Origin of the sequence: Bradyrhizobium zhengyangense, from assembly GCF_022012435.1 — a bacterium.
Classification (GTDB): domain Bacteria; phylum Pseudomonadota; class Alphaproteobacteria; order Rhizobiales; family Xanthobacteraceae; genus Bradyrhizobium; species Bradyrhizobium zhengyangense.
The window spans coordinates 1-56,388 of record NZ_JAKLUA010000018.1; the positions used below are offsets into that span (position 1 = coordinate 1).

Genomic DNA, 56,388 nt, shown 5'->3' on the forward strand with positions numbered 1-56,388 from the left:
TCCTGGTCGCCGTTCGCCGAGATGGTGCCGACCTGGGCGATCTCGTCGTTCGAGGTGACCTTCTTGGAGTTCTTCTGCAGGTCCGCAACCACGGCCTCGACCGCGAGGTCGATACCGCGCTTGAGGTCCATCGGGTTCATGCCGGCGGCAACGGACTTGGCGCCTTCGCGCACGATCGCCTGGGCCAGCACGGTCGCCGTGGTGGTGCCGTCGCCGGCCGCGTCAGCGGACTTGGAGGCGACTTCGCGCACCATCTGCGCGCCCATGTTCTCGAACTTGTCCTCGAGCTCGATCTCCTTGGCGACGGTGACGCCGTCCTTGGTGATGCGGGGAGCGCCGAACGACTTGTCGAGCACGACGTTGCGGCCCTTCGGACCGAGCGTGACCTTCACCGCGTTGGCGAGAATGTCGACGCCGCGCAGCATCTTGTCGCGCGCATCAACCGAGAATTTGACTTCTTTGGCTGCCATCTGGAATTTTCCTTGGATAGTGTTTGACTGGAGGGAGAGAGGGGCTCTTAGGCCGCCTTCTTCTTGGAAGCGGGGACGTCGAGGACGCCCATGATGTCGCTTTCCTTCATGATCAGCAGGTCGACGCCGTCGATCTTGACTTCAGTGCCCGACCACTTGCCGAACAGCACGCGGTCGCCGACCTTGAGGTCGATCGGAACCAGCTTGCCGGCTTCGTCGCGGCCACCCGGGCCAACGGCGACGACTTCACCCTGGGAAGGCTTTTCCTTGGCAGTGTCGGGGATGATGATGCCGCCGGCGGTCTTCTCTTCTGCGTCGATGCGCTTGACCACGACGCGGTCGTGAAGCGGACGGAATTTCATGCAGCTCTCCTAAGCATTTGCTCAGATTGATGTTTTGAGGGTGTTAGCAATCGATGTCCGCGAGTGCCAATGCGGACATAGCTCAAATAGGACAGGAATTTTGCGGGGACAAGGGCTTCTAGCAGAAAAATCGGCACTCAGAAGGACCAAGTGCCAGAATCCCTCTCCCGTCGTTAACCGATTTCGGAGGGCTTCTTGGCACCCCCCTTGGGGACCGTATTAGCACGGGGGCGTCTCTGCTGCTAACGCATTGAATTTCAACAGCTTGTTAAACTTTTGGGCTTGAGATGGATTGTCAGTTTGCGTCACATTTCTCTCATGTGAGCGCATCGTTTCCGGGTGGCTCCCCGGGGCACGGATCAAGCCACCCCCTGTATGCGCTCCTGCAAAGGAGGTTTGGCATGGGACTGCGCGTTGGGGGCGTTTCCGAGGATTTCCGGAAACAGATGCTGGGTTACGGGCTGACGACGGCGGAAATTCTCTATCGGATGCCGGATCATCCCTCGCTGCTTCAGACTTACGTCTGGCAGAACTACGACATGTTTCCGAAATTCCCCGCGCTCAAGGATTTCCTGGCGTTCTGGACGGAGAAGCTCGACGGCCCGCTGTATTCGGTGACCGTGGCGCACTCCAAGCTGATCAAGCCGGCCGAGCTCCGCGCCGTGGACGGCGTGTTCCGGTTGAATTGACGAGAACACCGGTCTCGTAAGGTGGGCAAAGGCGCGCTCTTCGCGCGCCGTGCCCACCATATCTCTCCGATCGCACACGATAGGTGGGCACGCTGCGCTTTGCCCACCCTACGATATCTCGTTCTGTGGTAGCCTCCGCCATAACAACACGGGAGGCCGGCCCATGGCCAAGAAATCAAAATCGAAAGCAAAGTCGCGCAGCGCAGTCCAAACCGCGGTGAAGAAGCGGAGCGCGGCCAAGTCCGTTGCGCGATCATCAGCGCGCAAGACGGTGAAATCCAAAGCCCGCGCAGCGCCTGCCAAGACCTCGGCAAAGAAACCCGCGCGCCCGAAGCAGCGCATCGCCATCAGCCACCACCGTGAGGAGGACTTCAAAGCCGACGGCCTGCGTGCCTATGCCAAATACCGCGACCTCGGCATCGCCGCTGCCAGCCAGGGCCTCGCGCAAGCCCACGTCATCCGCCTGCAGGGCCCTTGCGATCCGGCGGAAGTGTCGAAGCTGCACTTCCACGACGTCGACTTTCAGATGGTCTACGTGCTCAAGGGCTGGGTGAAGACCTACATGGATGGGCAAGGCGAGACACTGATGCTGGAGGGCAGCGCCTGGACCCAGCCGCCGAAGATCAAGCACATGATTCTGGATTATTCTGACGACGTCGAACTGCTGGAGGTGATCTTGCCGGCGGAGTTCAGGACGGTGGAGTTGAAGGCTTGATGTCATTCCGGGGCGCGCGTAGCGCGAGCCCGGAATCCATTGGGCGACGGAGTCGGTGGATGAATGGATTCCGGGCTCGCGACTTCGTCGCGCCCCGGAATGACTGCGTGGAGAGACCTACGTCAACACCCCCACGATCGCGCCCATCAGACACGTTGTCAGCGTCCCCGATACGATCGACTTCAGCCCCAGCGCGTTGATCTCGTCGCGACGCTCCGGCGCCATCACGCCGAGGCCGCCGATCATGATGCCGAGGCTGGCGAAATTGGCGAAGCCGCACAACGCGTAGAGCATGATCAGGCGCGAGCGCGGATCGAGCGTGTCGGGCGGCAGCTTCGCGAAGTCGATATAGGCGACGAGCTCGTTGAGCACGGTCTTGGTGCCCATCAGGCTGCCGGCGGCGATCGCCTGGTCCCAGGGCAGTCCCATCAGCCAGCATATCGGCGCCATGATCAACCCCAGCACCCGCTGCAGCGAGATCGCGGCGCCGCCGACGGCAGGCAACAGGCCGAGCACTGCATTGGCGAGATAGACCAGCGCCACCAGCACCAGCAGCATCGCGACGATGTTGATCAACAGCTCGATGCCGGCACTGGTGCCTTTCACGATCGCGTCCATGGTGCCGGAGACCGCCATCTCCGGATCCTCAAGAGCGCCGCCGGTGCGCTTGTCGGAGGTTTCGGGGATCATGATCAGGCTGACCAGGATCGCGGCCGGCGCGCCCAGCACGGAAGCGATGACGAAATGCGCGGCCGCATCAGGAATGAGGGGAGCAAGCAGCGTCGCATAAAGCACCAGCACCGTGCCGGCGATGCCCGCCATGCCGCCGGTCATCACCAGAAACAATTCGCTGCGCGACATCTGCGCCAGATACGGCCGCACGAACAGGGGTGCCTCGACCATGCCGAGAAAGATGTTGGCGGCGGTCGAGAGCCCGACTGCGCCGCCGACGCCCAGCGTGCGCTCCAGCAGCCAGGCCATGCCGCGCACGATTGGCGGCAGCACGCGCCAATAGAACAGCAGCGTCGTCAGCACGCTCATCACCAGCACGATCGGCAGCGCCTGGAACGCCAGAATGAAATCGGCGCCCGGCACCTTCAGCTCGAACGGCAGGGCGCCGCCGCCGACATAGCCGAACACGAAGGAGGAGCCGGCGCGCGAGGCCGCGGAGATGGCGCCGACCGCGTCGTTGATGGCGCCGAAGGCATGGGCCACGAACGGCACCTTCAGCAGCACGATCGCGGTGACGAAGGTCACGACAAGGCCGATCAGTGCCTGGCGCAACGAGACCGCACGGCGATTCTCCGCGAGCGCGAAGGCGATCAGCAGCAATGCGAAAACGCCGAGTGTCGATTGCAGCCGCAGCATGATGTCCCCAAACCCCCAATCATTATGGCCGCGCCTGCGTTGCAAACGCAATGCCGGGAATGTTGCGGGCGGCCCGGCTGTTGACATCCAGGCCCGGGTCGGCCACCCCGGCGCGTCGATATCAAGGGCCGATCATCCGCGCGTGACCGAAGAGGCGATGCCAGAGCAGCCAGGATCCGTCAGTCCGCCGGTCACCGCCGGTGAGCTTCTTCGCCATCCCGCCTTCCTGTTCTTCCTGCTCTCCCGCAACCTGTCGCGCTTTTCCAGCCAGATCGCGGCGGTCGCCATCGGCTGGCAGATCTACGACCTCACCGGCTCGGCCTTCGACCTCGGCATGGTCGGGCTGGTGCAATTCGCGCCTACCGCGCTCTTGGTGTTCGTCGCGGGCCACGCCGCCGACCGTTTCGAGCGCAAGCGCGTGGTCCAGCTCTGTCAGCTCGTGGAAGCCGCCACCGCGCTCTATCTCGCATTGATCACCTATCTCGGCGCAGTCAGCGAAGTGCAGATTTTCGTCGCGACCTTCGTGCTCGGCATTGCCGGAGCCTTCGAGAGCCCGACCACCGCGGCGCTGCTGCCGCTGATCGCACCGCAGGGCTCGCTCCAGCGCGCGACGGCGATCGCGAGCGGGGCAGCTCAGGTCGCGACCATCACCGGGCCTGCGCTCGGCGGCTTTGCCTATGCGATCGCGCCGCATCTCGCCTACACCATGATGCTGCTGTTCTGGATTTTCGGGATGATCCTGACCGGATTCGTCCGGCCGCGGCCGCAGGCGGTCGCCAAGGAGGGATCCGACGAGGACAACATCTTTGCCGGCGTCCGCTTTATCAGGAGCAATCCGGCGATCCTCGGCACCATCTCGCTCGACCTGTTCGCCGTGCTGTTCGGCGGTGTCACCGCGCTGTTGCCGATCTATGCCCGTGACATTCTCCAGACCGGCCCGGTCGGGCTCGGCGTGCTCCGGGCTGCGCCTGCCGTCGGCGCGCTCTTGATGACCGTGGTGCTGGCGCGTCACGCCATCTCCAGGCATGTGGGCCTGCGCATGTTCCAGGCGGTGATCGTGTTCGGCATCGCCACGGTCGTGTTCGCGCTGTCGTCCTGGATGTGGCTGTCGGTGCTGTCGCTCGCCGTGCTCGGCGCCGCGGATACAATCAGCGTTGTGATCCGCTTCTCGCTGGTGCAGCTCGCCACCCCCGACGAGATGCGCGGCCGCGTCGGGGCGGTGAACTTCCTCTTCATCAACGCCTCAAACCAGCTCGGCCAGTTCGAGAGCGGTCTGACGGCAGCCCTATTCGGCGCCATGCCGGCGGCGGTGCTCGGCGGCGTCTGCACCGTCGCAGTGGCGCTGCTCTGGATGAAGCTGTTTCCGAGCCTGCGGCGCGTGGAGAGTTTGGAGTAGGAGCCGGGCCGAGCCCGAAGGCAGCCGATATTGCAGCGCCCACCGAACGAATGTCAAAAGAGTATCGGTTGGGCGTCTGAATCGTGGTGGCGGCAGCGGCTCCCACCCGATACGGTTTCGAACAATAGATAGAGCTGAGCAAAATTCAGCCGTCGGGTACGAGCTCAGACGTTCATAAACCGGGCCGGCCCAGGAGGGAATGGATATGGAACCAGACCTGGAAGTCGTCCAGATACGGCGCGGCGAGTCCTTCAAGGCTTGGTCGCACGGGTATCCCTTCCACACGGTCAGGTGGCATTTCCATCCGGAATACGAGATTCATCAGGTCGTGGCGACGAGCGGTCGCTACTTTGTCGGCGATTTCATCGGCCAATTTGAGCCGGGCAATCTCGTGCTCACCGGACCCAACCTGCCGCATAATTGGGTCAGCGATCTGCCGCCGGAAATGACCATCCCGCTGCGCGGACGCATCATCCAGTTCAGCGAAGAATTCATCGGCGACACGATGAGGCTGATGCCGGAATTGTCGGGTCTCGGCGCGCTGCTGGAATCCTCCCGACGCGGCGTCCTCTTTGCCAGCAGAACGAGCAAGGAGCTTGCCCCGCTGATGGAGGAGATCGTGGCGGCGACGGGTGTGCGCCGGATCGAGCTGTTCATGATGATCCTGGGGACGCTCTGTCGCGCCCGGGGCGCACTGCCGCTCTCCAGCCCAAACTATTTGCCCGACCCGTCCGGCTACATGTCGGCGGGAATGAACAAGGCGCTCGCCTTCATTCGCGAGAACCTGACGCAGCCGTTCGGCGAAGCAGATCTCGCTGCAATCGCCGGCCAGTCGCAAAGCGGGTTTTCGCGTTCGTTCCGCCGGCACACGGGGATGTCGCTGGTGCAATACGTCAAGCGGCTCCGCATCAATCTCGCCTGCCAGATCCTGATGAGTGACGAACACGCGTCGATTACCGACATCTGCTTCCAGGTCGGCTTCAACAATCTCTCCAATTTCAATCGTCAGTTTCTGGCCGAGAAGGGCATGCCGCCCTCGCGTTTCAGGCGATTGCTGGCGGACAACATCAACGCGGCACGCGCCGCCTAACCGGGAGGAGCAAGGGAGGAGGACGATTACGGGAAGTATGACGTGGGCGCGCCGATGGCAGCCCGCGAAGGAGAACGTCTGTCCGGAAATTCCGCGTGGCCTTGGAGGATATCGGCGCTCACCGCCTTTGCCATCCGGCTGCGGAAGCAGGAATGGCGCGTCTCCAGACCTCAACGAGCAGCACTTTAACACCCAGTTTCCGAAAGGGAAGTCCGAATGACAAAGCCCTCGCTCAAGACTACGCGCTCTGCCGCTCTCGCCCTGTCGCTACTCGGCGCGACGGCCATGTCCTCGCATGCCGCCGAGGTGAAAGACGCAACCGTCGCCTTCCTCATGCCCGACCAGGCGTCCACCCGCTACGAACAGCACGACTATCCAGGTTTTGCTGCCGAGATGAAGAAGCTCTGCGCCAGTTGCAAGGTCATCTACCAGAATGCCAGTGCGGACGCCGCGCGCCAGCAACAGCAATTCAACTCGGTGATCTCGCAGGGTGCCAAGGTGATTGTGCTCGATCCGGTCGACTCGGCTGCCGCCGCGTCGCTGGTGAAAATGGCACAGTCCCAGGGTATCAAGGTGATCGCCTATGACCGTCCGATCCCCGACGCCAAGGCCGACTTCTACGTTTCCTTCGACAACGAAGGTATCGGCAAGGCCATCTCGGAATCGCTGGTCAAGCATCTGAAGGACGCCAAGATCACGCCGAAGGAAGGCGAAGGGGTGCTCCAGATCAATGGATCGCCGACCGATGCCGCCGCGGGACTTATCAAGAAGGGCATCCACGCGGGCCTTGATAAAAGCGGCTATCCGATCCTCGCCGAATACGACACGCCGGACTGGGCACCACCCAAGGCGCAGCAATGGGCGAGCGGCCAGGTCACCCGCTTCGGCAAGAAGATCCTTGGCGTCGTCGCCGCCAATGACGGTACGGGCGGTGGCGCAATTGCCGCTCTCAAGGCTGCCGGTGTCGATCCGGTGCCTGCGGTGACAGGCAATGATGCGACGATTGCCGCGCTTCAGCTCATCATCGCCGGTGATCAGTACAATACGATCTCCAAGCCCAGCGAGATCGTTGCAGCCGCCGCGGCGCAGGCCGCGGTGGAGTTCCTCTCGGGCGGCACGCCCAAGGCGGAAACCACGCTCTATAATACGCCCTCGAAGCTGTTCATTCCGGCTGTGGTGACCGAACAGAATTTGAAGGCGGAGATCATCGACAAGAAGATCCAGACCGCCGATCAGCTTTGCACCGGACGATATGCCGCCGGATGCAAGAAGCTCGGCATCACGCAGTAAGCGAAGCTGCATCCCGGCCGCGCAATGCGGCCGGGATGAACCAAGGGAAGGCGGACGCGGACATGTCCACGAGCTCGGATGTCGATCACCCGCAGGAGGGCCCAGGCAAACTGGTCTTGAAGCTTCGCGGCATTTCCAAGAATTTCGGCGCCGTGTCCGCCCTTGCCGATGTCGATCTCGACGTCCATGCCGGCGAGGTCGTGGCGCTTGTCGGTGACAACGGTGCCGGAAAGTCCACGCTGGTGAAGATTCTGGCCGGCGTGCACCAGCCCACTTCGGGGACGATCGACTTCGATGGCGAACATGTCGTGCTGTCCGATCCGGCCACGGCACTAGGCCTTGGCATCGCCACGGTCTTCCAGGACCTGGCGCTCTGCGAGAACCTCGATGTCGTTGCCAATATCTTCCTTGGCCGCGAACTCAATCCCGTCAGGCTCGATGAAGTGTCCATGGAGATCCGGGCCTGGACATTGCTCAACGAATTGTCGGCCCGCATTCCGAGCGTGCGCGAACCCGTTGCGTCGCTGTCGGGCGGGCAGCGCCAGACCGTGGCAATCGCGCGTTCACTGCTGACAGAACCCAAGCTCATTCTGCTCGACGAGCCGACCGCGGCGCTCGGCGTCGCCCAGACCGCGGAGGTACTCGATCTGATCGAGCGCGTGCGCGCCCGCGGCCTCGGCGTCATCGTGATCAGTCACAACATGGAGGACGTCCGGGCCGTCGCCGACCGCATCGTGGTGCTGCGCCTCGGCCGCAACAACGGCGAATTCGGACCCGATGTTTCCAACCAGGATCTCGTCACGGCCATCACGGGTGCCGACGAGAATTCGGTCTCCCGACGCGCCAGCCGACGCGGCATGCAGCAATCGCGGGAGGCGCTGATATGACCGACGATACGCAACGGGTTTCGACCGCGCGGTTGCTCGACCGTCGCGACGAGCGCGTCGCACACGCGGATACTCTCAGTGGCACGATCGGCGCCTTCGTCGACCGGGTCCGGTCGGGCGACCTCGGCTCCCTGCCGGTAGTTGTCGGCCTGCTGATCATCTGCACCGCATTCCAGAGCCTCAATCCGGTTTTCCTGGCGCCTGACAATCTGGTCAATCTGCTGTTCGATTGCTCGACCGTCGGCGTCATCTCGCTCGGCATCGTTTGTGTCCTGATGGTCGGCGAGATTGACCTTTCGGTCGGTTCGGTGAGCGGGTTCTCCTCCGCGCTGATCGGCGTGCTCTGGGTCAATCAGGATTGGCCCGTCGCGGTGGCAGTCGTCACGGCGCTGGTGCTGGGCGCCTCGATCGGCGCACTCTATGCGTTCCTGTTCAACCGCCTGGGCATGCCGAGCTTCGTCTCGACTCTATCAGGCCTGCTGGCGTGGCTCGGCCTGCAACTCTACCTGCTCGGCTCGTCCGGCTCGATCAATCTCCCTTACGGATCGCCGCTGGTCAATTTCGGACAGATGCTGGTCATGCCGCCGATCGTATCCTACACGCTCGCGGCACTTGCCGGCGTGGTCGTGTTCGCGACTGGTTACCGCATGGCTGCGCGCAGGCGAGCGGCAGGGCTGTCTGCAAGTACGCTCAGTCGCCTTCTGCTGAAGGCTGCGCTCGTTATCGTCGTGCTCGAATTCATTGTCTACTATCTCAATCTCGCGCGCGGCGTTCCGTGGATGTTCGGCCTGTTCGTCGGCTTGTGCGTGGTCATGAACTACGCACTGAAGCGGACCAAATGGGGCCGCTCAATGAGCGCGGTCGGAGGCAATCGCGAGGCCGCCCGTCGTGCCGGCATCAACGTTCGCCAGATCCATATGACCGCCTTCATGCTATGCTCCACGCTGGCAGCCGCCGGCGGTATCCTTGGCGCCGCGCGGCTGGCCTCTTCCAGCCAGCAGGCCGGTACGGGAGATGTGAACCTCAACGCCATCGCTGCAGCGGTCATCGGCGGCACCAGCCTGTTTGGCGGCCGCGGCAGCGCTTATTCCGCGCTGCTCGGTATCATCGTCATCCAGTCGATCGCCAGCGGCCTCACGCTGCTCGATCTCTCTTCGTCGCTTCGGTACATGATCACCGGCGCCGTGCTTGCCGTTGCGGTTATCGTCGACTCGCTGGCACGACGCTCGCGTGTCTCCCATGGCCGAGCCTAACAAACTCCAACAAGAGGACCGACCGTGGGCCAGGAACTTGCAGGAAAGGTTGCCGCCATTACCGGTGCTGCGTCGGGCATCGGTCTCGAGTGCGCCAGGGCAATGATCGCAGCAGGCGCGCGCGTGGTGCTGGTCGACCGGGCGGAGGAGGCGCTGAACAGTGTCTGTTCCGAGCTTGGCGATAACGCGATTCCGCTGCGTATCGACCTGACCGATGCTGCTGACATGGCCGGCATGATGCCGCAGGTGCTCGAGAGGGCGGGCCGGCTCGACATCTTTCATGCCAATGCCGGCACCTATGTCGGCGGCGAGGTGCTTGGCGGCGACCCCGACGCCTGGGACCGCATGCTGAACCTCAACGTCAATGCGATGTTTCGCTCCATCCACGCGGTGTTGCCCCACATGGTCGAGCGCAAGAGCGGTGACATCATCGTCACCAGTTCGATCGCCGGTCTCGTCCCTGTCGTCTGGGAGCCGATCTACACCGCCTCAAAACACGCCGTGCAGGCTTTTGTCCATACCGTGCGTCGGCAGGTCGCCAAATACGGCCTGCGCGTCGGCGCGGTGGCGCCCGGCCCGGTCGTGACCGCACTCATCAGCGACTGGCCGAAGGAGAAGCTCGAGCAGGAAATGGCAGCCGGTGGCCTAATCCAGCCGACGGAAGTTGCGCAGGCCGTACTGTTCATGTTGACCCGTCCGAGAAATGTCACGATCCGCGACCTCGTGATCCTGCCGCAGAGCAACGATCTCTAAGCTACCGCGTCTGCGCTCTGTATGTCGCTTCATGTGAGGGACTCCGCGATGACTCGTCATTTTCTGGGCATCGACGTCGGCACGGGCAGTGCGAGAGCAGGGGTCTTCGATCGCTCCGGCAGGCTTGTCTCCTCCGATAAGGCCGACATCATGCTGTGGCGGGAGGCCGGCGATATTGTCGAGCAGTCGAGCGAGGACGTCTGGCGCGCCGTATGCCTCAGCGTGCGCGGCGCGGTCGAAAAGGCCGACATCGCGCCCGACAGCATTGCCGGCATCGGATTTGACGCGACCTGCTCGCTGGTGGTGTTGGGCAGTGGCGGCGCGCCGCTTGCCGTCGGCCCGTCCGGCGATTCCGCCCGCAATATCATCGTGTGGATGGATCATCGTGCGGTCGATCAGGCGCGCCGCATCAACCGCGCCGGCGCGAAAGTTCTCGACTATGTCGGGGGAACGATCTCACCCGAGATGGAGACGCCGAAACTGTTGTGGCTTGCCGAAAACATGCCGCGCAGCTTTGCGGACGCCTGGCAGTTCATGGACCTCACTGATTTCCTCACCTGGCGTGCAACCGGGAGCCTTGCCCGCTCCACCTGCACCGTCACGTGCAAGTGGACCTATCTGGGCCACGAAGATCGCTGGGATGCCGATTTCTTTCGCTCGGTCGGTCTCGGCACGCTGGCCGACGAGCAGTTTCGCCGCATCGGTACCGAGATCGTGCCCGGCGGCACACGGCTGGCCGCCGGCCTGACGGCAGAGGCAGCGACCGACCTTGGCCTGAAGTCGGGCACATCAGTTGCGGCAGGTCTTATCGACGCGCATGCGGGCGGTGTCGGCACGGTCGGCGCGCGCGGAACTGCGGGTACGGCGCTCACCCGCATGGCCTATGTGTTCGGAACGTCGGCCTGCACCATGTCAACCACCGAGAATCCGGTCTTCGTTCCCGGTGTTTGGGGACCTTATTTCTCCGCCATGGTTCCGGGGCTGTGGCTCAATGAGGGTGGACAGTCGGTCGCCGGTGCAGCCATTGACCATCTCATCCAGATGCATCCGTATTCTGCACAGGCGACACAGACGGCGCGTCAGCACCAACGGACGCTCGCGGATTGGCTGGCCGCGCAGGTGGACGCGCGCGGCGGTGCGGAGATGGTTCGCGACCTGGTGGGCGAGCTTCATGTCGTGCCAGAGTTTCTCGGCAACCGCGCGCCTTTCGCGGATCCCGATGCGCGTGCGCTGATCGCTGGACTGGATATGCGCTCCGACCTGGAGAGCTTGCTCGCCCTCTATCTTGCTGGCCTGTGCGGCCTCGGCCACGGCGCGCGCCAGATCGTGCGCACCCAGCAGGACAAAGGTATCGCCATCGATACGATCGTCGTCAGCGGTGGAGCGGCTCAGAGCCGCCTGGTGCGGCAGGTGCTCGCCGATACGACCGGCCTCACGGTTGCTGCCTCGGCATCTCCGGAGCCGGTGTTGCTCGGCTCCGCGATGCTCGGATCGGTCGCTTCCGGCGACCACACCGATGTCAGAGAGGCGATGGAGGCGATGTCGGCCCTAGGAGAAATCCATCCACCGCACGGGGCCCTGGCCAGTTGGAACGCCAGGCGGTTCGCAGCCTTCGAGGCCTTGCAGCAGGTCGGCCGAGCGATCCGAAGCACCGCTGGCTAGATGGCAACCCCATGCCTCTACTGTGCATGGGGTTGTTTTCGCGTTTTCGTTCAGCCACGGCCCACGAACGGCATCTTGGTCGCCATGACCGTCATGGTCAGCACGTTGGCGTCGAGCGGCAGGCCGGCCATGTAGGCCACGGCATCGCCGACCGCCTTCGCGTCCATGCGCGGCTCGTGCTTGGTGGTGCCGTCGGGCTGCAGCACGCCGGGGCCGTTGACCATGCGATCGGTCATCGGGGTTGCGGCATTGCCGATGTCGACCTGGCCGACCGCGATGTCATACATGCGGCCGTCGAGGTTGCTGGCCTTGGTGAGGCCCGTGATGGCGTGCTTGGTCGAGGTGTAGGCCGCCGAGAACGGCCGCGGCGCATGCGCCGAGATCGAGCCGTTGTTGATGATGCGGCCGCCGCGCGGGCTCTGGTCCTTCATGATGCGGAAGGCGTGCTGGGTGCACAGGAACGGGCCGGTGAGGTTGGTGTTCACCACCGCCTGCCACTGCTCGAGGCTGAGGTCCTCGAAATTGACGGCGGGCGCACCCATGCCGGCATTGTTGAAGAGCACGTCGAGGCGGCCGTAGGTCGCCTTCACCTTGTCGAACAGCGCGGCGATGGACTCCGGCTTGGTCATGTCGGCGGTGACGCAGAGGCTCTTTCCCGCGGGGCCGAGCTTGGCGGTCTCCTCGAGCATCTCCATGCGGCGGCCTGCGAGCACCACGGTGAAGCCGGTGTTCATCAGCGCCAGTGCAGCCGCGCGTCCGACACCGGTGCCGGCGCCCGTCACCAGGGCGATCTTTTTTGCTTCACTCATCGTTTCCTGCCTTTTCTTTGAGTTGTCAGGTTTTGGGTTCTTTTTCGTTCTTGTAGGGCGGCCGCGGAATGTTCTGATGCGCCGCGCGCAGTGCCGCCGACCAGCGCGAGCGAAGGTCGTGGAAATAAGGCTCGCCGGCCTCGATGCGGTGGTTCAGGTCCGCATCGTAAGCGTCCGAGCGCACCACCAGCACGTCGATCGGAAGGCCGACGCCGAGATTCGAGCGCATCGTCGAGTCCATCGAGATCAGGCCGGTCTTCAGCGCCTCGTAAAGCTCGACGTCGTAATGCATGGCGCGGTCGAGCACCGGCTTGCCGTATTTGTGCTCGCCGATCTGCAAGTAAGGCGTGTCGGTGGTGCACTCGATGAAATTGCCGGCGGTGTAGACCATGAACAGGCGCATGCGCGCGCCCTTGATCTGGCCGCCGAACAGGAACGAGACGTCGAAGGAGACGTCCTCGGATTTCAGCGCCGGTCCCTCGGTCGCATGCACCGCCCGGATCGCCCGGCCGATGCGCTGGGCCGCCTGGAACATGGTCGGCGCGTTCATCAGCGTCTCGATCTCGCCCGTGTTGGGGTCCTCGAGGCCTTCGGTCAGGGTGGACAGCACCGACTGGCTGATGGCGAGATTGCCGGCGCTGGCGATCGCCATGATGCGGTCGCCGGGCTTGGAGAAGATGTGCAGCTTGCGGAAGGTCGAGACATTGTCGAGGCCGGCATTGGTGCGGGTATCGGCGATCATCACCAGACCGTCCCGAACCAGGATTCCGCAACAATAGGTCATTTCCAGTCCCCGAACGCGTTTGCGCGAAATTACTAGCCAATTTCGCCGCCCGCTCCAACCCCCGATTCCCAGGGGGAGGTCGGCGATCTCAGTCCGCGGCGTCGGCGAGGAACGCCTGGTCGACGGGAACGCCGAGCGCGGTGACCAGCCGGTTGGTCTCGGAGGCCATGCCGACGATGGCGAGCAGCTCGCCATATTCGGCCTCAGTCATGCCCTTGGCCCGCGCGGCGGCCGTGTGCGAATGGATGCAGTAGCTGCAGCCATGCGCGATCGACACAGCGACATAGAGCATCTCCTTGACCTTGGGATCGAGCGCGCCCGGCGCCATCACCTCCTTCGGGCTCTCCCAGGTCCGCCGCAGCGTCTTCGGATCATGCGCCAGCGCGCGCCAGAAATTGTTGACGAAGTCCGACTTCCGCACCTTGCGGATGTCGTCGAAAACGGCGCGCGCCTCGAGTGAGAGCTCGTCATCCGAAAGCAGTTTGACTGTCGCCATGGGGTCCTCGCAGGGCCATTTGATCCCGCGATCATAGCACGCCTGATGAGACTGGCCGTTGGCGTCTAGCTCTGCCGCTGCGACTGCGATTGCGACTGCCCGCCGCGGCCGGCCTGCTCGACCTTGACCGCGACGGTCAGCGTCTCCGCGCCGCCGCCATAGCGGGTGCCGCGCACGGGGGCTGCGCCGAGATAGTCGAGCCCGATCGCGACGCGGACATGGGCATCTGTGGTGCAGATGCTGTTGGCGGGATCGAAGCCGACCCAACCGAGGTCAGGCACATAGGCTTCCGCCCAGGCGTGGCCGGCGTCCTGATGCACCGTGCCGTCGGAGCGCAGGAAATGGCCGGAGACGAAGCGCGCCGGCACGCCGCCGGTGCGGGCGCAGGCGATGAAGATATGCGCATAGTCCTGGCACACGCCGCGCTTCAGCGTGAACGCGTCGGCGGCCGAGGTGCCGCTGTTGGTCGGGTCCTCGTCAAAGGTCATGTGATCGCTGATCTCGCTCATCAGCGCGTGCAGGAAACCGAGCGTGTCGCTCTCGGCCTCGCTGCGCAGCTGGCGCGCGACCGCCGCCATCGCCGGATTGACGGTCGTGAGGTCCGTGGTGCGCAGGAACATGTCGGCGGGAAAGCGCTCGTCTGCGCCGCGCAGCACGCCGCCGGTATCGTGCGTCTCGATCAGGCCTTCGGCCGTGATCTTGATGTCGCTGACGGGGCCGCAGGACAGCACATGGGTGACGTTGCCGAACGCGTCCTCGTGCATGTCGAGCTTGGTGTCGGTGGAAACGTCGATCTGCCACTCCGCCACATACTGCCCGTCATGGCTGCACGGCGTCATGCGCAGGATCTGGATCACGCTCGTCGCCGCCGGCTCGTAGCGATAGGTCGTGGTGTGCTGGATTCGCAGGCGCATGGTGTTTTGATTCCGTCAGTCCGGGTGTCCCGGAATGACTGCGTGGATCAGATCAAATACTGCTTCGTGATGATTTCGCCCAGCCTGGAATTGTCGGCGATGAATTCCTGAATGAATTCATGCACCCCATGCTGGAAAATGTCGTTCATGTTGCTGTGTTCCAGCCGGTTGCGGATGCCGCGGGCGTGGCGCTGGGCCGGGCCTTGCCGGCCATAGGCCACACCGATCTGGTCGAGATTGCGCACGAGATTGTCGTAGCAGCTCGCCAGCGAGCGCGGCAGCGTGCCGTTGAGGATGAGCAGATCCGCCACCAGCCAAGGCTTCAGCGTTTCGCGATAGACCCAGTGATAGGCCGTCAGCGCCGAGACCGAACGCAGGATCGAGCTCCACTGGTAGAAGTCGAGCGGGCCGCCGACATGCTCCTCCTCGGGCAGCAGCACGTGATACTTCACGTCGAGAATGCGGGCGGTGTTGTCGGCGCGCTCAAGATGCAGGCCGAGGCGGGAGAACCAATAGGCGTCGTTGCGCAGCATGGTCCGGTAGGCCGAGCCGTCGAAGCGCAGCGAGGTCTCCTGCACGAAGCGCAGGAACTTTGCCAGGTCCTCGCGCGTCGAGGTGCCCTTGCTCCAGACCTCCTGCAACTCGATCCAGGCCGAGTTGATGGTGTCCCACATTTCGCTCGTCAGCGCGGTGCGCACCGAGCGCGAGTTCAGCCGCGCCGCTTCGATGCAGTTCCGGATCGAGGACGGGTTGTCGGCCGAGAACGAAAGGTAGTCGACCACGTTGTGCTCGTTGGCTTCCTCGTGGGTCTGATAGAAGCTCTCCGCGACGCCGGCGGTGAGCAGCGCGGAGTCCCATTCGTTGGTCTTGCCGATATAGGCGGCTGGAAGCGCGGTGACGCGCAGGGTCGCATCGATGGTGCGTGCGAGATATTCGGCCCGTTCGACGTAGCGGGCGAGCCAGTAGAGGTTTTCGGCGGTACGCGACAGCATCTCTCTACTCGTCCAGAATCCAGGTGTCTTTGGTGCCGCCGCCCTGGCTCGAATTCACCACGAGCGAGCCTTCCTTCAGCGCCACGCGCGTCAGACCGCCCGGCACGATCGTCGTGTTCTTGCTGCCGGTCAGCACGAACGGGCGAAGATCGACATGGCGCGGGGCAAGGCCTGACGCCGTACAGGTCGGGCAGGTCGAGAGCGCCAGCGTCGGCTGGGCGATAAAGCCTTCCGGCTCGCGCTTGAGCTTTTCGCGGAAGGCTTCGATCGTCGCCTTCGTCGCGGCAGGGCCGATCAGCATGCCGTAGCCGCCGGAGCCGTGCACTTCTTTCACGACGAGCTCACCGAGATGGTCGAGCACGTAAGCCAGATCCTTCGGCTCGCGGCAGCGCCAGGTCTGCACGTTCTTCAGGATCGGCTCCTCGCCGAGATAGAATTTCACGATCTCCGGCATGTAGGAGTAAATCGCCTTGTCGTCGGCGATGCCGGTACCGACTGCGTTGGCGAGCGTGATGTTGCCGGCGGCGTAGGCCGACATCAGTCCGGGCACGCCCAGCGCCGAGTCGGGCCGGAAGGTCAGCGGATCAAGGAAGTCGTCGTCGACGCGGCGATAGATCACGTCGACCCGTTTCACTCCCTCTGTCGTCCGCATGAACACTTCGTTGTTCTTGACGATGAGGTCGCGGCCTTCGACGAGCTCGATGCCGAGCTTGTCGGCCAGGAAGGAGTGCTCGTAATAGGCCGAGTTGTAGACGCCAGGCGTGAGCAGGGCGACGGTCGGCTCGCCCGAGGCGCCATGCGGCGCGACCGAGCGGAGCGCCGAGAGCAGCTCGTCCGGATAGCGTTCGACCGGCGCCACCTTGTGGCGGGCGAACAGATCCGGAAACAGCCGCATCATGATCTCGCGGTTTTCCAGCATGTAGGACACGCCAGACGGCGTGCGCGCATTGTCCTCCAGCACGATGAAGTCTTCGGCATCGACCCTGATGATATCGATTCCGGCGATGTGCACATAGACGTCGTGCGGCACCTGCTGGCCGTTCATCTCAGGGCGAAAAACCGGGTTCTGGAAGATCAGATCCTCGGGCACGACCTCGGCGCGGAGGATGTCGCGGCCGTGATAGATGTCGCGCAGGAACATGTTCAGCGCCTTGACGCGCTGCTTCAGCCCCTTTTCCAGCACCGTCCATTCCTTGCCGGACATGATCCGCGGGATGACGTCAAAGGGGATCAGCCGCTCGGTGGATTCGGAATCGCCATAGACCGCGAAGGTAATGCCGATGCGGCGGAACAGGAGCTCGGCCTCCTGGCGGCGATATTCAAGCGCCTCGGGAGGCGTCTCCTTGAGCCAGCGTGCCAGCTCCTGATAGGCGGGGCGAAGGTCCCCGCCCGGAATATTCATTTCATCAAACGCGACTGCCATAGATCCCGACTTGTCTCCCCAAGGCGTTGCGCCAATGGTCAGGCCGAAGAGGTCCTAGCGCAGACCGCAACGTCCTGTGGCCATGCGGCAAGAGTGCATGACTTTCATGTGGTAGCAAGGGGCGGGCCAGCGGGATAAGCATGGTGAGAGGGCATTTGCCTGACATGGCTGGCGGCCTGCCTGAAAAAATGGCCGAGGACTGCTTATTTCGGCAGCAAAAGCGCGTGACTTCAACGCGTTACCCCGGCAAATTCGGCGGGACAGTGAGGGACTTAAGGTATGAGCGAGATCGTCACGGCGGGCATTTTGGTCATCGGGGATGAAATCCTGTCCGGCCGGACCAAGGACAAGAACATTGGCTTCATCGCCGAGTACCTGACCAATATCGGCATCGACCTGAAGGAAGTCCGGGTCGTCTCCGACGACGAGGACGACATCGTCGCCGCGTTGAATGCACTGCGGCAACGCTACACCTATGTCTTCACCACCGGCGGCATCGGGCCGACCCATGATGACATCACCGCCGACAGCGTCGCCAAGGCGTTCGGGGTCGGCATCGACCACCATCCCGAAGTGGTCGCCCGCTTCCGCGAGCGCTGGAGCGAGCAGGACCTCAACGAGGCCCGCCTGCGTATGGCCCGCATCCCCGATGGTGCCGAGCTGATCCAGAGCGCGACCATCCTCGCGCCCGGCTTCAAGATCGGCAATGTCATCGTCATGGCCGGCGTGCCCTCGATCATGCAGGCGATGATGGACATCGTCTCGCCCAAGCTGAAGTCAGGCGTCCGCATGCTCTCTGAATCGGTCCGCGCCAATGCGCGGGAAGGCGACATCGGCAGCCCCTTGAGGGCGATCGCCGCCGCTCATCCCGACACCATCATCGGCAGCTATCCCTTCATGGACGAGGACTCGAAGCCCAACACCAATCTGGTGGTGCGTTCGCGCGACGCAGATAAGCTGGCCGCCGCAATGGCTGCGGTGAAGGAAATGCTGGCGGGATTGAACATCACCCGGTAGCAAATGCCGGCAGGCGAAAGCAGGAGACGACGATGGCTGGTGAAGCACCGGAACTGAGCGCGCAGGAACGGGCAGGCAGGCCCTTTCCGGTGTCGTGGGACCAGTTCCACCGGGATTGCCGGGCACTGACCTGGCGGCTCAACGAGGTCGGGCCGTTCCACGCGGTGATCGCGATTACCCGCGGCGGTTTGGTGCCGGCTGCGATCGTGGCGCGCGAGCTGGGCGTGCGCGTGATCGACACGGTCTGCATCGCCAGCTACGACCACGACAAGCAGGGCGATCTCCAGGTCCTCAAGGGTATTTCAGAACAGGCGATGAAACTTGGTGGCGGCACCGGCAAGGGGCTGTTGATCGTCGACGACCTCGTCGACACCGGCAAGACCGGCAAGCTGGTGCGCGAGATGCTGCCGGATGCGCATTTCGCCACTGTTTACGCCAAGCCGAAGGGGCGTCCGCTGGTCGACACCTTCATCACGGAAGTCTCGCAGGACACCTGGATCTTCTTCCCCTGGGATACCGCGCTCTCCTACCATCCGCCGCTCCGTGACGGCGCTGCGTGACCTTTCTTCACCTCGCCCCGCTTGCGGGGAGAGGTCGCGCCGAAGGCGCGGGTGAGGGGGACTCTCCGCGAGTCCAATTCTCACCGACCTTGCGGAGGCGCCATCTTATCCCGACCTTCTCAGCGCGAGCGAAAGCTCGTCGCGGCCTCGCGAGCGGGGAAAAGGAGAAGAGCCACCATGCCCCTGCAAAACCGCGTCACGCCGACTGGCGAGATCATCGCAACGCCACATCGCGGGATGTTCACCGGCAATCGCGGCATCATCCACGATCCCGCGACCAAGACGCTGCTGAGGAAGCGCTGGTCGTCGCCGGCCTGGCTCACCTGTACCTGCGAATTCCGCGGCCGCCGCCGCGAGGTGATGGCGCAGCGAAGCTGGACCGAGCTGTTCTTCCTCGATGAAGCCACCGCGCTCGCCGCCGGGCATCGCCCTTGCTTCTATTGCCGACGAGACGATGCCAATCGCTTCCGCGCCGCGTGGGAGAAGGGCAATCGCGTGCACGATGTCCGCATGCACGACATCGACACGGTGCTGCACCAGGAGCGGCTCGATCACGGCAAGAAGCGACTGCACGCGCTTCTGGTGCCGCTCGACCAATTGCCCGACGGCGCGATGGTTCAGCACGGCGAGGCAAGCTTCTTAGTGACGCAGGGCAGGGCGCTGCTGTGGTCGCCGGCGGGATATGCCGCGGCGGAGCAGCTCCCAGGCGAGGCAACGCTGCTCACGCCGCCCTCGACACTCCGCACGCTGAACGCCGGCTATCGGCCGGTGCTGCACCCCTCAGCGCAGCCCTAGCGCCGAATCCTTGCCATCACCCCAGCTTTTCGCGCGCCAGCGCGGCGCCGGCACCGAGCGCCATCAGCTTGGCTTCGGCGATCTCGCGCCGCATCGGTGCCATGCCGCAATTGGTGGTGGCGATGATGTTGCTCTTGGGCACGAATTTCGAGACAGCGTCGATCACCTGCACGACATCCTCGGCGGTCTCGACCGTGTCGCTGGCGACGTCGATGACGCCGGCCTGCACGATCTTGTTCTTCAACAGCGCGAGCAGATCGAGCGGGACCTTGGAATTGCGGCACTCGATCGCGACCTGCTGGATCGGGCTGGCATCGATTGCCGGAAAAATCTGCTCGTACTGCCGCCATTGCGTGCCGAGCGTCTCCTTCCAGTCGGTGTTTGCCTTGATGCCGTAGCCGTAGCAGATGTGCACGGCGGTGGTGCAGGTGAGACCTTGCGCGGCGCGCTCCAGCGCCTTGATGCCCCAGTCGTTGACCTCGTCCATGTAGACGTTGAAGGCGGGCTCGTCGAACTGCACGAGATTGACGCCGTCGGCTTGCAGCGCCTTGGCTTCCTCGTTCAGCAGCTCGGCGAAGGCGAAGGCCATCTTGACGCGGTCGCCATAGTAACGGTCCGCAATGGTGTCGATGATCGTCATCGGGCCGGGCAGGGTGAATTTCAGCTTCTTTTTCGTGTGCGTGCGCGCTACGCGTGCCTCGAAGGCATGGACACGGTCCTTGAGCCGGAGCGGGGCGACGACCTGCGGCACCATTGCCTTGTAGCGATCCTTGCGGATGCCCATCTCGACCTTGTGGGCGAAGTCGATGCCTTCGATCTTCTCGAGAAAGCCGTGCACGAAGTGCTGCCGGGCCTGCTCGCCCTCGGTGACGATGTCGATGCCGGCGTCCTCCTGGATTTTGAGCCAGATCAGTGTCGCGTCGCGCTTGGCGCGGAGCAGCTCGTCGCCTTCAGACTTCCAGGGCGCCCAGAGCATATTGGGCTCGGCGAGCCATTCCGGCTTCGGCAAGGAGCCGGCGATCGTGGTTGGAAACAGCATGGCGGCCCTCCCGGCAGGTTGTGTTGCGCCCCTTCCTGCCATGTCCTAACGTCAAGGTACAGAACAACAAAAGTCGCCCTCTATTCCGGCGGTGATGACAGGCAAGGCCCAAGGAAAGGCCAGAGGACAGTCATGATCGACCTCCATTACGCGCCGACGCCGAACGGCTGGAAAATCTCGATCATGCTGGAGGAGCTCGGGCTTCCCTATCGAGTGAAGCCCGTCAACATCCGCGCCGGCGAGCAGTTCAACCCTGAATTCCTGGCGATCTCGCCCAACAACCGCATTCCCGCGATCGTCGATCACGAGCCTGCCGATGGCGGCGGCCCGTTTTCGGTGTTCGAGACCGGCGCGATCCTGATTTATCTGGCGGAGAAGACCGGCCGCTTTCTGCCCAGCGACCTGCGCGGCCGCTCCACCACCATCCAGTGGGTGATGTGGCAGATGGCTGGGCTCGGTCCAATGCTCGGTCAGCACGGCCATTTCGCGCTCTATGCAGCGGAGAAAATTCCTTATGCGATCGAGCGCTATCGCGACGAAGCCGCGCGGCTCTATGGCGTGCTCGACCGCCAGCTCGCCAAGACCGGCGCCTATGTCGCCGGCGACTATTCCATTGCCGACATCGCCTGCTTCCCCTGGAGCATGACCCACAAGGCGCAGGGTTTTACGCTCGACGACTATCCGAACGTGAAGCGCTGGTACGCCGAGGTCCGCGCCCGGCCGCAGGTGCAGGCGGGGCTCGCGATCGGAAAATTCGTGAAAGAGCCGTTCGACGAGGAATCACGCAAGATCATGTTTGGCCAGCGTGCGAAGGAACTGTTGGGAAGGAAATAGACCTCCGCTCTCGCCTCGTCATTGCGAGCGCAGCGAAGCAATCCAGAATCTTTCGGCGGAGGGACTCTGGATTGCTTCGTCGCTTCGCTCCTCGCAATGACGGGGAGAGAGCGGGACAAGATACATAAGGAAAAACACCATGATCGAATTCTTCTTTGACTGCTCCAGCCCCTGGACCTATCTCGCCTTCCACAACATCCAGCCGCTGGCGAAAGAGGTCGGCGCCGAGATCATCTGGCGGCCGATCCTGGTCGGTGGCATCTTCAACACGGTCAATCCGAGCGTCTACGCGCAGCGCGAGAAGCCGGTGCCGTTGAAGGCGCGCTACATGAAGAAGGACCTTGCCGACTGGGCGCGCTCGGCAGGGCTTGCGATCAAGATGCCGCCGACGGTGTTCCCGGTGAACAGCGTCAAGGCGATGCGCGGCTGCATCTGGCTCGGCAACGAGATGGTGCCGTTCGCAACATCAGTATTCGAGGCCTATTGGGGCGGCGACAAGGACATCTCGCAGGATGCGGTGCTGGCCGAAATCTGCAAGAAGGTCGGCATCGACGAGCAGAAATTCTTCGCCGGCATTTCCGAGCAGGCGATCAAGGACCAGCTCAAGGCCAACACGGAAGAGGTCGTTGCCCGCGGCGGCTTCGGCTCGCCGACGATCTTCGTGAACAAGACCGACATGTATTTTGGCAATGACCGGTTGCCGCTGATCCGCGAGGCGCTGCTGCGCAGCAAGGCGAGCGCGGCCTGATGGTGCGGGCTGTCGTCTGCCGCGCACTCGGCGCGCCCGAGACCTTGCGGCTGGAAGAGTTTCCCTCGCGCGCTCTGGAGCCGGGCGAGGTGCGGATCGCCATCCGTGCTGCCGGATTGAATTTCCCTGATGTGCTGATGGCGGCCGGCGAGTATCAGCTCAAGCCCGAGCTGCCGTTCACGCCCGGCATGGAAGCCGCCGGCGATGTGATCGAAGTTGGCGCGGAGGCGAAGGGTGTTTCGGTCGGCGACAAGGTCATCGTGAAGATGCGCCACGGTGCGTTCACGGATGAAGCGGTGGTGATGCCCTCGCAGCTGACGCCGATGCCGTCGACCTTCGATTATGCGGAAGCCGCGACCTATCTCGCGGGCCATGGCACCGCCTATCACGCCCTGATCGATCGCGGCCGGGTCGAACCAGGCGAGGTGCTGCTGGTGCACGGTGCGGGCGGCGGCGTCGGCCTTGCCGCCGTCGAGATCGGCAAGATGCTGGGCGCCACCGTCATCGCAACCGCCTCCAGCGATGAGAAGCTTGCGATTGCGAAATCACGCGGCGCCGATCATCTCGTCCGCTACGACCGCGAACCGTTTCGCGATGCCGTCAAGCGCATCACCGACGGTCGCGGCGCCGACGTCGTGTTCGATCCTGTCGGCGGGCAGGTGTTCGAGGACTCGATGCGCTGCATCGCCTGGGGCGCGCGGCTCCTGGTGATCGGCTTCACCGGAGGCATCGGCTCGGCCAAGACCAATCTTCTGCTGATCAAGGGCGCCAGCGTGCTCGGCGTGCGCGCGGGCGAGGCGGTGCGGAAAAATCCCGCGCTCGGCGAAATCAGGCTGAAGGCGCTGCTGCAATGGGCAGAGGAGGGCAAGCTGCGCCCCAACATCTCGCACCGGCTGCCGCTGGAGGACTGTGCCAAGGCGATGCGGCTGTTGCTCGATCGCAAGGCGATCGGGCGCGTGGCGCTGGTGATGCAATGAAGGTAACGTAGGGTGGGCAAAGCGAAGCGTGCCCACGATCTGTATCCATCACGCAAAGATCGTGGGCGCGGCGCAAGGGCGCCTTTGCGACCCTACAAGAGCATCACTTGTATTCCCGCTCCGTCCACCACGGGAAATAGTCCGGCATATCGATCGACACCTTGTTCTTGAATTGCGCCGGCCTCTTCTCAAGGAACGACACCACGCCTTCTTTCACATCCTCCGAGCGGCCGCGGGCATAGATGCCGCGGCTGTCGACCTTATGCGCTTCCATGGGATCGTCCGCGCCCATCATGCGCCACATCATTTGGCGGATCAGCGCCACCGACACTGGCGCGGTCTTGGCACAAAATTCCTTGGCGAGCGCGCGGGCTGTCGGCAGCAGATCATCCGGCGCCACGACCTTGCTGACGAGGCGGCCGGCAAGCGCCTCCTGCGCCGGGAAGACGCGGCCCGAGTAACACCATTCCAGCGCCTGCGAGATGCCGACGATGCGCGGCAGGAACCAGCTCGAGGCCGCCTCCGGCACGATGCCGCGCTGGGAGAACACGAAGCCGAACCGCGCGGCCTCCGAGGCTATGCGGATGTCCATCGCAAGCTGCATGGTGACGCCGATGCCGACAGCGGGACCGTTCACCGCGGCGATGACGGGCTTCAGGCATCTGAAGATGCGCAAGGTGACCTGACCGCCGCCGTCGCGCACCTGCGGATCGCTGTAATCGACCTTGCCGTCGGCAAAGCGCTTGACCGGCCCGCGCCGCGCGTCGCGATCGAAGGTGTCAGCGCCCGAGGAGAGATCCGCGCCTGCGCAAAAGCCGCGGCCGGCGCCAGTGACGATGATGGCGCGGACATTGTCGTCCTTGTCGGCGGCGTCGAACGCGTCGATCAGCTCGGCCTGCATTTGCGCGTTAAAGGCGTTGAGCTTGTCGGGCCGGTTCAGCGTGATGGTGAGGATCTGCTCGGCGACCTCGTACTTGATCGTCTCATACGCCATGGCGTGGTTTCCTTCCTTGTCTTGAATGCGGTCTCGATGAGACGAGACGCACGCTCGCCGCTGTCCGTCTTGCGCGGACTGGGCATCTACTTCGCCGGCGGCTTGGGCCACGGCCTTTGCGCCCCGCGCAGGCCCTCGAACGCCTTGGCCATGCCGAGCACGCCGATGTCGTCGAAGCGGCGGCCGACGAGCTGTACGCCGATCGGAAAACCCGCGTCATCGAAGCCGCCATTGATGGACACGGCGGGGTTCTCCGACATATTCCACGGCACGGTATAGCAAATGTGTTCGAACGGCCGCATCGGATCGTTGGTGGGTGAGGCCCAGTCCGCCGCATAGTTCACGTTCGGCGCCGTTGGCGAGATCACGTAGTCGAGCTCGCAGAACAGTCTTGATGCCGCCGCGCGGATCGCCATGGTCTGGTTGAAGCCTCTGATGACGTCGACGCCCGACAGCTTTGCACCGGAGGCGCCCCATTTGAAGATATAGGGCAGCACCTTTGCCTGTTCGGCTGGCGCGAGCTTCGAAAGGTCATCCCACATCCGTGCGCGCCAGAAATTGTCGAGACCGTCGAGCATCTCGCGCGTGAGGATGCCGTCGACTTCGGTGACGACGGCACCGGCGGATTCGAACGCCTTTGCAGCTTTCACCGCGACATCGCGGACGAGCCGTTCCGCCGGCAGGCCGACGCCGGCATCGAGCATCAGGCCGATGCGCAGTTTTCGCGGCGACTTCTCCAGGCCCTTCCAGTTCAGCGGTTCGGCGGGCAGGCTCGTGCCGTCGCGCCGGTCGGGCTTGGCGATCACGCTCATCATCAGCGCGCAATCATCGACGGTGCGGGTCATCGGGCCGGCGACGCGGCCGACATAGGCGGGATCGATCGGCACGCGGCCAAAGCTCGGCTTCAGGCCGACGAGGCCGCACCAGCCGGCGGGCAGGCGCACCGAGCCGCCGATATCGGTGCCGAGATGCAGCGGACCATAGCCGGCCGCTGCCGCAGCGCCGGCGCCCGCGCTGGAGCCGCCGGGGTTCTTGGAGAGGTCCCAGGGATTGCGCGCGAGCGCATGGAACGAAGAGAGTCCAGAGGACAGCATGCCATAATCGGGCATCGTGGTCTTGGCGAAGATGATCGCGCCTGCCTCACGCAGCCGCGCGGCGGGCGGGGCGTCCTTCTCGGCTGGGACCAATTTGACGCTCGCGGCACCCAGCGGCACCGGCACGCCCTTGGTCGCGATGTTGTCCTTCACCGTGACAGGCACGCCGTCGAGCGGACCAGAGGGCTCGCCCCCGGTCCAGCGCGCGGTCGAGGCTTTTGCGGCCGCGCGCGCACTTTCAGGGTCGAATGCATAGAGCGCCTTCAGATGCGGCTCCCACGCAGCGACATGCGCGAGCAAATCCTCCAGCACCTCGCTCGGCGAGAATTGCTTGGCCCGATAGCCCGCGATCAGATCGACCGCCGAGAGATCGTGCAGCGAGGTGACCGCCTCCGCGGCGCTCTTCTTCATTGCTAACCGACCGGCATGCGCGTTTCGATGATCCGGGCGAACATGCTGGCGCCGATCGGCAGGATCTTGTCGTCGAGCACGAAGCCGGGATTGTGCACCGGCACGGAGCCGTCATGGCCGACCCAGAAATAGGCGCCGGGAATGGTCTCCAGCATGTCGGCAAAATCCTCGCTGCCCATCTTCGGCTGGCTGCGGGTGATCACCTTGGCGGGATCGACAACGGTGCGCGCGACGTCCTCGACCACCTTGGACTGCTCGACCTGGTTGACCAGCACGTTGAAGGTGTCGCGGATGTCGACGTCGATCACGCACTGATAGGCGCTGGCGATGCCGGCGCAGATGGTGCGGATGCGTTCGCTGACCAGGGTGCGGACTTCCTTCGAGAAGGTGCGGATGGTGCCGCACAGATGCGCATCGCCCGGAATCACGTTGTAGGCGGAGCCCGCATGGATCTGGGTGATAGATACGACAGCAGCCTGAAGCGGCTCGACGTTGCGGCTGACGATGGTCTGGATCGCCTGCGCCAGCGTGGTCGCGATCACGACCGCGTCCTTGGAGCGCTCGGGCATCGCGCCATGCGCGCCATAGCCGGTGATGCGGAGGTCGAAGAAGTCGGCGCTGGCCATGGCCGGGCCGGGCAGGATGGCGATTTCGCCGTGGTTGAGGTCGGGCGCGTTGTGCAGGCCGTAGAGCTCGTCGCACGGAAACTTCTCGAACAGGCCGTCCTTGATCATGGCGCGGGCGCCGCCGAGGCCTTCCTCGGCCGGCTGGAAGATCAGGTGCACGGTGCCGTCGAAATTCCTGGTCTCGGCGAGATAGCGCGCGGTGCCGAGCAACATGGTGGTGTGGCCGTCATGGCCGCAACCGTGGAAGCGGCCGGGGATTTTCGAGCTCCATTTCAGATTGGTGTTCTCTTCCATCGGCAGCGCGTCCATGTCGGCGCGCAGGCCGATACGCTTGCTGCCCGAACCCTTGCCCTTGATGACGCCGATCACGCCGGTGCCGCCGAGACCGCGATGCACCTCGATGCCCCAGCTCGTCAGCTTGTCGGCGACGATGCCGGACGTACGCACTTCCTCGAAGCCGATCTCGGGATGGGCGTGCAGGTCGCGGCGGATAGCGGTGAGTTCGTCGGCATAGCCGTCGATGCGTTCGATGGTGGGCATGTGATCCTGTCCGGTTAGCGTGAAGGGGGATTGAAAACGGGGCCGTTCGGCTTGATGCGGATGCCCGGGCGCAGGCGCGTCCATGGCAGGGAGGCGGTGTCGGCCGGCATCGCGCCGGGGGCGGCGCAGATCATCGGCTGTTCAGCGATCGGTTCGAAATCGGCGCGGAAATGCACCGAGCTCTTGTTGACCAGGATTTTTTCCTTCGTCGGTTCGATCCCGACATAGCGGTACATCGCCTGGTCGGCCAGCTGCGCCTTGTGCGAGGAGACGACGACGCGGACGTCGCCGATGCGCAGGGCTGCGGAGAGGCCCATCTCCATCTCGCGGCCGCCAAAGTAGGGGCCGGGCGCGATGAAGCGGCCGTCGGAGAGCTTTTCGACGACGAAGGTCTCGGTGTAGGGCTCGTCGCCGGCGATCCCCGACTTGCCGCCGAGCGAGAGCGTGACGGCGGCGCCGACGCCCGCCGCATGCGCGGCCTTGGCGGATTCTGGATCGTAGATCACACCGGTCGCAGCGCTCGCCTTGTTGCGCACCAGCGCGCGCAGCATGCCCGTGGTGTCGGAATCGCCCCCGGCGCCGGGATTATCCTGGGTGTCTGCGATGATGATCGGCTTGCTCGCGTTCTTGGAGAGTTCCATCGCGTGGCGCACGCCGTCATCGGGCGACCAGATCTTGCCGTCGAAATCGTCTTCGTGGCTTTCAATCAGCTTGACGATCGCGTCGGCGGCGCGATCGGCGTCTTCCTGCGTCTTGCCATAGGCGAACACGCTCGGCCCGCAATCGCGGAAGTCAGCGGCAGGGAAGCCCGGCGCGAAAGACAGCGTCGGAACCGCATCGTTCTCCAGCGCAGCAAGCTTCTCGTAGATGCCCTTGGTGGGGAAGTCGTCGGTGCATTGCCAGCTGATCGCGATCAGGAACGGTATCTGGCGGAATGACTTTGCGAAGCGAAGCTTCGTCTTCAGGAGCAGGGCAAGATGTTTTGCCGAGGCGCGGCCGGTCTCGGCCATGTCGATATGCGGATAGGTGCGGTAGGCGATCAGCGCGTCCGCATGTTCCATCATCGCAGGCGTGACGTTGGCGTGCAAATCGAGGCTTGCGACCAGCGGAACATCCTTGCCGATGACGCGGCGTACGCGCGCCAGAATCTCACCTTCGCCGTCGTCGAGATGCTCGGTGACCATGGCGCCGTGCAGATCGAGATAGACGGCGTCGATCGGGCCTGCGGCCGCGATGCCGTCGACCATCACCTTCACGATGCGCTCGAACGCATCCTTCGTGACATGCGCCGACGGGCTCGCACCGCAGGCAATCGTCGGAACCAGTTCCCAACCATTGGCTTCAGCGCTGTCGACGAAACCGGCCAGCCCGACATTGATGCGCCGCATCACCTTCAGCACGTCGGGGCCTACAGTCATCGCCGGCCAGCCGCCGCCATGCTGGAAGTCGGCGTAGGTCGCCTTCGTCGGCGCGAAGGTGTTGGTCTCGTGCAGGAAGCCGCCGACGGCGATACGTGTCATCAATGCATCTCCAGCCGATTGAAAGTGCGCGACGTTAGCCTTGGCTTTGCGAGGAGAGCAAGGCGGGAAGCAATCGCGCTGCGCATAGGGTCAGATCGTTTTGGGAATGCTGCTCCCCCGTCATTCCGGGGCGCGCGCAGCGCGAGCCCGGAATCCATTGGGCGACAGACTCTGCGGCTTGATGGATTCCGGGCTCATCGCTTCGCGATGCCCCGGAATGACGACGGAGGGACTGACTAGGCCGTCGCCACCACGCCCTCCGACACCGGCCGGAAGTTCGCAAAGTCCCAGCCGCGGCCGGGCGCCGCTTCGAGCAACGCCCGGGTGTAGGCCTCCTGCGGGTGTGTCAGCACTTCGGCGGCGGGGCCCTGTTCGACGACGCGGCCGTGCTGCATCACCACGACTTCGTCGCAGATTTGCGCAGCGACGCGCAAATCGTGAGTGATGAACAGGATGGCGATGCCGAGCCGCTTCTGGATCTCGTCGAGCAGGTCCAGCACCTGCGCCTGCACGGAGACGTCGAGCGCGGAGACCGCTTCGTCGGCGACCAGCACGTCAGGATCGAGCGCCAGCGCGCGCGCAATCGCAATGCGCTGGCGCTGGCCGCCGGAGAACTGGTGCGGATAGCGCGACACCGCGTCGGCGGGCAGGCCGACGAGCTCGAGCAGCTCGCGCGCCCGCTTCATCGCGTTCGCATGTGAGACGCCGTAATTGATCGGGCCTTCGGCGATGCTCTCGCCCACGGTGACGCGCGGATTGAGCGAGCGGTAGGGATCCTGGAACACGATCTGGATCTTCTGCCGATGCGGCTGCAGCAGCCGGCGCGAGATGTCGGAGATCTCGCGGCCGGCAAGGCGCACGCCGCCCGAGGTCGGATCGATCAAGCGGACGATGCAGCGCGCTACCGTCGACTTGCCGGAGCCGCTTTCGCCGACGATGCCGAGCGTGCGGCCTTTGCGCAGGGTCAGCGTCACCTTGTCGGCGGCGACGACTTCGCGGCCTTTGCCGAAGAAGGCGCGCTCCTTGTAGATCTTGCTGAGGTCGTTGGCCTCGAGCACGATCGGTTCCTTGCTCTCCTCACGCGGCGGCCGCGGCACCAGGCTCGGCACGGCGGCCAGCAGGTTACGGGTATATTCCATCGTGGGATTGCGCAGCACGGTGTCGAGCGGGCCGGTTTCGACCAGGCGCCCCTGGCGCATGACAGCGACGCGGTCGGCGATCTCGGCGACCACGCCCATGTCATGGGTGATGAACAGCACCGCGGTGCCGTGATCGCGCTGGAGCTCGCGGATCAGCGACAGGATCTGCTTCTGCGTGGTGACGTCGAGCGCGGTGGTCGGCTCATCCGCGATCAAGAGCTTCGGCTCCAGCACCAATGCCATTGCGATCATGATGCGCTGGCGCTGGCCGCCGGAGAGGCGGTGCGGGTAGGAGGCGAAGATGCGCTCGACCTGGGGCAGGTGGACCTGCTCCATCATGTCGAGGATGCGCTTCTTTCGCGCCTTCGCATCGAGCTTGGTGTGGGCGCGCAGCACCTCGTCGATCTGGCGGCCGACCGGCACGACAGGATTGAGCGCGGTCATCGGTTCCTGGAAGATCATCGCCATCTTGGTGGCGCGCAACTGGCGCAGGCGGCGATCGGTCGCGGTGAGGATCTCCTCGCCGACGAGCTTGACGCTGCCGCCTGATGGAACCAGCGTGCCCTTCGGCAGCAGGCCCATCGTGGTCAGCGAGGTCACCGACTTGCCCGAGCCGCTTTCGCCGACGAGGCATAGCGTCTCGCCTTCGTGCACCTGGATCGAGATGCCGTCGATGATCTTTGCTCCGTTCGGCTTCTTGCCGACGGAGACGACGAGGTTGTTGATGTCGAGGACGGGGTTGGTCATTTGATCGGCCATCACTTGCCCTCCCGCTGCTTCATGCGGGGATCGAGGGCGTCGCGGGCGGCGTCGCCGATCAGGTTCATGCTGAGGATGGCGATCGAGAGCAGCAGGCCCGGCCAGAAGATCAGCGTCGGCTTGAGCTGAAAATACTGGCGCCCCTCGGCCATGATGTTGCCCCAGGTCGGCGTCTCCGGCGAGATGCCGGCGCCGAGGAAGGAGAGGATGGCTTCGGTGAGAATAGCAGAGGCGCAGACATAGGTGCCCTGGACGATCAGCGGCGCGATCGTGTTCGGCATCAGGTGCCGCCACATGATTTTCGGCAGGCTGGAGCCGACCGAGATCGCGGCCTCGACATAGGGCTCCTCACGCGCGGACAGCACGACCGAGCGCACCAGGCGCGCCACGCGCGGGATTTCGGGGATGGTGATGGCGACCAGTACGGTCCAGATGCTGGCGCCCGACAGCGAGACCACGGCGATCGCAAGCAGGATGCTCGGCATCGCCATCAGGCCGTCCATGATGCGCATCATCACGGAATCGACCAGCTTGAAGAAGCCGGAGACGAGACCGATCGCGAGCCCGATGGTGATCGAGAGGATCGCCGAGCCGATGCCGACCAGCAGCGAGATGCGGCCGCCATAGATGACGCGCGACAGCAGGTCACGGCCATAGGCATCGGTGCCGAGCAGGAATTGCGCCGAGGAGGGCTTGAGGCGCTGCGAGGGCGCAAGCTGGATCGGATCATGCGGCGCGATCAGCGGCGCCAGGATCGAGATCAGCACGATCAGCGCGAGCAGGATCGTGGCCGCCGCGATGATCGGCGTCGAGGTGAGGAATCCGAGACGCGGCCGCAGTGGCGACGTGATCGGAATCGAGGATTGGGGAAGGCTATCGACCGTCATCGTTGTTCTTGTCCTTAGCCTTAGTACCGGATGCGGGGATCGAGCAGCGTGTAGGCGACGTCGATCAGGAGATTGACGACGACGTAGATCAGCGAGGTCAGCAGGATCATCGCCTGGATCACCGGATAGTCGCGGGCCAGCACCGCATCGACGGTGAGGCGGCCGATGCCGGGGATGTTGAACACGCTCTCGGTGACGACGACGCCAGAGATCAAAAGCGCAAAGCCGGTGCCGATCACGGTGATCACGGGCACCGCGGCGTTGCGCAGCGCGTGTCGCAGCATTACCGCGACCTCGTTGATGCCCTTTGCGCGCGCCGTTCGCACGTAGTCTTCGCCCAGAACATCGAGCATGGCCGCGCGCGTCATGCGCGCGATCAGCGCGATGTAGATGAAGGACAGCGCGCAGGTCGGCAGGATGATGCGCTCGAAGAACGGCCCGAAGCCCGCGCTGATGCTCTTGAAGCCCTGCACTGGCACCCAGCGCAGGTCGATCGCAAACACCTGGATCAGGACATAGCCGACCACGAACACCGGCACCGAGAAGCCGAGCACCGACAGACCCATCACGAAGCGGTCGATCCAGGTGCCGTGCTTCCAGGCCGCGATGACGCCGAGCGGCACGGCGACCATGACGGCGAGGATGATGGTCGAGAGCGCGATCGAGATCGACGGCTCGACGCGCTGTCCGATCATCTTCATGACCGGCAGGTTCGAGATCAGCGAGGTGCCGAGATCGCCGTGCAGCAGCTTGTTCACCCAGGTGATGAACTGCACGATCAAGGGCTCGTTGAGGCCGAGCGAGGTGCGGATGCGCTCCAGCCGTTCCGGCGTCGCATTGTCGCCGGCGAGGATCGCGGCTGGGTCGCCGGGCGTCAGCCGCAGCAGCAGGAAGACAAACAGCGCGACGACGCCCATCACGGGCACGGCGGCGAAAATTCGGCGGAGGAGATATCCGAGCAAGTTGGATCCCGTCAGATGAGAGTCAAATCGGCGGCAGCGGTCATGGCCCGTTCTGCCATCAGCCTAACATTTCAGCAATTCCTGTGCCATCAGGGCCACAGATTTTGCAGTGCGGCCAGTCTTCGTAGGGTGGGCAAAGCGGAGCGTGCCCACCGTTCGCTGCAGTCGGCGAAAGGTCGTGGGCACGGCGCAAGCGCGCCTTTGCCCACCCTACAGAACGGCTTCGCGATCACTCCAGCGTCGCCAGCAGCCCCGCCATCAGGCGGCCACGCTCAACGAGGCTCTCGACCTCGATATACTCTTCCAGCGTGTGGCCATTGCCCCCACGCACACCCAGGCCGTCGAGAGTCGGAATGCCCATGGCGCCGGTAAAATTGCCGTCGGAGCCGCCGCCGGAGCTCGCATGTGGTAATTCCGCGCCGAGAGATTTGGCGATGCCGCGCGCCTTTTCATACAGCGCCATGGTGCCCGCATCCGGCTCCCACACCGGCCGCGTCACGCCGCGCGTCACCTTGAAGGCGACGTCGTTGGTGGTGCCCGACAGCGCCAGCATGCGTTCGACGCCGCGGTCGAGATCGGCCTGGCGCTTGGCCATCGACAGCGCTTCGCCGGTGGCAGTCGTTGCAACGCAATTGACCCATTGCCCCCCGTGCACGACGCCGACCGAGAAGGTGCAGTCCTCCGTCGTCATCGCGTCGATCGCAAGAATCTGCCGCGCCATCTCGCGGATGGCCGAGCGTCCGGCCGACAAGGTCGCGCCGGCGTGGCTCGGTCGCCCTGTCGCTTCAAGATTGAAACGCGCGATGGCGTAACGTCCGGTGGTGACGCCGTTGTCGGCGCGGCCGGGCTCGGGCACCAGCACATATTTGTTCCGCGCAGCCTCCGCCTCGATGATGTCGCGCGTCGAGGGCGTGCCGACTTCCTCGTCCGGCGTGAACAGGATGGTGATCGGCAGGGGCGTCGTGAAGGACGCGCGCGCCAGTTGGCGGATCGCTTCCAGCGACAGGTAATTGCCGCCCTTCATGTCGTAGATGCCGGGGCCGTAGCATTTGTTGCCCTCGCGGCGCCATTTCAGCTTGTCGATGGTGCCGACCGGGTGGACGGTATCCATATGTCCAGCGATCAGGATGCCCGGCTCGCCTTGTTTCGGATGGGGAAAACGCGCGCGAACGACGCCGCCAAAGCCCTGACGGCCGGCGATGCGTTCGATGGTCGCACCCATGATCGCCATATCCCGCGCTGCGATATCGAGCATGCCGTTCACCGCGCTCGCGTCCCAGGTCGGGCTTTCGCATTCCACCCAGGTGCGCAGGCCCGCGAGCATCGTCTCCGAATCGAAGGGAAGATTGGCTGGATTCATCTTAAAGTCTCTCAAGCTTCGAAAGATGGAATGCGCATTGCATCGGCGCAGGCAAGACTGGCAGGCAGGACGAGCGGAGTTGAGTTGTAGAGCCAATCCGGACTTTGTAGAGCCCGCGCGTTCGCCGCAAGGGCCTGCGCCGAAACCGGATTGACGCGCTCAGGACTGTCTGCAAGTCTCGAAAAGATAAAGGCATTGCACGAGGTTAGTTCGCCTAACGAACGAACCAAATGCTCAACCAATAATCCGCCTTTGAACAGTTTCACGCCAGGAGAAACTTTATATGTTCCACTTGATGCGCATGGGGCGTCGCGCGATCGCCTCCAAACTTGCGCTGTCGGTCGTCGCGCTTGCAACGGCGATGGCCTCGCCGGTGTTTGCAGCGGGCAAGACCATCACCGCCGTGATGCATTCGGATCTGCGCATCATCGATCCGATCTTCACCACCGCCTACATTACGCGCGATCACGGCTACATGGTCTACGACACGCTGATCGCGACAGACTCGAACTTCAAGATCCAGCCGCAGATGGCGGACTGGAAGATCTCGGACGACAAGCTCACCTACACCTTCACGCTGCGCGACGGCCTGAAGTGGCATGACGGCACGCCGGTGACGGCGGAGGACTGCGTCGCCTCTCTGAAGCGCTGGGCCGCCGTCGACGGCATGGGCCAGCAGATGATGCAGTTCACTGCGAGCATCGAGGCCACCGACCCGAAAACGATCACGCTGAAGCTGAAGGAGCCCTACAGCCTTGTACTGGAGTCGATCGGCAAGCCGTCCTCGCGCGTCGCCTTCATGATGCCGAAGCGCCTCGCCGAGACACCGCCGGACAAGCAGATTCCCGAACAGATCGGCTCCGGTCCCTTCAAGTTCGTACAGGGCGAATTCCAGCCGGGCGTGAAGGCGGTCTACGAAAGGAATCCTGATTACGTGCCGCGCAAGGAGCCGGCGAGCTGGACCGCGGGCGGCAAGGTGGTGAAGGTCGACCGCGTCGAGTGGATCACCATGCCGGACTCGCAGACCGCAGTGAATGCGCTGCAGTCGGGCGACATCGACTTCATGGAAGTGCCGCCGTGGGACCTGCTGCCGGTGCTTGAAGGCAATCCCGACCTCAAGGTCGAGACGCTGAACAAGTTCGGTTACCAGACGCTCGGTCGCATGAACTTCCTTCATCCTCCCTTCGACAATCCGAAGATCCGTCGCGCCGCGCTTCTGGCGATGAACCAGAAGGACGTGCTCGACGCGCTCGTCGGCAATCCCAAGTACTACAAGATCTGCGGCGCCTTCTTCATCTGCGATACGCCGTTCGCGACCGACGTCGGCTCCGAATCGCTGGTCAAGGGCAACGGCATGGCGGAAGCCAAGAAGCTGCTCGCCGAGGCCGGCTATGACGGCACGCCCGTCGTCGTCATGGTGCCCGGCGACGTCGTGACGCTGAAGGCGCAGCCGACGGTCGCGGTGCAGCTGCTCCGCGAAGCTGGCTTCAAGGTCGATGCGCAGGCGACCGACTGGCAGACGGTGGTGAGCCGCCGCGCCAGCCAGAAGCCCCCGAAGGAGGGTGGCTGGAACATGTTCTTCACCAACTGGGTCAGCGCCGACGTGTCCAACCCGATCTCCAATCTCTCGATCGGCGGCCAGGGCAAGAAGGGCGGCTGGTTCGGCTGGGCGGAGGATGCCAAGATCGAGAAGCTCAAGGACGACTTCGTCCGCGCTGCCTCGCTCGACGATCAGAAGAAGATCGCGACCGAGATCCAGAAGGAAGCCTATGACCAGGTGATCTACATCCCGCTTGGTCAGTATCTGGCGCCGAGCGCCTGGCGGAAGTCGCTGTCCGGCGTGCTCGACGGTCCGGCAACGCCGATCTTCTGGAACATCGACAAGTCGGAGTAAGACCAGGTCGAAACGAGCGAAGGGCGCATTCCGCGCCCTTCGTCTTTTCCATCGCGCAGCGCCGTGCTTGCAGCGGTGCCGCTCTCGCCAGGAGGGCTTCAATGTTCCAACTCATGCGGCGGGGGCGTCGCACGTTCGCCTCCAAACTTGCGCTGTCGGTCGTCGCGCTTTCCACGGCCATCGCCTCGCCGGTGCTTGCGGCCGGCAAGACTATCACCGCCGTGATGCATTCGGATCTGCGCATCCTCGATCCGATCTTCACCAGCGCGTATATCGCGCGTGATCATGGCTACATGGTCTTCGACACGCTGATCGCGACGGATTCGAACTTCAAGATTCAGCCGCAGATGGCGGACTGGAAAATCTCTGACGACAAGCTCACCTATACATTCACGCTGCGCGACGGCCTGAAATGGCATGACGGCGCGCCCGTCACCGCGGAAGATTGCGTTGCCTCGCTGAAGCGCTGGGCCGCGGTCGACAGCATGGGGCAGCAGATGATGCTGTTCACCGCGAGCATCGAGGCGACCGACCCCAAGACGATCACGTTGAAGCTGAAGGAGCCCTACGCGCTCGTGCTTGATGCGATCGGCAAGCCGTCCTCGCGGGTCGCTTTCATGATGCCGAAGCGTCTGGCCGAGACGCCGGTGGACAAGCAGATCCCCGAGCAGATCGGCTCCGGCCCGTTCAAGTTCGTGCAGGATGAATTCCAGCCGGGCGTGAAGTCGGTCTATGTCAAGAACACCGACTACGTTCCGCGCAAGGAGCCGCCGAGCTGGACCGCGGGCGGCAAGGTGGTGAAGGTCGACCGCGTCGAATGGATCACCATGCCGGACGCGCAGACGGCGTTGAACGCGCTGCAGTCGGGCGACATCGATTTCATGGAAGTGCCTGCCATCGAGATGTTGCCTACCATCGAGGCCGACAAGGACCTCAAGGTTGATATCCTGAACAAGTTCGGATTCCAGACTGGCGCGCGGATGAATTTCCTCCATCCGCCATTCGACAACGTCAAGGTTCGTCGCGCAGCATTCATGGCGGTCAACCAGAAGGACGTGCTCGATGCGCTGATCGGCAATCCCAAATACTACAAGACGTGCGCTGCGGCCTTCATCTGCGACACGCCGTTCGCGACGGAGATTGGCGGTGAGGTCCTCGCGAAGGGCGGCGACATGGCTGCGGCCAGAAAGGCGCTCGCCGAGTCCGGCTACGACGGGACACCGGTTGTGCTCATGGCGCCGGGCGACGTCGTGACGCTGAAGGCTCAACCGATCGTAATGGCCCAGCAACTACGCGAAGCCGGCTTCAAGGTTGATTTGCAGGCCACCGATTGGCAGACGGTGGTAAGCCGGCGCGCCAGCCAGAAGCCTCCGAAGGAGGGCGGCTGGGACATGTTCGTCACAAACTTTGTCAGCGCCGACGCCTCGAACCCGATTTCCAACATCGCCGTCGGTGGGCAGGGCAAAAAGGGCGGCTGGTTCGGCTGGCCGGAGGACGCCAAGGTCGAGCAGCTCAAGGACGCGTTCGTTCGCGCGGCTTCGCTCGATGAGCAGAAGAAGATCGCGGCCGAGATCCAGAAGGAAGCCTACGATCAGGTGCTGTACATACCGCTCGGCCAGTATCAATCGCCGAGCGCGTGGCGGAAGTCGCTGTCTGGCGTGATCGAGGGCCCCGCGACCCCGGTGTTCTGGAATATCGATAAGTCGGAGTGACGAAGCAGGGATAAGGGAACTCCCGCAACCTCATAGCATCGACACGCGGCGCCGCTGTCGTCAGCGGCGCCGTTGTCTTTTGCCGTTCCTCCTACGGCGGGAGCCCTTCACTGAAAGCGGGGCGCCTTTAACTCTTCCGGTTTCCAATTGTTGCTATTTGTTTCTGATCTGAAATAGATGGTTTGCCAGCACCGCTTGCCCTTCTTTGATTTGAGTCTCGTGCCGATCGATTTTGCATTCCAGGCGATGGCCGAACGGTCGGATCGCGCGCCGGCGCGCTGGCGGCGCCCGTTGCTGCGCTGGCTCGATGGTGTGGAGGCGGGCTGGGCCGTACCACTTCTTATTGCGTGCTTCGTCGCAAGCTGGACGCTGTATCTTGCCATCGCCTATGCCGGTGGCGGTCTGCACCCCGACACGCTCGAGGCCTGGACGCTGGGGCGGAATTTCGCTTTCGGTTATCACAAGCATCCGCCGCTGATGGGCTGGGTCGCAGCAAGCTGGACCTTCGTATCCCCGGTCGGCGACGTGTCGCTGCAACTGATGGCGATGGTGAATGCGGGGCTCGCGCTGTTCTTCGTCGACTGCGTGGCGCGGCAATTCGTCACCGGACACAAGCGCATCCTGGTGCTGCTGTTGTTGATGCTGACGCCGGCCTATCAATTCCACGCCCAGCGCTTCAACGCCAACTCCGTGCTGCTGGCGACATGGCCGCTGGCCACATGGTGTTTTCTGCGCGCGTTCGAAACACGGTCGGTGTTCTGGGCGGTCGCGGCCGGGTGCACCGCGGCGCTCGCCATGGTCGGCAAATACTATTCGATCTTTCTGGTCGCGAGCTTTGCGGTTGCGGCGCTGGCGCACCCCTCGCGTCGCGCTTATTTCACCTCGGCTTCGCCCTGGATCTCGGCCTTGACCGGGCTCGCGGTGCTGTCGCCGCACATCTATTGGCTTGCGACCACGGGAGCGTCGACCTTCGGCTACGCGCTGGCCCATGCCAATGGCAATGCTGTCAGCTCGCTCAGTGACGTGAAGAACTTCCTGCTGGGGCTTATCGCGGCCATCAGCGCTGCGGCCTTGATCTGGGTGATGATATCGGGCACGCGCCTGAAACAATTTCCGGCCGACTTTGTTGCGATGAGCGCGGGCCTTCGGCTTCTCTTCTACGTCGCCATCGGCACGATCGTCCTGCCGGTTCTGACCTCGCTCGCGATGGGGACTGATCTGCCGTCGCTATGGGCCCTGCAGGGGCTGTTTCTATTCGTCGTGCTCATCGTCTGCGGCGCTCGCTACCCGATCGAGCGCTTCTACACCGTCAATGTCACGGTCATCGTTGCAGGTGTTGCGCTGGTCGCCGTCCTGGTCGCGGCCCCCATCCATGACTTTTATCGCAATATCAACGGCTACGAAGAGGGACGGAATCTTTACGCGCAAGCCGCAAGCGAGCTCACAAGACAATGGCACGAGCTGACCGGCGAGCCCCTCAGAGCCGTCAGTGGCGACGATTCACTCGCTTTCGCCACCGCATTCTACAGCCCCGACCATCCGCTCTACGCGCGTCCATTCGAGCATCAGCACAATTGGGGGCTGCCGCGCAGGACGACACTGGATCGCGGCTGGGCCGCACTCTGCTTCAAGGGTCAGGACGATTGCGCTCGCTGGATGGAATGGGTGACCTCGCGCACCGCGACATTCGTCAGACGGGAGTTCACCGTGCAGGCCTCGCTGTGGGGCCGAACCGGCCTGTCTCGGGACGTGGTGATGATGATCGTGCCGCCGCGCGCGAACGGTGATGCATCGCCCGAGAGCGCCGCGCAGGATTTCAGTGCGAGCAAGCGCGGCCTGGACTGAATCGTTTTCGAGCGAAGCGGGTGCCGATTCGCGTGAAGCAAGCGCTTCACAACGATAATCGAGAGCGTTCAGCAGTGGCTGTCGCGGACCTGTTCGAGTCCCTCGCTGGCGAAGGGCGGGTCGACTGCGGCTTGTTCAGCGCGCGATGCCGCGGGTTCGGCGGGCTGCCGGTTCGACTTGCGACGTTCGTCGCGCTGTTCCAGTTCCATTGAAGCGGCCTCTCGAATTGCTGCAGGACAACATCGAAGCGCCTTCGAGGTTCCTCACACGATCGGGCGATGATGCGGCTTGAACAGCCGTCCCTTCTCGACGACAATCACGATTGCGAGCGCCGCGAGCGTCGACAGGAAGAAGCCGATCGAGAACGGCAGCAGCGTGCCATCAAAGCTCTGGCCGATCGCGGTGCCGACCACGATGCCAATCAGCGTCGTGATCGAGCCGTAGAGCGAGGAGGCGGTGCCGGCGATATGCCCCTGCGGCTCCATCGCGAGCGCGGTGAAATTGGCAACCATCATGCCGAACGAGAACATCATCAGCGCCGACAGCGCCATGAACAGGGGCAGCGGCAGCACGCCGAGGATCTCGGTCAGCAGCATCACGCCTGCCACCGCAGCATAGAGCGATAGCGCGCCGTGCGAGATCACGCGCATCCCGAGCCGCCCGACCAGCTTTGCGTTGAGGAAGCCAGCGACGGCGGTGCCGGCCGCGATCGCGGCGAAGGCAAGCGGGAAGTAATGGCCGAGATGATAGATGCCGGTGAAGACCTGCTGCGCGGAAAACACGAAGGCGAACAGCGCGCCCATGACGCTGCCGGCGGCCGTCGCATAGCCGATGGTCTGGCGGTTGGTGACGGTCTGGCGGAACGCCGAGAGCACGTCGGCAGGTGCGAGCGACCTGCGCTCCGTCTCGGGTAGCGTCTCCGGAAGCCGCCACACGCTCCATGCCAGCGCGATGACACCGTAGAGCATCAGCACGACGAAGATGCCGCGCCAATGCGTGACCAGCAACACCGCCTGTCCGAACGAGGGCGCGATCACGGGCACCGCGATGAAGATCATCATTGCAAGCGACATCACGCTCGCCATGCGGCGGCCGGCATAACAGTCGCGCACGATCGAGGTCGCGATGACGCGCGTCGCTGACGTACCGAGCCCCTGAAGCGCGCGGGCCAGCAGCAGCGTTTCGAAGGTGGGCGCCGCGACCGCCAGCACGCTCGCCACCGCATAAACTGCCATGCCGCCGAGCAGCACCGGCCGTCGCCCGAACCGGTCCGACAGCGGGCCCATGATGAACTGGCCGGCGCCGAAGCCGATCAGGAAGGTCGACAGCACGAGCTGGAGATGGTTGGCGTTGGGAATGTTGAAGGCCGCCCCGATATTGGGCAGCGCCGGCAGCATCATGTCCATCGCGAGCGGATTCAGCGCCATGATGGACGCGATCACGATGACGAATTCGGGAAAACCCATCGGACGGTGTCCCGAGGACACCCATTCGTCGGCATTGACGTCGGACAAGCAGCACACCTCTGATTTCAGAGGTCATATCTAAGGCTCGTGCTGCATCGCACAACCCATGTTTTGGGATGGCTGTCCGGCGGGGCCGGGGAGGGACAACAAATGGTGAAGACGGGGGCTGGAGTCAGCTCGCACGCCGGGACCGCTCGACCAGGTCCAGCGCCATCAGGCCGGCGGTCTCCACGTAAGCGAGATCGCGATGGATCAACATCACGGTCGTGGCGCCGTCGAGCAGGATCACGATCTGACGCGCCAGCGCAGCCGCGCCGCCAATGTCCTGGTTGCGCAATTCCGCCTCAAGCCACGCTTCGAAACGTTTCTTGTGGGCCGCGCCGGCCTTGACCGCCGGGTGCGCCGGCGTGTTGGCGAGCTCGGCGATGGTGCGCAGGAAGCCGCAGCCGCGCCATTTCGGCGTATCCACCGACTTGCCGAGCTTGGTGAAGAGGCCGCGGACCTTGTCGGCCACGGAGCCATCGGTCTCGGCGAACCAGCGCATGTACAGCTCCAGCGTCGGCTGGTCCCTCGCTGCGATGGTTTCGGCGACGAGCTCGTCCTTGCTGGTGAAGTGATAATACAGCGTCTTCTTGGTGACGCCGGCCTTCTCGGCGACGGCGTCCATGCTCACCGCCCTGATGCCCTCGCCATAGAACAGCCGCGTCGCCGCAACGACGATCTGCTCGCGTGTGCTGTCACCCCTGGTGGCCATGCCTGCAATGTATACTGCCTAGTGAGTATACACAACAATTCCGCTGTGGCTGACTTCCGCTCCCGTTCGATCTGGAAGGAACCTGCTCTTGTCTGACCTCGTCCTCTTGGAAACGCGCGGCGCCGTCGCGCTGCTGACCCTGAACCGCCCGAGCAAGCTCAATGCGTTGAGCTACGCGCTGATCGATCAGATGATGGCGATCCTCGATCGCATCGAGGATGATGCGCGCATTCGCGCCGTGGTGCTGACCGGAGCCGGCGATCGCGCCTTCTCGGCGGGCGCCGACATCGCCGAATTCGCCGAGAGCGTGAAGATTGGCCCCGATGCTGCGGTGAAAGCCTTCGTGCGGCGCGGGCAGGCGATGACGGCGCGCATGGAAGGGTTTCCGAAGCCGATCGTCGCTGCGGTCAACGGCATCGCCTTCGGCGGCGGCTGCGAGATCACGGAAGCCGTGCATCTTGCCATCGCCAGCGAGCGCGCCAGCTTTGCCAAGCCCGAGATCGCAATCGGCATCACGCCGACCTTCGGCGGCACGCAGCGCCTGCCGCGACTCGCGGGCCGCAAGCGGGCGCTGGAACATCTCCTGACCGGCGATTCCTTTTCGCCGCAACGTGCCTGCGAGATCGGCCTCGTCAACCGCATCGTGCCGCACGAGGAGCTGCTGGATACCGCCCTGGCGCTGGCTGATCGCATCATCAGGCATTCGCCGCTTGCGGTGGCCCGGGTCATTACGGCGGCCACGCGCGGCCTCAACGCTTCGATCGCGGAGGGGCTCGCCATCGAGAGCGAGCAGTTCGCGCGGATGGCGGCGACGCAGGACACGCGCGAGGCGCTCGATGCCTGGCTGGCCGCCCGCGCCGGAAGGTCAGGTTGACCTGCCGTCCCTTGCAGGGGTTGGAAACCAGGGATTCACCATAAGAGCGGCGACAACCGCTTGGGAAGATGAATCCGCAACAAATCCTGTCCACTGTGTGCCGACTGGACGCCAGATCAGGCGCCGGGGGAACTCAAGCAGCACACAGGTATTTTGCGGTGTCCGACGTCACGGGTGCGACACGATGGTTGGGGCCGTCGGCCGACACGGCTGCGAAGCGGAATGTCTGGCTTGGTTCCCTGATCGCGATCGTAACCGTGCTGGCGCTCTACAATCTCGCCAACGACACGGCGCTGGGAACGGGTTACGGCTGGGACGCCCGTGTCAATTGTGCGGCAGTCGACGCGCATGTCGCAGGGCTCGATCCCTACTTCGTCAAGAACCTGAAGGGCACCTCCTACTCCTATCCCTATCTCCCGGCGACGCTTGACGCGTTTCGTCCGTTTTGCGCAGGCGGCCTTCTCGTCGATCACTACAGAGGCTTCTATCTCGTCCTCGCGGCGCTCTGTGGCTTGCTCCTCCCTGGACTACGCAGGTCGCGTGCGGGTCTGCGCGATGTCGGCCTCAAGGTGCTCTGTGCGCTCGGCGCGTTCGTCGGTTTCGAATGGGTGCTGGCATCCGGAAATTTTGCGATTCTGGGCGGCCTTTTGACGGCGGTTGCGCTGGCGCTGCTGCTTCCAGCCGAAGCGAATGGCGATCGGCGCTTCCTGATGCGCGCCGCCGGCGCTGCGCTGCTCGGTCTCGTCGTGTCGTTCAAGCTGGTGTTCTGCCCCGTCCTGGCCGCACTTTACTTCCTGCCGCTGCGACGGGCCCGGAAACTCGGTCTTCTCGCGGTGGCCGGCTTTGGTTTCGCGCTACCGATCCTGATCTCGGTGGTGTTCTATCCGGAGCTGTTCGCGAGCTGGCTGCTGGCGATTAAGGGACAGATCCCCAACCAGCATTCGGTCCATCTGGAGGAAATCAATCCATCGCTGCTTCTGGTCGCGCGGAATCTGATGGACCATATCGGGCTCGCGGACAGCAGGCCGATCGAGTTCGCGATCTACGCGCTTGCCGCATTCGCGCTCGTGATCACGCCCTTTGCCCTGGTGTTGCTGAGCGCGCTCGGAATTGCCGCCGGTGGAGCATCATTCCCGGCACGGCTCGACCGCTGGCTGATGGATCACCCGCAAACAGCCATGCGCGTCACCGTGCTTGCGATGTACGGCCTCTATCTGTGCTCGCCGCGCATCAAGGAATATGCCTTCTTCGAGCTGGCGCTCTATCTCGCCGTGCTCGTCGTCGATCTTTCGACGCCGGCGCTCGCCATGGTCTTGACCGTCGCCATAGCCAGCCCCGCAATGGCTTCGATTGCCGGCGTTGCGTTTGAGGGCAGCTTCGCTCTGCTCGCCATCGCGCTGGTTTGCTTTTGGACCATGCTGTTCGATTTTCGCAGCATGCTGGCCCGCGACCAACGGGAAGAGTTGGTTCCATGAAGAGCGGCGGTGCTACATCCATCGCCGCCACGGGGCGGCCACATGCGGCCGATGCGCCGGGCACGAGCTGGCTGACCCGCCTCATCGTGGTCGTGGCCATGCTGGTCGCTGTCGCTACCGCGATCTATCTCAGCATGGACGAGACCTTCGGCTGGGACGCGCGGGTGAACTGCGCCGCCGTCGATGCCCATATCGCCGGGCTTGATCCCTATTTCGTCAAGAACCTCAGCGACGCGAAGTATTCCTATCCTTATCTGCCCGCGACGCTGGACGCTTTTCGTCCGCTCTGCGCCGGCGGCGTCCTGGTTGCCCATTACAAGAGCATCTATCTCTTTCTAGCCATCCTGTGCGCGCTAGCGTTGCCTTGTCTCGGCGAGAGACGCCGAAGCCTCCGCGACACCGCGCTACGGGTCATCTTCGTGCTTGGCGGCTTCGTCGGGCTTGAATGGATTCTGGCGACCGGCAATTTTGCGATCTTCAGCGGCCTGCTGACCTCGGTGGCGTTGGCTCTGTTGCTGCGTCCGGCCCGTTCCGAAGGGCAGGGGAACAAGACCTTGTCGCTGCAGCTGGCCGGGGCTGCGCTGCTCGGCCTCGTGACCTCGTTCAAGCTGGTCTACTGTCCGATCCTCGCTGCGCTCTATCTCTTGCCGCTGCGGCGCTCGCGCAAGCTGATGCTGATTGCTGTTGCAGCCGGTGCATTCGCGCTGCCGATTCTGATCTCGGCGGTGTTTTACGCAAACCTGTTTCCGAGCTGGCTGAGCGCGATCTCCGGCCAGATTCCGGGGCAACATTCGCCAGGTGACGACCTCAATCCGTCGCTTCTGTTCCTCGCGCTCGCTCTCGCGGACAGTCTCGGGCTCGGCGGCAGCAAGCTGATCGCTGCCTCGCTTTATGGCTTCGCCGCGGTGGCGCTCGTGATCGCGCCGCTCGCTGTTTCGGTCTGGCGCATGGTTGCTGCGCACGGGCCGGCCGACGCAAGATCACCCCTAAAATGGTTCGACCGCTGGCTGATTGAGCATCCCGTCCCGGCAATGCGCCTCGTCGTGCTGACGATGTATGCGCTCTACCTCTGCGCCCCGCGACTGAAGGAATATGCCTTCTTCGATATCGCCCTCTACGCCGCCATTCTCGTCGTCGATCTTCCTGCAGCCGGGCTTGCCGTCGTCCTGGCAATTGCGGTCGGCATCCCTGCGCTGGCGTCGATCACAGGGTATGTCTTCATAGATGGCTTTGATCAGCTGGCGATCGCGCTGCTGTGCTTCTGGATCATCCTGCGGGCGCAATCGGCAGCGCCGGGGCAGGTGGTGCGGGCAGCCGGAATCGAACCGGCACAGCGCTTGCGCGCCGAGGGATTTTAAGTCCCTTGCGTCTACCAATTCCGCCATGCCCGCTTGATCCAACGAGATCAAACACTTAAGTCCCGTCCAACCGTCTGGAACTGGCGCTTCGGCCGGACAGGGGGTTCTTCCTTAAGCGAGCCGGCGGCACAAGGCAAAGCCTCAATCCGGACATCTGGTCCTGCTTTAGGCATTCTCAATTCACGGGGACTATTTTGCGACCCATGCCTGCTTTGCCTTTCTCCTCCCTGCGCTTGCCTTGCGCGGTTGCCGCGCTCGTCGGGGCCGGCTTCGCGCTGTCAGGCTGCGCCGGCGTGAGCGAGACGATCGCTCCAGCCTTCGCCGATCCTGCCAGATACGAATTGTACGACTGCAAACAGCTCGAGGCCGAGCGCAAATCGCTCGCCACGCGTACCGCGGATTTGCAGAAGCTGATGGACAAGGCCGAGACCGGGACCGGCGGCGCGGTCGTGTCCGAGCTCGCCTATCGCAACGACTATATCGCGGTCCGTGGGATGGCGCAGCTGGCCGAGGATGCGTGGCGCCGCAACAGGTGCCGGGAAACACCGCCTGCTGCGGCGTCGGCGGCGACCGCGCCCCAACGGCCGGACATCAAGCCCGCGCCGAAACGCTAGGGCCTCCAGCCGTAAATCCAGTCCTGCCGCGCCAGCATGCGCTCAGGTCCCAGCGCGCGGATCACGAGATCGCGCGCGATCGCGAAGGGGCCGCCCAGATGATAGATGCGGCCCTGCTGCCGCGCGGTCTGCTGCACCTTCCTGACACGAGCCTGACGTGCACGACCATATTGGGTCAGCGCCGCGGTGATGCCGGCCGTGTCCTCGGCCGTATCGAGGCTCAGATGCCGGGCGAGCATGGCTGCATCCTCGATCGCCATGCCGGCGCCTTGCGCGGCAAACGGCAGCATCGCATGCACGGCATCGCCGAGCAGCGCGACCGGGCCCTTGCTCCAGGGGCATCCGTCGGGCACGCCGAACAGCGCCCATTTGCGCCAGCTGTCGACGGCGGCCAGCAGCATCCGCGCCGTCGGCGGCCAGCGCGGCGCGGCGAAGGCCTCCATCACCTCGAAGGGATCGCCGGGCGTACTCCAGCCCGGCCTGTTCCAGGTGCCCGGCAGCACCGCCACCACGTTGAGCTGGCGTCCGCCGGCGATGGGGTAGGCGACCAGATGCGCGTTCGGGCCCATCCAGAGCTGCACCCGCCGCGCTGTAAAATCCTTCGGCAATTGCGTGGCATCCAGCGTGCCGCGCCAGGCGATCAAACCGGAGAAGCGCGGCTGCACCTCGGGAAACAGATGCTGGCGCACCGTCGACCAGATGCCGTCGGCGCCGATCAGCGCGCTGGCGAGATCGCTGCGCCTGATGGTGCCGCTGCGATGGACGACTGTCAGTCCCTTGGCGTGAGGCGCGACATCCTCGAAGGTCGCGCCCAGCTTCAGATCGATATCGGGATGATCAGCGACTGCGCCCGCGAGCGCCGATTGCAGGTCGGCGCGGTGCACGACCCAATAGGGCGCCCCGGCGCGCGCTGACGCCGCATCACCGAGCGGCATCCGCAACAGCTCCCCGCCGGCGCGCGCGCTCATGATCGACACCGCGTCCGGGACCACGGCGCGCAGCTTCAGCCGCTCGGCGAGGCCGAGCTCGACCAGCACGCGGCTGGCATTGGGAGAGAGTTGCAGGCCGGCGCCGACTTCCTCGAGCCGCTCGGCCTTTTCCAGCACGACGATGCGAAAACCGCGGGCCGCGAGCGCGAGCGCAGCCGTCAATCCTCCGATGCCGGCACCGGCAATGACGATCGTTCGCGGGAGAGCCACCCCTGACCGAGGGGGACGGTCAGGCCACCTTGTCCTTCAAGACGCATTCCGGCGGACGGGCCTCGCCCGCCTTCAAATCGGCGGCGAAGCGGTACAGCGTCGAGCAGTACGGGCAGATGATCTCGTTGTCGTTGCCGAGGTCCAGGAAGACGTGCGGATGATCGAACGGAGGGTTGGCGCCGACGCACATGAACTCTTGCGAGCCGATCTCGATGACGGGGACACCGGCATCGTTATGGAAGTGCGGGACGACATGGTCGGACATCGTAGTTCATCCTGGAGTGGCAATGGCGGCAGACACAATCAGCAGTGACGCGGCATATTATCGACGCCGCGGACCATACTGATGGGTGCAAGTGATTGCTAGCCCGGCGGAACCGAAAGGTTCGCAATTGCCCCATGCTCATTTGCTCATGCAAATTCGACACAATCTTGTCGCCTCAGAGAAGCCCTTCTTTCGTCGGGGACGTTGTGTCGCAATTTTGGCATACTATGTCTGTGGACACGCGAAATTGCGACGAAAGACGAACCATCAGGCGCAAAATGATTCTGCCAATGTCCAGGCTTTCAGCATGAAGTGGCTGCGAATCAGCTCAGCGTTGGCAGGAATTGCTGCATGCAGCCTTGTGCTCGCGCAGGTAGCGCCGCATGCCCGGCAGGCCGGCGCTATCCTCGCCGCCCAGGATGATCCGGCGGCGCTGTCCGAACTCAAGCTCGATGCGACCCTCGCGAACAACGATCGCCTGGTTCAGGACAATATCGAGACTGCTCTCAAGGCTGATGATGCCGACCTCGCCGACAGCTTTGTCGCGCTCGCGCGTGACCGCAACATCGCACTGCCCGACGACCTGCTCGGCCGGGTCAGCGACGCCGTCAAGTCGGAAAACTCCTCTTCGCATTTCGCCAAGCGCTTCGCCACCGGTCTCGTCACCGGCAATGCCGAAGATGTCGCGAGCCTGTCAGGGACGGTCGCCGGCGATCTCTTCGTGATCGGCGATATCAGGGACGTCGTGCGCGAGGGCAAGCATCTTGCGATGGGCGAGGATACCGATCGCCTGGTGCTTGGTCTTGCCACCGCGGGTCTCGCGGTGACCGCCGTGACCTACGTATCCGCCGGCGGCGCCGCGCCTGTTCGTGCCGGGCTGACGCTGGTGAAGGATGCCCGCAAGGTCGGACGGCTCGGCGAAGGTCTCGCCGAATGGGCCGGCCGGTCCGCGCGCGAGGTGGTGGATACGCCGATGCTCCAGAACGCGGTCGCCTCCGGCTCGGTGCTGCGGCCGGGCGAGACGGTGAATGCGATCAAGGCCGCGTTCCGCGTCGAGAAGGCGGGTGCGCTGGTCCGGCTTGGCAAGGACGTCACGCGCGTGGCCGAGAAATCAGGCACGCGCGGCGCCATGGATACCTTGCGCATCGCCGAGGGTCCGAAGGATGTCGCGCGCGCGGCGCGGCTGGCGGAAGCACAAGGCAGCAAGACGCGCGCGATCATGAAGCTGCTGGGGCGCGGTGCATTGCTGCTCGTCGGCGGCGCGTTCGATCTCACGCTGTGGCTCCTCGGTGCCGCGCTGACGCTGTTCGGCCTGTTGTCCTCGATCAAGGCGACCACCGAGCGCCTCACGCAAGGATGGTGCGACCGCAGGCGGGCCCGGCGGCTTCGCCAGGCTAAACTGGCTGCCGAAGCCGCACTGGCCAACGCGGCCGCCACGGCCTAAGATTAAACCTCTCCCCACAACATTGCGGACCTGCTGATGCCGAGCTTTCACAACGGCGCTGTTGAAATTGCCTATCTCGACGAAGGCGAGGGCGATCCGATCATCCTGGTGCACGGCTTTGCCTCCAGCAAGAACGTGAACTGGGTCTATCCGACCTGGGTCTCGGAGCTGCGCAAGAACGGTCGCCGCGTCATTGCACTCGATAATCGCGGTCATGGCGAGAGCGCAAAGCTCTACGATCCCGCGCAATATTCGATCCCCACCATGGCCGGCGACGTATTGGCGCTGATGGATCATCTCGCCATCCCTCAGGCCGACATCATGGGCTATTCGATGGGCGGCCGGATGACGGCCTGGCTCGGTCTCAATGAGCCGCAGCGCCTGCGCTCGGCGATCCTCGGCGGCATCGGCATTGGCGGCCTGATTGAAGGCACCGGGCCTGGCGAGGTCGTCGCCGAGGCGCTGGAAGCGGCCTCGCTCGACGACGTCAGCGATCCCGTCGGTCGCACGTTTCGTGCGTTTGCCGATCAGACCCGCTCCGACCGCGTGGCGCTGGCCGCCTGCCTGCGTGGCACGCGCGATCTCATGACCCGCGACGAGGCCGCACGCATCGATGTGCCCGTGCTGATTGCAGTCGGCTCGACCGATGACGTTGCGGGCTCGGCCGGCGCGCTCGGCGCGATCATCCCCGGGTCCGAAGTGCTCGACATCCCAAACCGCGACCACATGCGTGCGGTCGGCGACAAGGTCTACAAGTCGGGCGTGCTGGATTTCCTGTCACGCCGCGGTTGAGCTGTCTCGACTGGATCGTCGTCGCCGAATGCACGAAACAGCGCCATCAGCACCACGAAGGTCGCGACCCACACCATCCGCGCGCCGTAGCGGTCGTGCGGGCCTGAGATCACACCGCAGATGAAGGCGTTGCCGAGCAGGGCCAGCGTCACGGTCCCCGCCAGCAGCGTCAGGTCGTCGAGCCGGCGATGGGCGAGCGCGTATCCGAGCAGCGCGAGCAGCCCCAGCATCGAGACCAGCGCGACCGGCACGTGCAGCCAGTTGACGTAGTCGAAATCGAGCTCCCAATTCTGCTGACGCGCCGCGCGCATCGGCGCGACCTGCGCCGGAATGTAGCGTTCGATGATGCCGTAGGTGTGCGGAATCCAGACACTGGAGCCTTCGCCGGTCGCCACATGCAGCAATTGTTGGCCCGTCGCCCGCAGCGCCGCACCGGCCTGCCACGCCGGATAGTCCGCGAGCGATCGTTCGACGATGGTGCCCATCTCGTCATTAAGCCCATCGAAGCGGCCGAGCGTGTTGAACATGCTGTGGCCCCATAGGAATTCGTCAGCGGTGGCCGGCAGCTCATTGCGATAGGGACAGAGCTTGAAGTTTTCGCGCGGGCAATGGTCGTTCAGGAATTGCGCAACGATGCCGTCCTGCATCATGCGACCGAAGGCGACGCCGGTGCCGCCCGGCGTCCAGGCCCATTTGCCTGACAGCGCGTGGTTGGCTGCGATCAGCATCAGCGCCCCTGCGACGATTGTCAGGCTCGCCTGGGCCAGTCCAGCGATCGGCAGACGAGGCCCAAGCAACGGCCGCGCCATCCAGCCGACGGCGCAGAGCCCGAACAGCACGCCGAGCGTGGCGCTGTGGGTTGCGGCCGCAAAGGCGGTGAAGACAAACAGCGCGGCCCGCTCCGCCCAAGAGATGCGGCTGCCGCCAACGACCAGCAGAAACAGCGACAGCACCGACAGCCCCGCGAAGATGTCGGTGAGCAGCATGCTGGCAAGCCAGGGCAGGGCCGTCGACAGGATCAGCAGCAGGCTGATGGCCGCGAAGCGGGCCGTCTGCATCATCGAGAGGACGCGTAAGGTGAGCTGCAACAGCCACAATGTGACCAGCGACTGGACCGCGAGATTGATCCAGAATCCGGAGCTCTCGCCAAGGTGCAGATAGATGCCGAATACGGTGGACCGGCTCGGCACCAGATAGCCTTCGTACCAGCGCGCCAGATAGCCGCCGGTATCCCATTGCAACAGCGGATAGCCGTTCCAGAACGCCGGCGCGATCAACAGGAGAGGCAGCGCCACCGCCGCCAGCCGCAGCCAAAACGTACCCGCGGCGCGCGCGCGCAATTGATCGGTGGTGATGCTCAAAACGGCTCCGTGGTCATCAGGACCATGCCCGCAATAAGGGTCGGGACGAAATTCACCAATAGTTTGACGCGACCCGGCTTGAATTTGGCGAGACTCTGACCATTTCAAGCCGACCTTGCCGCCTGGGGACGCCAGAAGAAGTTCTTGTGTTTCAAGGCGTTGGCGTGCTTTCGCGGGGCAAGGCGCTGTTCACTCTCAGGCAAGCCCGTCAGGACTTTGTCGCCTACACTGTGCTATAAAGCCAACAAAACCAGCCGTTCGAAAGAGCAGATTCCAGAGAGACAATCATGGCAGTGCATCAGGTCAATCCGGGAGGAAAGCTTGCTTCGCTCGATCCGATCTGGGACCGGATCCGTGGCGAGGCGGAGGACATCGTCTACCGCGAGCCCGAGCTTGCGACCTTCATCTACTCGACGGTGCTGCACCACAGCCGGCTCGAAGATTCGGTGGTCCACCGCGTCGCCGACCGGCTCGATCACGCCGCGCTCTCGGGTGATCTGGTGCGCCAGACCTTCGACGAGGCGCTGCGCGACGATCCTGATTTGGGCAATGCCTTCCGCGCCGATCTCGTCGCCGTCTACGACCGCGATCCCGCGACCTCGCGCTTCATCGATCCCTTGCTCTACTTCAAGGGCTTTCACGCGATCCAGACCCATCGCCTCGCGCACTGGCTCTATTTGAAGGGCCGCAAGGACTTTGCTTACTACCTGCAGAGCCGCGCCTCCGCGGTGTTCCAGACCGACATCAATCCCGCCGCGCGCATCGGCCGCGGTATCTTCCTCGACCACGCCACGGGCTTTGTCTGCGGCGAGACGGCTGTGATCGAGGACGACGTCTCGATCCTGCACGGCGTCACGCTTGGAGGCACCGGCAAGGAGAACGAGGACCGTCATCCGAAGATTCGTCATGGCGTGCTGATCGGCGCCGGCGCCAAGATCCTCGGCAATATCGAGATCGGCCATTGCGCGCGCATCGCCGCAGGTTCGGTCGTGCTTGAGCCCGTGCCGCACAACGTCACGGTCGCGGGCGTGCCGGCCAAGATCGTGGGCAAAGCCGGCTGCGCCGAGCCATCGCGCACCATGGACCAGATGATCAACGCGATGGGACTTTAAGCGTGCACGTTAAGGGCCGGATTTGCCGGCCCTTTTCGTCCCCAAATTCTTTGGCAATTCATGCTGGCGGTTCGCCGCATCTCGTCCTAAAACCCGCCGACCAATTTTGATCGGAGACTTGCCGTGGACGTCAAAGAAGTCAGAAAGCTGGATGCGTATCTGAAACGCGTTTTCGGCAACCCGAAGATCCGCGTCGTGCCGCGGCCGAAGAAGGACGATTCCGCCGAGGTCTATATCGGCGAGGAGTTCATCGGCGTGCTGTTTGTCGACGACGAGGACGATGATCGCTCGTTCCAGTTCCAGATGGCGATCCTCGAGGACGATCTGGTCGATCAGGAATAATTCGACGCACGGGTCGTCCTCTTGTGTCCCGGACGCACTGCAACGCCTAAAGCGTTGCAGTGCAGAGACGGGACGCCGAAGCCACACAGCGCATCTCTGCAACATGGGCCCTGGCACTGCAGCGCACCGTCGAAAAGACGCTGCGCTGCGTTCGGGGCACGAGATCGCGTTTTGAGTACAACTGCATCAACATCGTCATTGCGAGCGCAGCGATAATTAGCCGAAGCGCACCATTTCAGCCTCAAATTAGAATCGAGAGTATTCGGAGTGTTCTGCCAGCAGCACAATCTATGTACCGAAGGCTTCTTCCTCGCCTGTCACTCGTCTTCAGTTGCAGATTTCCACGCTTGAGGCGCCCGAAGAACTCGGAGTGCTTTGGCCGGGCTTCATTCCAGTAGCCTCAAGGTGGCAGCCCGGCCGGACTGAACGGCAACCCGCATTGTTACAAAACATTTGACCTGTCGCCTGCGGCTTCGCGGGTGAGGACTCGACTTTCTTCCTCGCGTCGTCTCGCGGCTTGGCATCCTCGCGAGTGGCAACCGGCTTCTTGTCCTGAATCTTCTCGCATTCGTTGTCGTCGTTGACGCGATAGCCGATGCGGCAGGCGATCTTCACGCAAGCATCGCCGTCGGCCTTGAATCCGCGATCGCACACCAGCGGGCAGACCCGGCCCGGCTTGGCCTTGATTGCGTCGAGCGCGTCGAAGCTCGCCTGCTTGGCATCGAACTTCGTTCCGGCATATTTGTTGAACAGCGTTAGCGAGCGCTGCGATGTCGCATTCCAGTCGCCGTCGGCCGCGGCCGCCAGACAGCCGACTCGACGCAACTCGGACTGAACCAACTTTGCCGTCTCTTGCGGCGACAGGCTCGGCTGCGACGACGTCGGGGTCACGGCGGCAACTTTCTGTTCGCTCTCCCGCGCTTTTGCGTCCGCAGCCTGCTTCGCAGCCAAATCGGCAGCGGCCTTGTCACTTGCGACCTTGTCGGCGAGCACCTTCTCGGCGGCCTGCTTGTCGGCCAGCGCCTTGGCAACAGCGGCCTCGGCATCCTTTCTACGCTGCTCTGCTGCGGCCGCCTTGGCTTCCTCGATTTGCTTGGCCTTTTCTGCCGCTAGCCGGGCATCTTCGGCGGCCTTGGCTGCCGCTCCTGCCTTGTCCTGCTCGGCCTTCTTCGCTCGTTCGGCTACCAGTCTTGCTTTCTCCTCCTCGGCTTGTCGCACCTTCTCAGCCGCTGCAGCACGGGCGTCTTCGGCGGCAATCCGATTGAGCTGGGCCTTGGCGAGGTCTGTGTAGAATCCGCTCGGGTAGCGGTTGAGGAACGCCGCCCAAACTTCGCGCGTGCCGAGTTGGAGCGCCAGTTCGTAGGCGCGCCGGATTTCGCTGTCCGGGTTTGCCTGCGGTCCAGCCGCGACTGGCTTCGCCGGAACCAGGGCTAAGTCATCTCCGCCGAGCGAGCCGTAGACAAAGGGCTCCTGCTTGTTGCCGGTGGCCTTGAGCACGTCGTCACGGACGAATCGAAAAGCCTTGCCGAGATCGAGGCCCGGCGTCGGCAGGCGTTCGACCAGAGCGGCGGCAAACGGGCTGTTCTTCGCATCACCATCCGAGGCAGTCGAGCCGGCCTTGGCCGCAAAAGCGATCATGGTGTTCGGGCTGGTCGGCTCGACCTTGGCGAGGCCGCGGCCGATCGCGCGCGAGGCCATGGTCCGCTTCATGGTCTTGGCGAAGGGATTGTCGCGACAGGCATCCAGGATGACGAGCCGGAGCTGCTTGGCCGATTCCACGGCGAACAGCGCGCGGTCGAGCGCAACAGTCTCGTCGAGCACGTCGCCGTCGGTCTCCAGAGCGGCGTCGGTGGGGATCAGGTAGTTGGTGCCGTCGAGCTCGATGCCGTGTCCCGCATAGTAGATCACCGCAACCTCGGCATCGCGGGTCTTGCCCGCAAATTCGCGCAACGACCTGCGCATGTCTGCAGCATTCAGGTCGAGCCTGACATCGACATTGTCAAAGCCGGCGGACTTGAACATGCCACCGACCAGGGTGGCGTCGTTCACCGGATTGGTGAGCCGCGGGGCGCTCTTGTAGGCCGAATTGCCGATCACCAGCGCGACACGCTTTTCGGCAAACGCCGCGCCGCAGGTGAAACTTGTAAGAAGAAGGGCAATCAGGACTCTCAGCATATGCGGCCAACCCTCAATCGCAGACCTCAGTCATATGTCCCTGAGTGAAAGCAGCCTTAGGCAGCTGCAAGCGGCATCCTTGTCGCACCGGACGACACATTGTCGAGTTGCAATAGATCTGCCCCGTGGTCTGCGGCTTTGCCGGCGTGGCTTCGCTCTTCTTTCTCTCGTCGTCTCGCGGCTTCGCATCCTCCCGGGTGGCAACCGGCCTCTTGTCCCGCGTCTTCTCGCACTCGTTGTCGTCATTGACGCGATAGCCCGCGCGGCAGGTGATCTTCACGCAGGCATCGCCATCGGCCTTGAAGCCGTGCTCGCAGACCAGCGGGCAGACCCGGCCCGATTTGGCTTTGATGGCATCGATCGCGTCGAAGCTCGCCTGCTTGGCGTCGAACTTCGTTCCCGCGTATTTGTTGAACTGCGTCAGCGAACGTTGCGATGACGCATTCCAGTCGCCATCGGCTGCGTCCGCGAGACAGCCGACACGGCGCAACTCTAACTGAACCAGCTTCGCCGTTTCCGCGGGGGAAAGTCTCGGCTGCGACGAGGTCGGGGCAACTGTTGCAACCTTCTCTTGACCGTCGGCCATTTGCGGCTTCTCGGTCACTTGCTTGTCAGCCGCCGCCCTGTCGCTCGCGATCTTGTCGGCGAGCGCCTTCTCGGCGGCCTGCTTGTCGGCCAGCGTTTTGGCAACGGTAGCCTCGGCATCCTTTCTGCGCTGTTCTGCTGCGGCCGCCTTGGCCTCTTCGATCTGCTTGGCCTTCTCGGCGGCAAGCCGGGCGTCCTCTGCCGCCTTGGCGGCCGCAGCGGCTTTCTCCTGTTCGGCTTTCTTGGCGCGCTCGCCCGCGAGCCGGGTTTTCTCCTCTTCGGCCTGTCGTGCCTTGTCGGCAGCCGCGGCGCGGGTTTCTTCGGCGACAATCTTCTTGAGCTGCACCTTCGCCAAGTCCGCATAAAAACCGCTCGGGAAGGCCCGCAGAAACGCCTCCCACGCGTCGCGATCGCCCGCTTGAAGTGCGAGTTCGTAGCCCCGGCGGGTCGCATCATCGGGGCTCGCCTGCGGTCCTGTGGCCGCTGGTTTCGCTGGTACCAGCGAAACATCATCGCCGCCGAGCGAGCCGTACACATAAGGCTCCTGCTTGTAGCCCGTACTCTTCAGCACGTCGTCACGAACGAATCGAAAAGCCTTGCCCAGGTCGAGCCCCGGCGTCGGCAGACGTTCGACGAGAGCGGTGGCAAACGGGCTGTTTTTCGCATCGCCGTCCGAGGCGGTGGAGCCGGCCTTGGCCGCAAAGGCGATCATGGTGTTCGGGCTGGTCGGCTCGACCTTGGCAAGGCCGCGGCCGATTGCGCGCGAGGCAACCGTGCGCTTCATGGTCTTTGCGAACGGGTTGTCGCGGCAGGCATCAAGGATGACGAGCCGGAGCTGCTTGGCCGGTTCGACAGCGAACAGTGCGCGATCGAGCGCAACGGTCTCGTCGAGCACGTCGCCGTCTGTCTCCAGCGCGGCGTCAGTGGGGATCAAATAGTTGGTGCCGTCGAGCTCAATGCCGTGTCCGGCATAGTAGATTACCGCAACCCCGGCATCGCGCGTCCGGCCCGCGAACTCCCGCAGCGCCCTGCGCATGTCGGCAGCATTCAGGTCGAGCCTGACATCGACATTGTCGAAGCCGGCGGACTTGAACATGCCACCGACCAGGGTGGCGTCGTTAACCGGATTGGTGAGCCGCGGGGCGCTCTTGTAGGCCGAATTGCCGATCACCAGCGCGACACGCTTTTCGGCGGCCAGTGCGGAGCCGGTCCCGAGCCAGGCTGAAAGCCAGGTCGCCACAACAAACAAAACAAACAGCCGAAGCCGCATTCCAGCCCCCGAATGCAATAGCGTCAGATTATCCGCATAATGGCCGAATGCAATTTGTGGTCTGTGACATCAGTCACATTGCTGGCAACCGCGTTATTCAAGTCAATCAATCCCTCCATGATACCATCATGCCCTGTATCGGCCGAGGGTAAATATCGAAAAAGCAGAATTATTGAAAATCAGAAGCCGTGACGGGCGCCGGGCTACTTTGCATGTGCGGATCGCGTCCGCAGGTG

54 protein-coding genes and 1 tRNA gene are annotated in these 56,388 nt (G+C 63.9%); 25 read left to right on the forward strand and 30 right to left on the reverse strand.

Annotated features, from left to right (window positions below; genetic code table 11):
• Both L6637_RS34350 and L6637_RS34355 read right to left on the reverse strand, forming a co-directional pair.
• The coding region (locus L6637_RS34350) for a TCP-1/cpn60 chaperonin family protein (RefSeq protein ID WP_276575791.1) at positions 1-470 on the reverse strand (470 nt) is incomplete at its 3' end.
• Positions 471-517: 47 nt separating this feature from the next.
• Entirely contained in the window at positions 518-832 is a 315-nt protein-coding gene (locus L6637_RS34355) for a co-chaperone GroES (protein ID WP_130369321.1), read from the reverse strand.
• 401 nt (positions 833-1,233) lie between these two features.
• On the opposite strand from L6637_RS34355, the gene L6637_RS34360 reads away from it, so the two are divergent.
• On the forward strand, positions 1,234-1,521 hold the full coding sequence (locus tag L6637_RS34360) for an usg protein (RefSeq protein WP_237866194.1): 288 nt from the start codon (positions 1,234-1,236) through the stop codon (positions 1,519-1,521).
• A 163-nt stretch (positions 1,522-1,684) separates the two neighbouring features.
• On the forward strand, positions 1,685-2,236 hold the full coding sequence (locus tag L6637_RS34365) for a cupin domain-containing protein (protein ID WP_237866195.1): 552 nt from the start codon (positions 1,685-1,687) through the stop codon (positions 2,234-2,236).
• 117 nt (positions 2,237-2,353) lie between these two features.
• On the opposite strand, the gene L6637_RS34370 is transcribed toward L6637_RS34365, so the two are convergent.
• Positions 2,354-3,604, reverse strand: a complete 1,251-nt coding sequence (locus L6637_RS34370; protein WP_237873439.1) for a NupC/NupG family nucleoside CNT transporter — start codon at positions 3,602-3,604, stop codon at positions 2,354-2,356.
• A gap of 157 nt (positions 3,605-3,761) precedes the next feature.
• Between L6637_RS34370 and L6637_RS34375 the strand changes: the two genes are divergently transcribed.
• The 7 genes from L6637_RS34375 (at position 3,762) to L6637_RS34405 (ending at position 11,935) form a co-directional block, all read left to right on the forward strand.
• Positions 3,762-5,000: an MFS transporter gene (locus L6637_RS34375; protein ID WP_237873440.1), complete on the forward strand. Its 1,239-nt coding sequence runs from the start codon at positions 3,762-3,764 to the stop codon at positions 4,998-5,000.
• 205 nt (positions 5,001-5,205) lie between these two features.
• On the forward strand, positions 5,206-6,090 hold the full coding sequence (locus L6637_RS34380; RefSeq protein ID WP_237873442.1) for a helix-turn-helix domain-containing protein: 885 nt from the start codon (positions 5,206-5,208) through the stop codon (positions 6,088-6,090).
• 216 nt (positions 6,091-6,306) lie between these two features.
• A complete protein-coding gene (locus tag L6637_RS34385) occupies positions 6,307-7,380 on the forward strand; it encodes an ABC transporter substrate-binding protein (protein WP_237873444.1) in 1,074 nt (357 codons plus the stop codon).
• 62 nt (positions 7,381-7,442) lie between these two features.
• Positions 7,443-8,267: an ATP-binding cassette domain-containing protein gene (locus L6637_RS34390; protein WP_237873446.1), complete on the forward strand. Its 825-nt coding sequence runs from the start codon at positions 7,443-7,445 to the stop codon at positions 8,265-8,267.
• Complete coding sequence (locus L6637_RS34395; RefSeq protein WP_237866201.1) at positions 8,264-9,520, forward strand: sugar ABC transporter permease; 1,257 nt, start codon at positions 8,264-8,266, stop codon at positions 9,518-9,520. Before L6637_RS34390 ends, L6637_RS34395 begins: the two co-directional genes overlap by 4 nt.
• 24 nt (positions 9,521-9,544) lie before the next feature.
• Complete coding sequence (locus tag L6637_RS34400) at positions 9,545-10,273, forward strand: SDR family oxidoreductase (RefSeq protein ID WP_237873448.1); 729 nt, start codon at positions 9,545-9,547, stop codon at positions 10,271-10,273.
• 48 nt (positions 10,274-10,321) lie between these two features.
• A complete protein-coding gene (locus L6637_RS34405; protein ID WP_237873452.1) occupies positions 10,322-11,935 on the forward strand; it encodes an FGGY-family carbohydrate kinase in 1,614 nt (537 codons plus the stop codon).
• A gap of 50 nt (positions 11,936-11,985) precedes the next feature.
• Here the strand turns inward: L6637_RS34405 and L6637_RS34410 are convergent, their stop codons facing one another.
• From L6637_RS34410 to L6637_RS34435, 6 genes are all read right to left on the reverse strand, one after another.
• Entirely contained in the window at positions 11,986-12,744 is a 759-nt protein-coding gene (locus tag L6637_RS34410; protein WP_237873454.1) for an SDR family oxidoreductase, read from the reverse strand.
• A 25-nt stretch (positions 12,745-12,769) separates the two neighbouring features.
• Positions 12,770-13,528 (reverse strand): proteasome-type protease, encoded by a 759-nt coding sequence (locus tag L6637_RS34415; protein WP_237866205.1) that lies wholly within the window; start codon positions 13,526-13,528, stop codon positions 12,770-12,772.
• Between the two features lie 88 nt (positions 13,529-13,616).
• On the reverse strand, positions 13,617-14,024 hold the full coding sequence (locus tag L6637_RS34420; protein ID WP_237873456.1) for a carboxymuconolactone decarboxylase family protein: 408 nt from the start codon (positions 14,022-14,024) through the stop codon (positions 13,617-13,619).
• 65 nt (positions 14,025-14,089) lie between these two features.
• Positions 14,090-14,938 (reverse strand): transglutaminase family protein, encoded by an 849-nt coding sequence (locus L6637_RS34425; RefSeq protein ID WP_237866207.1) that lies wholly within the window; start codon positions 14,936-14,938, stop codon positions 14,090-14,092.
• 47 nt (positions 14,939-14,985) lie between these two features.
• Positions 14,986-15,930, reverse strand: coding sequence for an alpha-E domain-containing protein (locus tag L6637_RS34430; protein ID WP_128951022.1), 945 nt, complete (start codon positions 15,928-15,930; stop codon positions 14,986-14,988).
• Positions 15,931-15,934: 4 nt separating this feature from the next.
• Positions 15,935-17,353: a circularly permuted type 2 ATP-grasp protein gene (locus L6637_RS34435; protein WP_237873457.1), complete on the reverse strand. Its 1,419-nt coding sequence runs from the start codon at positions 17,351-17,353 to the stop codon at positions 15,935-15,937.
• Positions 17,354-17,632: 279 nt separating this feature from the next.
• Between L6637_RS34435 and L6637_RS34440 the strand changes: the two genes are divergently transcribed.
• The 3 genes from L6637_RS34440 (at position 17,633) to L6637_RS34450 (ending at position 19,725) form a co-directional block, all read left to right on the forward strand.
• Positions 17,633-18,370: a competence/damage-inducible protein A gene (locus L6637_RS34440; protein ID WP_237866209.1), complete on the forward strand. Its 738-nt coding sequence runs from the start codon at positions 17,633-17,635 to the stop codon at positions 18,368-18,370.
• A 32-nt stretch (positions 18,371-18,402) separates the two neighbouring features.
• The gene (gpt, locus tag L6637_RS34445; RefSeq protein ID WP_057740910.1) at positions 18,403-18,930 is read left to right on the forward strand and encodes a xanthine phosphoribosyltransferase; all 528 of its coding nucleotides are present in this window, start codon (positions 18,403-18,405) and stop codon (positions 18,928-18,930) included.
• A gap of 177 nt (positions 18,931-19,107) precedes the next feature.
• Positions 19,108-19,725 (forward strand): hypothetical protein, encoded by a 618-nt coding sequence (locus L6637_RS34450; RefSeq protein WP_237873459.1) that lies wholly within the window; start codon positions 19,108-19,110, stop codon positions 19,723-19,725.
• Between the two features lie 16 nt (positions 19,726-19,741).
• Here L6637_RS34450 and L6637_RS34455 read toward each other — a convergent pair whose 3' ends face one another.
• Positions 19,742-20,764: a methionine synthase gene (locus L6637_RS34455; RefSeq protein ID WP_237873462.1), complete on the reverse strand. Its 1,023-nt coding sequence runs from the start codon at positions 20,762-20,764 to the stop codon at positions 19,742-19,744.
• 132 nt (positions 20,765-20,896) lie between these two features.
• On the opposite strand from L6637_RS34455, the gene L6637_RS34460 reads away from it, so the two are divergent.
• From L6637_RS34460 to L6637_RS34470, 3 genes are all read left to right on the forward strand, one after another.
• On the forward strand, positions 20,897-21,598 hold the full coding sequence (locus L6637_RS34460) for a glutathione S-transferase N-terminal domain-containing protein (RefSeq protein ID WP_237873465.1): 702 nt from the start codon (positions 20,897-20,899) through the stop codon (positions 21,596-21,598).
• A 139-nt stretch (positions 21,599-21,737) separates the two neighbouring features.
• Complete coding sequence (locus L6637_RS34465; protein WP_237873467.1) at positions 21,738-22,346, forward strand: 2-hydroxychromene-2-carboxylate isomerase; 609 nt, start codon at positions 21,738-21,740, stop codon at positions 22,344-22,346.
• Positions 22,346-23,323: an NADPH:quinone oxidoreductase family protein gene (locus L6637_RS34470; RefSeq protein WP_237873469.1), complete on the forward strand. Its 978-nt coding sequence runs from the start codon at positions 22,346-22,348 to the stop codon at positions 23,321-23,323. Before L6637_RS34465 ends, L6637_RS34470 begins: the two co-directional genes overlap by 1 nt.
• 103 nt (positions 23,324-23,426) lie before the next feature.
• Here the strand turns inward: L6637_RS34470 and L6637_RS34475 are convergent, their stop codons facing one another.
• The 9 genes from L6637_RS34475 to L6637_RS34515 form a co-directional block, all read right to left on the reverse strand.
• Positions 23,427-24,317: a crotonase/enoyl-CoA hydratase family protein gene (locus L6637_RS34475; protein ID WP_237873471.1), complete on the reverse strand. Its 891-nt coding sequence runs from the start codon at positions 24,315-24,317 to the stop codon at positions 23,427-23,429.
• Positions 24,318-24,403: 86 nt separating this feature from the next.
• Positions 24,404-25,822, reverse strand: a complete 1,419-nt coding sequence (locus L6637_RS34480) for an amidase (RefSeq protein ID WP_237873476.1) — start codon at positions 25,820-25,822, stop codon at positions 24,404-24,406.
• A gap of 2 nt (positions 25,823-25,824) precedes the next feature.
• Positions 25,825-26,988: a M20 aminoacylase family protein gene (locus tag L6637_RS34485; RefSeq protein ID WP_237866217.1), complete on the reverse strand. Its 1,164-nt coding sequence runs from the start codon at positions 26,986-26,988 to the stop codon at positions 25,825-25,827.
• 14 nt (positions 26,989-27,002) lie between these two features.
• Complete coding sequence (locus L6637_RS34490; RefSeq protein WP_237873479.1) at positions 27,003-28,508, reverse strand: M81 family metallopeptidase; 1,506 nt, start codon at positions 28,506-28,508, stop codon at positions 27,003-27,005.
• Positions 28,509-28,744: 236 nt separating this feature from the next.
• Positions 28,745-30,394 (reverse strand): ABC transporter ATP-binding protein, encoded by a 1,650-nt coding sequence (locus tag L6637_RS34495; protein ID WP_237873496.1) that lies wholly within the window; start codon positions 30,392-30,394, stop codon positions 28,745-28,747.
• A gap of 11 nt (positions 30,395-30,405) precedes the next feature.
• A complete protein-coding gene (locus L6637_RS34500) occupies positions 30,406-31,293 on the reverse strand; it encodes an ABC transporter permease (RefSeq protein WP_237866219.1) in 888 nt (295 codons plus the stop codon).
• 20 nt (positions 31,294-31,313) lie between these two features.
• Positions 31,314-32,255 (reverse strand): ABC transporter permease, encoded by a 942-nt coding sequence (locus L6637_RS34505; protein WP_237873480.1) that lies wholly within the window; start codon positions 32,253-32,255, stop codon positions 31,314-31,316.
• Between the two features lie 229 nt (positions 32,256-32,484).
• Positions 32,485-33,615 (reverse strand): M20/M25/M40 family metallo-hydrolase, encoded by a 1,131-nt coding sequence (locus L6637_RS34510; RefSeq protein ID WP_237866221.1) that lies wholly within the window; start codon positions 33,613-33,615, stop codon positions 32,485-32,487.
• A gap of 11 nt (positions 33,616-33,626) precedes the next feature.
• Positions 33,627-33,881 (reverse strand): hypothetical protein, encoded by a 255-nt coding sequence (locus L6637_RS34515; protein ID WP_237866222.1) that lies wholly within the window; start codon positions 33,879-33,881, stop codon positions 33,627-33,629.
• 17 nt (positions 33,882-33,898) lie between these two features.
• On the opposite strand from L6637_RS34515, the gene L6637_RS34520 reads away from it, so the two are divergent.
• From L6637_RS34520 to L6637_RS34530, 3 genes are all read left to right on the forward strand, one after another.
• On the forward strand, positions 33,899-35,509 hold the full coding sequence (locus tag L6637_RS34520; protein WP_237866223.1) for an ABC transporter substrate-binding protein: 1,611 nt from the start codon (positions 33,899-33,901) through the stop codon (positions 35,507-35,509).
• A 101-nt stretch (positions 35,510-35,610) separates the two neighbouring features.
• Positions 35,611-37,221: an ABC transporter substrate-binding protein gene (locus L6637_RS34525; protein ID WP_237866224.1), complete on the forward strand. Its 1,611-nt coding sequence runs from the start codon at positions 35,611-35,613 to the stop codon at positions 37,219-37,221.
• Positions 37,222-37,467: 246 nt separating this feature from the next.
• Positions 37,468-39,066, forward strand: coding sequence for a glycosyltransferase family 39 protein (locus tag L6637_RS34530; protein ID WP_237866320.1), 1,599 nt, complete (start codon positions 37,468-37,470; stop codon positions 39,064-39,066).
• A gap of 68 nt (positions 39,067-39,134) precedes the next feature.
• Here the strand turns inward: L6637_RS34530 and L6637_RS34535 are convergent, their stop codons facing one another.
• The 3 genes from L6637_RS34535 to L6637_RS34545 form a co-directional block, all read right to left on the reverse strand.
• Positions 39,135-39,275, reverse strand: coding sequence for a hypothetical protein (locus L6637_RS34535; RefSeq protein ID WP_237866225.1), 141 nt, complete (start codon positions 39,273-39,275; stop codon positions 39,135-39,137).
• A gap of 54 nt (positions 39,276-39,329) precedes the next feature.
• Complete coding sequence (locus L6637_RS34540; protein WP_237866226.1) at positions 39,330-40,580, reverse strand: multidrug effflux MFS transporter; 1,251 nt, start codon at positions 40,578-40,580, stop codon at positions 39,330-39,332.
• 124 nt (positions 40,581-40,704) lie between these two features.
• Positions 40,705-41,286, reverse strand: coding sequence for a TetR/AcrR family transcriptional regulator (locus L6637_RS34545; RefSeq protein WP_237866227.1), 582 nt, complete (start codon positions 41,284-41,286; stop codon positions 40,705-40,707).
• Between the two features lie 88 nt (positions 41,287-41,374).
• On the opposite strand from L6637_RS34545, the gene L6637_RS34550 reads away from it, so the two are divergent.
• Both L6637_RS34550 and L6637_RS34555 read left to right on the forward strand, forming a co-directional pair.
• Positions 41,375-42,160: a crotonase/enoyl-CoA hydratase family protein gene (locus tag L6637_RS34550; protein ID WP_237866228.1), complete on the forward strand. Its 786-nt coding sequence runs from the start codon at positions 41,375-41,377 to the stop codon at positions 42,158-42,160.
• Positions 42,161-42,318: 158 nt separating this feature from the next.
• Positions 42,319-43,635 carry a hypothetical protein gene (locus L6637_RS34555; RefSeq protein ID WP_237866229.1) on the forward strand — a complete coding sequence of 439 codons (1,317 nt, stop codon included), beginning with the start codon at positions 42,319-42,321 and terminating at the stop codon, positions 43,633-43,635.
• A 404-nt stretch (positions 43,636-44,039) separates the two neighbouring features.
• On the opposite strand, the gene L6637_RS34560 is transcribed toward L6637_RS34555, so the two are convergent.
• The 3 genes from L6637_RS34560 to L6637_RS34570 form a co-directional block, all read right to left on the reverse strand.
• Positions 44,040-44,597, reverse strand: a complete 558-nt coding sequence (locus L6637_RS34560; RefSeq protein ID WP_237866230.1) for a hypothetical protein — start codon at positions 44,595-44,597, stop codon at positions 44,040-44,042.
• A 24-nt stretch (positions 44,598-44,621) separates the two neighbouring features.
• Positions 44,622-44,918 (reverse strand): hypothetical protein, encoded by a 297-nt coding sequence (locus L6637_RS34565; protein WP_237866231.1) that lies wholly within the window; start codon positions 44,916-44,918, stop codon positions 44,622-44,624.
• 19 nt (positions 44,919-44,937) lie between these two features.
• Positions 44,938-45,026 (reverse strand) — tRNA-Leu (locus tag L6637_RS34570).
• A gap of 170 nt (positions 45,027-45,196) precedes the next feature.
• Between L6637_RS34570 and L6637_RS34575 the strand changes: the two genes are divergently transcribed.
• Complete coding sequence (locus tag L6637_RS34575) at positions 45,197-45,607, forward strand: twin-arginine translocation pathway signal (protein ID WP_237866232.1); 411 nt, start codon at positions 45,197-45,199, stop codon at positions 45,605-45,607.
• Here L6637_RS34575 and L6637_RS34580 read toward each other — a convergent pair.
• Together L6637_RS34580 and L6637_RS34585 are read right to left on the reverse strand one after the other, a co-directional pair.
• Positions 45,604-46,806 carry an FAD-dependent monooxygenase gene (locus L6637_RS34580; RefSeq protein WP_237866233.1) on the reverse strand — a complete coding sequence of 401 codons (1,203 nt, stop codon included), beginning with the start codon at positions 46,804-46,806 and terminating at the stop codon, positions 45,604-45,606. The two genes, L6637_RS34575 and L6637_RS34580, sit on opposite strands and share 4 nt — an antisense overlap.
• Before the next feature lie 19 nt (positions 46,807-46,825).
• Complete coding sequence (locus L6637_RS34585; RefSeq protein ID WP_007602543.1) at positions 46,826-47,071, reverse strand: zinc-finger domain-containing protein; 246 nt, start codon at positions 47,069-47,071, stop codon at positions 46,826-46,828.
• Positions 47,072-47,378: 307 nt separating this feature from the next.
• On the opposite strand from L6637_RS34585, the gene L6637_RS34590 reads away from it, so the two are divergent.
• Positions 47,379-48,515, forward strand: a complete 1,137-nt coding sequence (locus L6637_RS34590; protein WP_237873481.1) for a hypothetical protein — start codon at positions 47,379-47,381, stop codon at positions 48,513-48,515.
• 36 nt (positions 48,516-48,551) lie between these two features.
• Positions 48,552-49,307 (forward strand): alpha/beta fold hydrolase, encoded by a 756-nt coding sequence (locus L6637_RS34595; RefSeq protein ID WP_237866235.1) that lies wholly within the window; start codon positions 48,552-48,554, stop codon positions 49,305-49,307.
• Here the strand turns inward: L6637_RS34595 and L6637_RS34600 are convergent.
• Entirely contained in the window at positions 49,265-50,668 is a 1,404-nt protein-coding gene (locus tag L6637_RS34600) for a hypothetical protein (protein ID WP_237866236.1), read from the reverse strand. The genes L6637_RS34595 and L6637_RS34600 overlap by 43 nt on opposite strands.
• 287 nt (positions 50,669-50,955) lie before the next feature.
• Between L6637_RS34600 and cysE the strand changes: the two genes are divergently transcribed.
• Together cysE and L6637_RS34610 are read left to right on the forward strand one after the other, a co-directional pair.
• Positions 50,956-51,780 (forward strand): serine O-acetyltransferase, encoded by an 825-nt coding sequence (gene cysE / locus L6637_RS34605; protein WP_237866237.1) that lies wholly within the window; start codon positions 50,956-50,958, stop codon positions 51,778-51,780.
• A 123-nt stretch (positions 51,781-51,903) separates the two neighbouring features.
• Positions 51,904-52,122 (forward strand): DUF3126 family protein, encoded by a 219-nt coding sequence (locus L6637_RS34610; RefSeq protein ID WP_007602550.1) that lies wholly within the window; start codon positions 51,904-51,906, stop codon positions 52,120-52,122.
• Between the two features lie 327 nt (positions 52,123-52,449).
• On the opposite strand, the gene L6637_RS34615 is transcribed toward L6637_RS34610, so the two are convergent.
• Complete coding sequence (locus L6637_RS34615; RefSeq protein WP_237866238.1) at positions 52,450-54,297, reverse strand: caspase family protein; 1,848 nt, start codon at positions 54,295-54,297, stop codon at positions 52,450-52,452.
• Between the two features lie 13 nt (positions 54,298-54,310).
• A complete protein-coding gene (locus L6637_RS34620; protein WP_237866239.1) occupies positions 54,311-56,152 on the reverse strand; it encodes a caspase family protein in 1,842 nt (613 codons plus the stop codon).
• Positions 56,153-56,388 lie beyond the last annotated feature (236 nt).

Bases quoted from the DNA above. Each gene is read 5' to 3' on its own strand.
- L6637_RS34355 (WP_130369321.1), bottom strand. From the start codon at position 832: ATGAAATTCCGTCCGCTTCACGACCGCGTCGTGGTCAAGCGCATCGAC.
- L6637_RS34360 (WP_237866194.1), top strand. From the start codon at position 1,234: ATGGGACTGCGCGTTGGGGGCGTTTCCGAGGATTTCCGGAAACAGATG.
- L6637_RS34365 (WP_237866195.1), top strand. From the start codon at position 1,685: ATGGCCAAGAAATCAAAATCGAAAGCAAAGTCGCGCAGCGCAGTCCAA.
- L6637_RS34370 (WP_237873439.1), bottom strand. From the start codon at position 3,604: ATGCTGCGGCTGCAATCGACACTCGGCGTTTTCGCATTGCTGCTGATC.
- L6637_RS34375 (WP_237873440.1), top strand. From the start codon at position 3,762: ATGCCAGAGCAGCCAGGATCCGTCAGTCCGCCGGTCACCGCCGGTGAG.
- L6637_RS34380 (WP_237873442.1), top strand. From the start codon at position 5,206: ATGGAACCAGACCTGGAAGTCGTCCAGATACGGCGCGGCGAGTCCTTC.
- L6637_RS34385 (WP_237873444.1), top strand. From the start codon at position 6,307: ATGACAAAGCCCTCGCTCAAGACTACGCGCTCTGCCGCTCTCGCCCTG.
- L6637_RS34390 (WP_237873446.1), top strand. From the start codon at position 7,443: ATGTCCACGAGCTCGGATGTCGATCACCCGCAGGAGGGCCCAGGCAAA.
- L6637_RS34395 (WP_237866201.1), top strand. From the start codon at position 8,264: ATGACCGACGATACGCAACGGGTTTCGACCGCGCGGTTGCTCGACCGT.
- L6637_RS34405 (WP_237873452.1), top strand. From the start codon at position 10,322: ATGACTCGTCATTTTCTGGGCATCGACGTCGGCACGGGCAGTGCGAGA.
- L6637_RS34410 (WP_237873454.1), bottom strand. From the start codon at position 12,744: ATGAGTGAAGCAAAAAAGATCGCCCTGGTGACGGGCGCCGGCACCGGT.
- L6637_RS34415 (WP_237866205.1), bottom strand. From the start codon at position 13,528: ATGACCTATTGTTGCGGAATCCTGGTTCGGGACGGTCTGGTGATGATC.
- L6637_RS34420 (WP_237873456.1), bottom strand. From the start codon at position 14,024: ATGGCGACAGTCAAACTGCTTTCGGATGACGAGCTCTCACTCGAGGCG.
- L6637_RS34425 (WP_237866207.1), bottom strand. From the start codon at position 14,938: ATGCGCCTGCGAATCCAGCACACCACGACCTATCGCTACGAGCCGGCG.
- L6637_RS34430 (WP_128951022.1), bottom strand. From the start codon at position 15,930: ATGCTGTCGCGTACCGCCGAAAACCTCTACTGGCTCGCCCGCTACGTC.
- L6637_RS34435 (WP_237873457.1), bottom strand. From the start codon at position 17,353: ATGGCAGTCGCGTTTGATGAAATGAATATTCCGGGCGGGGACCTTCGC.
- L6637_RS34440 (WP_237866209.1), top strand. From the start codon at position 17,633: ATGAGCGAGATCGTCACGGCGGGCATTTTGGTCATCGGGGATGAAATC.
- gpt (WP_057740910.1), top strand. From the start codon at position 18,403: ATGGCTGGTGAAGCACCGGAACTGAGCGCGCAGGAACGGGCAGGCAGG.
- L6637_RS34450 (WP_237873459.1), top strand. From the start codon at position 19,108: ATGCCCCTGCAAAACCGCGTCACGCCGACTGGCGAGATCATCGCAACG.
- L6637_RS34455 (WP_237873462.1), bottom strand. From the start codon at position 20,764: ATGCTGTTTCCAACCACGATCGCCGGCTCCTTGCCGAAGCCGGAATGG.
- L6637_RS34460 (WP_237873465.1), top strand. From the start codon at position 20,897: ATGATCGACCTCCATTACGCGCCGACGCCGAACGGCTGGAAAATCTCG.
- L6637_RS34465 (WP_237873467.1), top strand. From the start codon at position 21,738: ATGATCGAATTCTTCTTTGACTGCTCCAGCCCCTGGACCTATCTCGCC.
- L6637_RS34470 (WP_237873469.1), top strand. From the start codon at position 22,346: ATGGTGCGGGCTGTCGTCTGCCGCGCACTCGGCGCGCCCGAGACCTTG.
- L6637_RS34475 (WP_237873471.1), bottom strand. From the start codon at position 24,317: ATGGCGTATGAGACGATCAAGTACGAGGTCGCCGAGCAGATCCTCACC.
- L6637_RS34480 (WP_237873476.1), bottom strand. From the start codon at position 25,822: ATGAAGAAGAGCGCCGCGGAGGCGGTCACCTCGCTGCACGATCTCTCG.
- L6637_RS34485 (WP_237866217.1), bottom strand. From the start codon at position 26,988: ATGCCCACCATCGAACGCATCGACGGCTATGCCGACGAACTCACCGCT.
- L6637_RS34490 (WP_237873479.1), bottom strand. From the start codon at position 28,508: ATGACACGTATCGCCGTCGGCGGCTTCCTGCACGAGACCAACACCTTC.
- L6637_RS34495 (WP_237873496.1), bottom strand. From the start codon at position 30,394: ATGACCAACCCCGTCCTCGACATCAACAACCTCGTCGTCTCCGTCGGC.
- L6637_RS34500 (WP_237866219.1), bottom strand. From the start codon at position 31,293: ATGACGGTCGATAGCCTTCCCCAATCCTCGATTCCGATCACGTCGCCA.
- L6637_RS34510 (WP_237866221.1), bottom strand. From the start codon at position 33,615: ATGAATCCAGCCAATCTTCCCTTCGATTCGGAGACGATGCTCGCGGGC.
- L6637_RS34520 (WP_237866223.1), top strand. From the start codon at position 33,899: ATGTTCCACTTGATGCGCATGGGGCGTCGCGCGATCGCCTCCAAACTT.
- L6637_RS34525 (WP_237866224.1), top strand. From the start codon at position 35,611: ATGTTCCAACTCATGCGGCGGGGGCGTCGCACGTTCGCCTCCAAACTT.
- L6637_RS34530 (WP_237866320.1), top strand. From the start codon at position 37,468: ATGGCCGAACGGTCGGATCGCGCGCCGGCGCGCTGGCGGCGCCCGTTG.
- L6637_RS34535 (WP_237866225.1), bottom strand. From the start codon at position 39,275: ATGGAACTGGAACAGCGCGACGAACGTCGCAAGTCGAACCGGCAGCCC.
- L6637_RS34545 (WP_237866227.1), bottom strand. From the start codon at position 41,286: ATGGCCACCAGGGGTGACAGCACACGCGAGCAGATCGTCGTTGCGGCG.
- L6637_RS34575 (WP_237866232.1), top strand. From the start codon at position 45,197: ATGCCTGCTTTGCCTTTCTCCTCCCTGCGCTTGCCTTGCGCGGTTGCC.
- L6637_RS34585 (WP_007602543.1), bottom strand. From the start codon at position 47,071: ATGTCCGACCATGTCGTCCCGCACTTCCATAACGATGCCGGTGTCCCC.
- L6637_RS34590 (WP_237873481.1), top strand. From the start codon at position 47,379: ATGAAGTGGCTGCGAATCAGCTCAGCGTTGGCAGGAATTGCTGCATGC.
- L6637_RS34595 (WP_237866235.1), top strand. From the start codon at position 48,552: ATGCCGAGCTTTCACAACGGCGCTGTTGAAATTGCCTATCTCGACGAA.
- cysE (WP_237866237.1), top strand. From the start codon at position 50,956: ATGGCAGTGCATCAGGTCAATCCGGGAGGAAAGCTTGCTTCGCTCGAT.
- L6637_RS34615 (WP_237866238.1), bottom strand. From the start codon at position 54,297: ATGCTGAGAGTCCTGATTGCCCTTCTTCTTACAAGTTTCACCTGCGGC.
- L6637_RS34620 (WP_237866239.1), bottom strand. From the start codon at position 56,152: ATGCGGCTTCGGCTGTTTGTTTTGTTTGTTGTGGCGACCTGGCTTTCA.